A 57,671-nucleotide genomic window follows, 5' to 3' on the forward strand; every position below is an offset into this window, starting at 1 on the left:
GAGAGCCGCGCAACAGCGGGCCAAGGCAAGCGCAACGGCGGACAGCGCAATCATGCGCAAGCGAAACCACCCCCACGGACCTCCGCCCGTTCCAACCGTGACATATTTACAACTAATGCCGCCGATCGCACGGACCGCCGCGCCACTCCATTGACACTCCCGATCATTTTACTCAACAATACATCACAATAGTTTTTCTATCGAGTTAATACAACAAGGTCGAACCAAGCCGAGGCGCCGCGTGAACCGACCATGTCAGAAGAACGGACCCGCCAAATGAACCTGATGAACTCAAGCTCCCTTGCATGCCTCGTCGGCCTGCCGATCTGCCTTAGTCTCTCAGCGCCGACAACAGTCTTCGCGCAAGACGCCGCTCCCTCGAGCGTGGAAGGCCACGTCGAGGATGTCGTCGTGACCGCGCCCCCGGCGGACACCGTAGAGGCAATCTCCCAAGCTCAGGCGACGAAGTATCAGGAAACGCCGCAAGCCTCTACGGTGATCACCAAGTCTCAACTCGAGGCGTTGCAAATCACCAACCTCCTGCAAGCGCAAAAGCTCGAGCCCAGTCTGCAGATCAGATATTCCAACGTCCGCAATTTAAGCATCAACATTCGCGGCTTCGGCGCGGCGACGTCCAATGCCACGGACGGCATTTTCGGCGGCGTCCCCGTCTACATCGACGGCGTCTACCAACCTCGGCCCGGACAAGCCATATTCGACATTCCTGATCTTCAAGGAATCGAAGTGCTGAAAGGACCTCAGGGAACCTCTGGCGGGCAGGACAGCACCGGCGGCGTCGTCAACATCACGACCGCCTTGCCGAGCTTCACGGCCCAGGAAACCGCCGAGGCTTCCTACGGCAATTACAATTACGTCCAGATCAAAGGCACGGCGACCGGCGCAATTGCGGACACCGACTGGGCCGCCTTCCGACTCTCGGTCTTCGGGACCGATCGAAACGGCTATATCGACAATGTCAACGGCGGACAAAAATATAACGACTGGCACGACAAGGGGGCACGAGGACAGATCCTTATCCAACCCAATAACGATCTCTCAATCCGGCTGGTCTTCGACTATTCGCATATCAATCAGGCATGCTGCTTGAATCTCTACAATGGCGCGGTAACGAATTACGCGAACGGAGCCGCCGTCTCGAATAACTTCTTTACCCGCATCGCGCGGCTAAATTACCAACCGCTTTCCGCCAATGCGCTTGGCAACTATCAAACTGACGTCAACGGATATACGTCAACGGCTCAAGAAACCGAAGGCGCCGCCGCAATCATAAATTATAACATCAACGGCTATACGATAAGCAATGTCCTGTCATATCGCGGCTGGGACTTTCACCCAAACAACAGAACCGACGGCACCATCGAACCTCAAATCATCACAAATACCAACGGCCATGTGACGGAGAGATCGGTCCAGGAAGAGCTCAAAATTTCCACTCCAAAGGGCCAGCCGGTCGAGGCGACCGGCGGTGTCTTCTATCTCTATGAAGCGCTTTACGATTGGGGCCTGACCACTTATGGCAGCGCGGCCGGCGCCTATTACGCCAGCCCTACCCTATGGGCTACGAACCCCGCCTTAGCCAACGCGACCTATAACTACTTAGGTCGTCAGTCCTATGATAATCCGAAGACGAATGAAATAGCGCCCTATATTCAGGATGTATGGCACGCGGCGCCCAATTTCGACGTCACGACCGGCCTGCGCTATTCCTACTATGACAAAACGATGATCTTCCGTCAGTACCAATTTGCCGCCGAGGATCTCTCATCCTTCACACCGGCTCAGCAGGCCCAGGCGATCGCCCTACGAAACGCCTTTATTGGCAAGAACGGCCAATATACGGCCGACACGCACCAAGGCATATTCTCCGCCTTGGCCTCCGCGTCCTACAAGTTCACGCCCGACGCGATGGGCTATGTCACCTGGGCTCGCGGCGGGCGCGGCGGCGGGCCGAACGCTGTGGCGAACCTGCCGACCGGAGCGCCGACGACCGTTAAACCGGAAACGGTAAACAGCTACGAGGTCGGCCTCAAGAGCGCGTTCTTCGATCAGCGGCTCTTGGTCAATATGGCCGCCTTCGTGATGTATAACCAGAACTACATCACAAACGAAACGAGCAATGTCGGCTCCACGCCGATCACCTACCTCGGCAACGCCAAGGAAGCGGTCTCGCGCGGCGTGGAGCTCGATATCCGGGGAAGACCCATCGATGATATCACCACCTATGCCTCATTCACATATAACGACACATACTTCAGATCGTTCAAGAATTCTGCTTGTCCATACGAGCTAAGCTATATGACCACGCCATGCGATCTAACCGGCAAGCCGCTGTCGAACACGCCGAAATTCGCTATGGCGACAGGCTTTGAATATAGCCACAAGCTCGACGTTTTAGAATCGATCACGCCAAAGCCTCTGGTAGGCTATTTCGGCGCCGACTTCACCTACCAGACCGGAACCTATTCAAACTCCGACGATTCGATCTACAGCTATATTCCCGCATACGGCCTGCTCAATTTGCATGCGGGCGTCCGATTCGAGGACGCGAGTTGGGATCTCTCCGCCTGGGCTCATAATGCCTTAAATAACCACTACTTCATCAACCTGTCCGCAGCCACAAGCATTGGCGCCGGCGTGATCGGCGGCAATGTCAGCGACCCGCTCATGGTCGGCGTCACTCTTAAAGCGAAGCTCTGACCGTCCAACTTGAAAAGCCGCAGGAGAATATCACGATGTTTGCACGAGTGCTCTTAAGCACCACAGCCATTTTGGCTTTGGTCAACGCGTCCAATGCCGCCGACCTGCCCGTCGCCGCGCCGCCTCCGGCCGCTCCCGCCTTCACCTGGGCCGGCGTCTATGTCGGCGGCCAGATTGGCTATGCTTGGGCCCAAGATAACAGCGCCTTCTCAAATTGGTATGCGCAGGGAACCGGATTTGGCCCGACCGCCTTCGGCGACGCAACGACTACGCCGGAAGGCGCTATCGGCGGCGCCCATATCGGCAATAACTGGCAAATCAACCAATGGGTTTTAGGCCTTGAAGGAGAAGTCGACGGCACGAATCTCAAAAAGTCGACGCAACCGGTCTATTTTGTTCAGGCCACCACCTCCGCGCCGATTCAAGGCGCTATCCTCGGCCGCGTCGGCTACGCCATCGATCGCACCTTGATCTATGCAACTGGCGGCGGCGCCTTTTCCTGGCTCAAAAATAAATACGTCTTATATGGGTCTGAGGGAGACTTCGGCACAACTCTGACGGGGTGGACCGCAGGCGGCGGCATCGAATATGCCGTCAATGACAATTGGTCGGTGCGCGCGGAATACCGCTATACAAAGTTCGGCTACCTGTCCGACGGACCGATCGTCTATCCCGGCGCCTATCAATCCCACCATTGGACAGAAAACCAGGTCAAGATCGGCTTTAGCTACAAATTCTCGCCAAAGCCTGCGCCTGGGGTCGTCGCGAAATATTGAAAGCTGCCGGCTTCTTGCTCCGCAAGCAGGTTCCCCCCGAGCATATTCCGATCACAGCGAACTAATCTGACGCCTCGGATCATGTTCGAACTTTCTTGAAAACGCCAAATTTACTTTGCCGACCGAACGGGGTCCATTCGGTCGGCGAACCGGCCTGATCCCTATCGACCCTACGAGATCATTCGATCGATTGGACTTGGACAATGACTTAATCGTAAAATGTCTTTGGCTTTTTCGATCATACCGATTCCGGCCCGAAAGCAATTACTCCTAAAGGAACGATCACATCAGGCGGTATAAGCGCGTGCATCCTGGCGACATTGCCTTATTCCGCCGCGGTCGTGCTCATCTTCGATGCAGCTACGTCCGCCCGCGTCGGATTTCGCCGACCACGCCGAAGGGCTTCGAACGCAAGATAGACCACCGGCGTCGTGAATAAGGTGAGAACTTGGCTGCACAATAGGCCGCCGACCATGGCTATCCCAAGCGGCTGCCGCAATTCGGAGCCTGCGCCGCTCGCCAACATAAGCGGAACGCCGCCGAGGATCGCCGCAAGCGTCGTCATCATAATTGGACGAAACCGCAGGAGACAGGCCTCTCGAATGGCTCCGACCGGCGTTAATTTCCGATCGCGCTGGCCGACGATCGCGAAATCCACGATCATGATGCCGTTCTTTTTGACGATGCCTATAAGGAGCAAGATGCCGATGAGCGCAATAAGCGACATGTCATGATGAAACAACATGAGGAACATAAGCGCGCCGGCGCCAGCTGAAGGGAGAGTCGACAAAATTGTCAGCGGATGAATGAAGCTCTCATAGAGCACACCGAGGATAATATAGGCCGCGACGAGCGCCGCAAGAATTAGATAGGGTTGCGATGCAAGCGCTTTCTGAAAGGCCTGCGCCGAGCCTTGAAATCCGCGAATGAGCGCGGGAGGCGCGTCCATATCCGCTTCGGCGGCGCGTATCGCCTCAACTGCGTCTCCCAACGCCACGCCCGGAGCCAAATTGAAGGAAATCGTCACGGCCGGAAATTGGCTTTGATGATTGATCGACAGAAGCGCGGTTTTGTCCGACCTATATTTAAGGAAAGCGCCGAGCGGCACCTGCTGTCCAGTCGCAGGCGATCTAACATAGATTTTGTCGAGCGTGTCTAGCCGTCCTTGGAGCTCCGGAAGCACCTCGAGAACGACATGGTAACTATTGAGTTGAGTAAAATATTGCGTCACCTGCCTTTGGCCGAATGCGTCATACAGCGTATCGTCTATCAACCGAGGCGTGATGCCGAATCGAGAAGCCTGATCTCGATCGATGACAATATTTACCGCCGCGCCGCGTGACTGCAGATCGCTCGCCACGTCGCGCAATTCCGGCAGGTCTTTGAGTCTCGCCAGAATCCGCGGCGCCCATTGGTTTAGCTCATCAATATTTCCGTCCTGCAACGTATATTGATACTGCGTGCGGCTCGGCCGCCCTCCGATATTGAGTTCCTGGGGCGATTGCATGAAGAAAGCGACGTCCTGTAACCCCGCAGCCTTCTTCTGCAACCGCGCCATAATTTCGCTTGCCGAGACGCTACGCTCGCCATGCGGTTTTAAACCGATTCGAATGAACCCGTTGCTTGTCACGCTCGAGCCGAGGCTGCCGATTGACGACGTCCAACCAGAAATGTCAGGATCACCGACAAACGTGTCGGTAACCGCCAATTGACGCGCCTTCATCTCACTGAATGAAATATCTTCCGCGGACTCCGTCGTTCCATAGATCACGCCAGTGTCCTGCTGTGGAAAAAAGCCCTTTGGTATGATGATATAGAGCCATCCGGCCGCAACGACCGTCGCAAGAAAAACGACCATTGTCGCGGGCTGGTTGCGCAAAACGACGTCGAGCGCTCGCGCATATGCGGCGAGCATCGACGCGAGAACCGATTCGAACACGCGCGCGACGCGGCTTTGCTGCGCGGAGCGGTCATTGCTAAGGATGTGAGCGCACATCATTGGCGTCAATGTTAGCGAGATGATCATCGACACGAATATCATCAAAGAGACCGTGATCGCGAACTCTCGCAGCAGTCGGCCGACGAGCCCCGACATAAAGAGTATCGGAATGAAGATCGCGATCAACGAAAGGCTGATGGAAATAATCGTGAAAGAGATTTCACGCGCCCCCTTCAGCGCGGCGGCCACAGGGCTTAGGCCATTTTCGACGTGACGATAAATATTTTCAAACATGACAATCGCGTCATCGACCACAAACCCGACAGAAATGGTGAGCGCCATCAAAGACAGGTTGTTTAGGCTGAAGCCCAGCACATACATAAGAGCGCAGGCGCCGAGAAGCGACAAGGGGACCGCCACGCTCGGTATAAATGTCGCCTGAAAATTTCCAAGAAACAAAAAAATGACGGCGACCACGAGGACAGCGGTGATCAGCAATGTCCAGCCCAGATCAGCGACTGCGGCGTGAATTGTGACTGTTCGGTCAACATCAATCGCAAGTTTCATCGCAGGGGGCAGGGACGCCTGTAAGCGTGGAAGCGCCGCCTTGATTTTTGCGACAGTGTCGATGACATTTGCGCCCGGCAGCTTGAAAATCGGAAGCACAATCGCCGAACGGCCGCTGGCCCAGGCCATGCTCCGGACATTTTCGACGCTCTCAACGGCGACGCCGATGTCGCGGATTCGCACCGGCGCGCCGTTGCGATAGGCGATGATTACATCATTCCAGGGTTCAGCCACGGTCAGCTGATCGTTGCCGTAAATCGTAAAGCTGCGTAGAGGCGTTTCAATCGTTCCTTTCGGCGCGTCGACCGTCCCATTCGCGATTGTGGCGCGCACGTCCTCAAGGCTCAAGCCCATTGCCGCGAGTTTAGACGGATCCGCTTGCACGCGAACGGCCGGCTTTCGCTCCCCTTGGATTTCGACCTGCCCCACGCCCTGAATCCGGCTCAGTTGCTGCGCTACGATGTTGTCGGCGTAATCATCCACTTCCTGGAGCGGTATCGTTTCCGAATATACGCTCAGGACCAGAATTGGAAAATCGGCTGGATTCGTCTTACGGTATGTTGGCGGAGTCGGCAGGTCTTTGGGCAAATGGCCGAGCGCCGCATTGATCGCGGCCTGTACGTCTTGGGCCGCGCTGTCGAAACTGCGATCGAGATCGAACTGAAGGACAATCGACGAAGATCCGAGCGTGCTCGTCGACGTCAGTTGATTGAGGCCCGCTATCTGGGAGAATTGCCTCTCCAGCGGGGACGTCACTGACGACGCGATCGTTACCGGATCAGCGCCAGGCAGAGTTGTCGAAACTTGTAGGGTCGGGAAATCGATTTGAGGTAAAGGCGCGATCGGCAACAAGGGAGCGCTTACGAAGCCAAATAGCGCAACCGCCGCAGCCAGCAAGATCGTCGCAACTGGCCGCTCTATAAAAGGTGCGGAGAAGCTCATTCGTTGTCGTCGCGCCTGACGGCCACGGCCCCTGCGCGCGCGACCGTCACCTTCGATCCCTGACTCAATCTGTATTGCCCCTTCGTCACCACAAGCTCGCCCTCTTTAAGGCCTCGTTCAACCACGGCCGTCTCGGCGTCTATGGGACCAAGCTCTAATCGGCGCGCCTCAACCGCGCCGTCCGTCTTGATCACAAATACGAATCGTCCCTCCGGGCCATTTTGGAGCGCAGAAGCGGGAACGGACAGAACATTCGGAAGTGTCGACAAATGGAGTCGCGCGGTCACGAATTGCCCTGGCCAAAGCAAGCCGGATTGGTTCGGGACCGTCGCCTTTAGCCGAATCGTTCCTGTCGACCGGTCAACCTCATTGTCGATCAATGTGAGTTCGCCGACGTCAAATTGCATCTGGCCATCACGGCTCAACGCCGCAACCGTCAAAGGCCCGGCGGCCATCGCCTTCACGATTCCTTGCAAATTGTCTTCTGGCAGCGTGAACAGGATGCTGATCGGGCGGGTTTGCGTAATAGTCACGATGCCGGCGGAATCATTCGCATGGACGACATTTCCCTTGTCGATCCGCCGAATTCCTGCGCGGCCGTCAATAGGCGATCTGACGGTCGCATATCCGAGGTTCACGGCGGCAAATTCGATCGCAGCGTCGTCCCCTTTCACCGCCGCCTCGAATTGTGTAACTTGCGCTTGTGTCGTATCGAAGAGTTGCCGCGCGACCAATTCTTTTTCAACAAGTGCGGCGCGCCTGCGAAGATCCCGCCGAGCATTATCGAGTTGCGCCTCGTCCTGGGCCTTTCGCGCCAGCGCTTGATCGAGATTGGCCTGGTAAGTCCGCGAATCGATCTTGGCGAGAATGTCCCCCGTCGCGATCTCTTGTCCTTCCTTAAACGCCACCTCAGTGATTTGACCATCGACTTGGGCTCGCACAAGCACGGAATTATACGCCTGCACATTGCCCAAAGCCGTCAGATATACCGGGACATCCCGCCGCGTGACGGTGCTTGCTTCAACAGGCGCCGGAAGCTCTCGCACAGCTTCAGCGACAGGCGAACCACGCCCGGTGAACCAAAACCCTGCGCCAGCGCCGAACACCAGAACAGATATTATTGCAAGCTGTGTCTTTCGCACATTACTGATCCGTCAATCTCAGTCTCGGCTGACCAGCCTTAACACACTGAACCCACAGCCTTCCGCAATTAGATGGCGCCAATTTACACCTCACCGAAACTCAGATTTTTCCTAGCGCCGCTTGCTACATTTTCGCTTCTGCTGCTGGACAGAGCTCTCGTCGCCAGATCCGTCCGAGCTCCACCCAAGCGACATGACGCGAGCCTAGTGGCAAAAGCATATTATTATCTTGCGTTGGAGGATTATGCGGGCTTCGTGAATGGAATGAAGTTCGGTCATTATTGCTTCTTTAGGGGCTTATAGGTGTCGTGGCATGCACGGCATGTACGAGCTGCCCCTCGAGCAGCCTCTGCGGCCGCATCGAAATCTGATTCTGACACTGACTTGATCGCTGACGCGACAAATTTCAGGCCATCCTTGGAGATTTGCACAGCGTCCTCCGCATTATCCTTTTTGGCAAAATAATCGGCGGTATATTTGAATCCATCCTGGAGTATAGCGGCGTCGTCTAACGCGCCTTGGGCGTTTCGCGCGGTGATGTCCGGCTCAAAATATTTAATCGTCTTATCAAGATCGCGCATTAGGTCGTCGTCATAATCGTGCAAATCGATATCACGACGCTCGCCAAAGGCTGGCGCAACCGAAACCGAAACCGCTATACTCATCGCTATAAAGACTATCGCTCGTCGAGACATGAATGCGTCCGTTCGCGGCGGATAGGATCGGAATTCGCCCGAGGCCGCCGATTTGAATTTGATTGCAGGTCCCCAAACGCCGGAAACGACGCTGATACCGATTGTCGCCTTCGAACGCCGGCTTACCCGTGACCGTTTAGCGCCGGAAAACAGCGTTTTCCGGCGCGCTATGCAAACTCACGGTGTGATTCGCGCTTTCGCCTAAGCGAGAAGCTCCTTGACGACCTCGCCATAGACGACAGTCGGGCGTTCCGAGCGACCGCTCCTCAAGTAGACGGTCTTCAAATGATCGAGCCCCAACAGTTGAAGCACCGTCGCGTGAAGATCGTAAGTATCGACCTTCCGGCCAACCGCCTGCAAGCCGATTTCGTCCGTTTCGCCGAAAGTCGTTCCCGCCTTAACCCCACCACCCGCGAGCCATTGGGTATAGCCCCAAGGATTATGATCGCGGCCGTTGCCGCTTTGTCCGTACGAGGTCCGACCAAATTCAGAAGTCCACACGACGAGCGTCGTGTCGAGCAAGCCACGTTCTTTCAAATCGGTCAGCAAGCCGGCAATGGGCTTATCGACAGCTTTGGCGTGGGCCCCATGATTCTTCTCGAGGTCTTGATGCGCGTCCCAATTCCTTGCGTCTTCGTTGCCGGCGGCTTCCAGCGGACCCGACACGACTTGAATAAAGCGCACGTTGCGTTCGACCAATCTGCGCGCGCGCAATAGATTCGTACCATAATCCTTGCTGGCCGGATCATCCAAGCCGTAAAGCGCTTTGGTCGCCTCCGTCTCCTTGCTCAGATCAACCGCTTCCGGCGCGGTCGCCTCCATTCGATAGGCGAGTTCATAGGAACGAAGCCTGGCCTGAAGCTCGGTGTCTTCCGGCCGCTGCGAAACGCCATGCTCGTTGAGGCGACGCAAAAGATCGAGGTTGTCGCGCTGCTCCGCCAAGGCGACTAGTTCAGGACGGTCGAGGTGCAAGATCGGCGAGCCGCCGGGTCGAAACGCCGTGCCCTGGTAGACTGCTGGAAGAAAACCGGAGCTCCAATTCACCGAGCCTCCGGTCGGCTCCTTCTTGCCATTATAGAGCACGACATAGGCAGGCAAATCCGGATTTGCCGAACCGAGCGCATAGGTGATCCACGCGCCGAGCGAGGGACGTCCTGGAGAGGTGTCGCCCGTGTTCAACTTGAGGATTGAAATGTCATGGGTGGCGCCGATCGTCGTGCTGGATTTGACGAAGGCGATCTTGTCCGCATGCTGCGCCAAATTCGGCAAAAGATCCGAGAACCACGCGCCGCTTGCGCCGTGCTGCTTCCAAGTTCGATTCGAGACGAAAAGCTTGCCGACGCCGCCTTGCGTGCTCGTCTTGATTCCCGTCAAGAAACTCGCTGGCGCTTCCTGACCCGCCAGCTTGATCAATTCTGGCTTGTAGTCATAGAGATCGAGCGTGCTCGGCGCCCCGTCCATATGTAGCCAGATCACCGATTTCACCTTCGGCGGGAAATGCGGCTGCTTCGGCGCCAGCGGATCGGACAACCCTTCCGCCAAAGCAGGCGTCGCAAATATCCCTCCTCCGGGCATGTGGGCGGCTAACGTCAAGCCCCCAATCCCATATATTGCATTGAACAAGCACTCTCGGCGCGATTGCGTCTTCATGAAGGCGTTCCTTTTCGAAATAAGGCGAGGGCCTTAAAACCGGTAGCTGAAGTCATTGGAGTTCACGACCACGTGAACCAGATCGACGAAGGCGGCGGCGCGAACCGGATTCAATGCAACCGAATCCTTCAAGCCGATCGGTATCGCGATCGAGAACTTGCCCTCTTCCGCCTTTTGAAGAATGACCTTTTCATGGTTCTTCAAAAAGGCGCGCAGGGCTGACTTTTCATAATCATCGGGGTTGCGTGCAAACAAGATCTGGTAGAGCCGATCCAATTGCGCAGATTCATCCTCGCCAGCATCGCGGATCACCCGCCCGGCCAGGGCTTGAGACCACCCGAACACCAATTCGCTGTTGAATAACGTCAGAGCCTGCAAAGGCGAAGTGGTGACGTCGCGCTTGCTGTGTATCTGCTGCGCCGAGGCCATGTCGAAGGGCTCGAGCAACGGATAGGGCACGCTGCGCCGCGTGAAGATATAAAGGCTGCGTCGGTTATGGTCCCGAGGGTCTGATGAGACCTCCCAAAGCTGCCCGGCGTTCAGGTTCGGCGGCACCGGAGGAAAGACGCTCGGGCCGCCGATTTGGTCTTCGAGCTTGCCGGAAGCAAGCAAAAGAGAATCGCGAATTTCCTCGGCGTCGAGGCGCTTGCGCGGAAAGACCGCAAGAAGCTTGTTTTCGGGATCGACCTTCTGCGCGTCTTCCCGAGGGGCGGAAGATTGGCGATAGACGCTCGAGAGAAGAATCTCGCGATGAAGGCCTTTGATGCTCCACCCGGTCTTGATGAAATTGCTCGCTAGATAATCCAGCAACTCGGGATTTGTCGGCTTGTCGCCAGCCTTGCCGAAATCGCTGACGGTGGCCACGATCCCCTTCCCAAAATATTCGTTCCAGACTCGATTCACATAAACGCGCGCGGTCAATGGATTTTGCGGGCTGACCAGCCAATTCGCGAGTGCGGTGCGGCGTCCGGACGAGGTCGCCGTGGGAACGATAACTGGCTTTTCCGTGGTAAGGGCCTCAGGGAATGCCGGCTGCACCTCGTCCAACGGCTTTTCATGATTGCCGCCGGACAGGATATAGGTTGGCGGCGCCTCTGGATGGCCGAGTTCCGTCATAGTCGTATAGGTGATCGACCCCTTGGCCGGTTTGAGTTTATCGAATTTCTTCAACTCTTCGCCGAGCTTCTTGTACTCCTCCCAACGCGCAACGCTTTCCGGGCTGTAATCCGGATTGGACTTATTCTCACCGGCGTCCCGAATGTAGAGGGCGAGATCCTGCTCGGTCGTGACATTATCCAGACGATGATTGATCCAGCGATCCTGCGGCGTCCAATCGGCCTGCGCCTTGAAAATGGCGGCGCGGCTGTCAGTCAGATAGCGTTCTTTATGATAGGTTAAGGCCTTCTCCTTCACTGGGTCGGAAAGCGCCGTTCTGCGATCGCGAATTTCCTTGGTCGCCGCTTCCCATTTAGCCCATTGCTTGTCATATTCGCGCTCGACCTCGCCCTTGATCGCGGGCGCCTTGAATTCTTCGCTTGTGTTAGCGAAAAAAGCCTGGAGCGAGTAATAGTCTTTCTGGCTGAATTTGTCGGTCTTATGGTTGTGGCACCGCGCGCAGCCGACAGTTGTTCCAAGAATCGCCTGCCCGACGGTGTCCGTGATGTCCGTTGTGATCTGAAATTTTCTTTGGACCAGATCCCGCGAATTGTAATTGTCCGGGTAGCCGGCCAAAAAGCCGGTGGCGACCACGATGCTTTGGTTGCCAGGAACCAGTTCGTCGCCTGCTATCTGCTCCTGAATGAAGCGGGAATAGGGCTTGTCCTGGTTGAAAGAATCGATGACGTAATCGCGATAGCGCCACATGTTGGCGCGCGTCTGGTCGGTTTGGAAACCGGCGCTGTCGGCGTAACGGGCAAGGTCGAGCCAGCGACGCGCCTGGCGTTCTCCATAGTGAGGCGAGTCGAGCAGCCGGTCGACGAGCTTTTCATAGGCGTCCGGCGAATTGTCGTTAACGAAAGCCGCAACCGCTTCGGGCGTTGGGATCACCCCCCAAACGTCGAGCGTCGCACGACGGATGAAGGCGCCGCGGTCGGCGTCAGGTGAAGGCTTGAGCCCACTGGCTTCCAATTTGGCGAGAACGAACGCATCAATCGGCGACCGCACCCAGCTTTTGTCGCTAACCGCTGGCGCAGTCGGATTTTGCAGCGCCTGCCATCCATAGGGCAGCCTGGATGCGGCGCCGGCCGGCTTCGATTCAGCCTCCCGCGGCTTGTCATCGGCGACGGCCGCAGCGGCCGCAGAAAGCCCGACAACGCCAGCCAGGCACGCCCTTTTTAAAGTCTTTTTCATCGCCCAACCTCAATAATGATCCCGTTTAAAACCGTCGCTCGCCGATCCGTCGTCGCTCGCCAAATTGGACCCGTCGGTCCATCACCCCGACCCCGCCACCGCGATCGACGGCGAGGTTTGGCGATCGCCCTTTAAAGGAGCGCTCGCCGACGGAGCCGTTAGGATTGCGGAAGGGCGATCTTTTGGCCTGGGAGTATTCCATAAAAATACTAGTGTTATATGATTAGCGCAACCCGCTTGTGGGCGCCGCGTCAAAAAGCAACGATATTTCCTTAAAGCAGCCATTTATACATTAAAATTCTAGACTAAATCAATTGACTGGGATTATAGGCTGGCATATCGATTCACCGACGAACTACGGCTCGCGCTCAGAGATACAGGTTCAGCCCTCGGACTCTATTCCGCCTGGCGATTCCAACCGGGGTCGCTCGTGGATCGGAGCCGCGCGGAGCGACGGATCCGCTCGAAAGAGCCGCTCTGTGCGTAGGCCGAATCCGCGCATCCGCGCGTGACGGAATTTCGGCGGCGTTTGGGCGCCTCCCGATGTTGGGCGCAGCCCGCGCCCAACCCGCGCCTATTCTTGAAGAAAGTTGGAGACGATGCGCAAATTCCTGGCATGCACCGCACTGGCGATAGTTCTCGCGGCTCCGGTTTCACGGGCGGCGGGGCCTGCCGATGGCGTCGAGGCGAAGGCCGCCGCACAGCCTGCAGCCGAGTATAAATACAAGGCGCCGCAGCTTAAACGCGCCGATTTCGACGCGTTGCTCTCGAAGCCTGGCGAGTTACTCGTCATCGACGTTCGCCGCCCGGACGAGTTGACGGCCATTGGCGGATTTCCGGTCTATCTCAGCATTCAACCCACAGATCTCGAAAGCAGTCTCGCCTACATCCCCAAGGATCGCACGATCGTGACGGTGTCGAACCATGCAGGCCGCGCAGGCGCCGCGGCGGATCTTCTGACCAGCCATGGCTACAAGGTGGCCGGCGCATTAGGCGCCCAGAACTACGAGGCCGAAGGCGGCAAACTGACCAAGATCGCTCCGTCGGCGCCGAAACCCGCCGAGTCCGATAAACGTTGAACGACTCATGTCGCGATTTCCAAACCACAAGCCAGGTAGCTACACGATGAAACGTTCGATCTCAGCGGCGGCCTTTATTTGCGCCGCCCTCGCGGTCCCTGCTTGGGCCGGCTTGAAGCCTGGCGACCCCGCCCCCGACTTCACCGCAGATGCAGCGGTCGGCGGAAAGGACTTCGTCTTTTCCCTGTCCAAAGCTTTGAAGAAGGGGCCTGTGGTTCTCTACTTTTATCCAAAATCCTTCACGCGCGGCTGCACGATCGAGGCCCATGAATTCGCCGAGGCGGCCGAGAGCTTTGCTGAAGCCGGGGCGACCCTCATCGGCATGTCGAAGGACACGATCGAAACGCAACGCAAATTCTCGACGGAAGAGTGTCGCGACAAATTTCCCGTGGCCGCGGACCCCGAGCTTTCGGTCATTCGTTCCTATGACGCCGTCCGCATCGCCCCTACAGCTTCCGGCGAGACGGTATCGGACCGGATCTCCTATGTGATCGGGCCGGAAGGAAAAATCATCTACGCCTACGCCGATCCCGCGCCAGACAAGCATATCGAAAATACGCTGGCGATCGTGCGCCAGTGGCGCAACGCGCATAAGGACTAAACGAAAAGGCGCGGGCCTTCCCTATGCGCCGAGATCGCCATTGTCGACCTCGGGCGCGCGGCGATCCGACCGCGCGGGGCCGGTCACTGACGCTCATGCCCCGGCGCCGCCCAAATCCAACCTGAGACAACCCGAGAATGGATGGCATTATGTCGATCTTCCAGTGCTTCAAGCCTTTCGTCGCGGCCGGCCTCGCCTTGGCCTTCGTGGTTCCGGCGAATGCGGAACTGCTGACCGAAAAGAGCCTATCCGCGGACCTAGCTCTGACCATCGCGAAAACCGCCTATGAGGTTTGCGCCCAACAAGGCTATCATGTGTCGGTGCATGTCGTCGGACGAGAAGGCCAGATCCTGGTGGCGATCCGTGGCGACGGCTCGTCGCCGCACACATTGGAGAACAGCCTGCGTAAGGCCTACACGGCGCGCACGTTCAAAAGCACGTCAGGAGAATTCGCGCAGCGCGTGAAGGACAACCCAACCCTCGGGGTCGTTCATCTCGCTAATGTCATCGCCCTGCAGGGCGCCATTCCGATCAAAATCGGCGACGAAGTTATCGGCGCCGTCGGGGTTTCCGGCGCGCCTGGCGGCGATAAGGACGAAGCCTGTTCGCAAGCCGGCGTCGACAAGATCGCCGCTCAGCTCAAATCCTAAGACCGACACATCCGCCGCGCCGATCGGGCGGGCGCTCACTATGTCGGATCGCAACGATCCGACATAGTGACGAGTCAAAGGCCGCCGATATGGACGGCCTTGACCTCGAGATATTCGTCAATGCCGTGGCGAGCGCCCTCGCGGCCGAGGCCCGATTGCTTGACGCCGCCAAACGGCGCCTCCACCGTCGAGATGACCGCCTGATTGACGCCGACGATGCCGGCCTCGATCGCGCGGGCGACGCGGAAAGCGCGGGCGAGATCTTTGGTGTAGAAATAGGCGGCGAGCCCGGCCTCGCTGGCGTTCGCGAGGCCGATGACCTCCGTTTCCGTTTCGAACCGGACGAGCGCCGCGACAGGCCCGAAAATCTCCTCCGTGAGCAGACGAGCGTCAGCCGGGACGTCGGCGAGGACCGTCGGCTCGAAGAAATTGCCGCCCCGCGCGTGGCGCGCGCCGCCGAGGCGCAGCTTCGCCCCTTTGTCGACCGCGTCATTGACGAGGCTTTCCACCTTGGCGACCGCCTCCGGCGTGATCAGCGGGCCCTGCTGCGTTCCCGGCTCGAAGGCGGCGCCGACCTTGAGCGCGCGCACCGCCGCAGCGAGTTTCTCGGCGAAGGCCTCATAGATTCCAGCCTGGACATAGAAGCGGTTGGCGCAGACGCAGGTCTGGCCGCTGTTGCGATATTTCGAGGCGACAGCTCCGGCGACGACGGCGTCGAGATCCGCATCGTCGAAGACGATGAAGGGGGCGTTGCCGCCGAGCTCGAGCGACAGGCTTTTAATCGTCTCGGCGCTTTGACGCATGATCGTCCGGCCGACCTCGGTCGAGCCGGTGAACGAGACTTTGCGCACCAGCGGATGACTGGTCAGGACGCGCCCAACCTCGGCGGCGCGCGTCGTCGGCAGGATATTGACGAGACCCCGCGGAAAGCCCGCCTCCTGCGCCAGCGCGCCGAGCGCGAGCGCGGATAAAGGCGTTTCCTCCGCCGGCTTGACGATCGCGGCGCATCCCGCAGCGAGCGCAGGAGCGATCTTGCGGGTGATCATCGCATTGGGGAAGTTCCAGGGCGTGATCGCCGCGACCACCCCGACCGGCTGCTTCATGACTAGGATTTCGCGTCCCGGCGCCGGAGCGTCGATGAGATCGCCATAGACCCGCCGGGCCTCCTCCGCGAACCATTCGACGAAAGCGGCGCCATAGACAATCTCGGCCCTGGCCTCGGCCAAAGGCTTGCCCTGCTCCCGCGCCAAAAGGTCGCCGAGATCGTCCTTATGCTCCATGATGAGCTCGTGCCAGCGGCGCAACAGACGCGCCCGCTCGCGCGCAAGCGTCGCGCGCCAGACGACAAAGGAGGCCTGCGCAGCTTCGATCGCGCGCTCGGCGTCCTCGGCCGAGCAATCGGCCACATGGGCGATGGCCAAGCCGGTGGCGGGATCGAGCACCTCGAAGCTCCCGCCCCGCGCCGCCTCGACCCATTCCCCGCCGATGAAGGCCTTGTGGCGGAGCAGTTTCGAATCGCGCGCGTTCATTTTCCACCTTTGAAAAACTGTCTCGCAAATTTGGAAACGGTCTCGGGCGCAGCCATGACGCCCGGCCGGCCCGGATGTGGACCCTCGCGTAAAGCGGACCGAGCCTAATTGCTATTCAAAATTTCTCACAATGCCCACGGCGACGTCATTTTGGCCTGCGCCTTTGCCCTGCGCCAGTCCGAGGCAAGCTTGTCGTCCTCTTGTTGGCGTCACGCCAAGTCGTCGTCGATCGACCCGCGCGCCAGTCGCGCGTTCCGTCGGCGGCCGAAAGACGCAACCCGAGGACCGCCAAAATTGAGCTACGCGACCGACGCCGCAGTGAACCAAGCGATTGATTTTCTCAGCGCCGGCCGAAGCTCTGACGCGATCGCGCGGTTGCGCAGCCTAAACGCCGCTCGCGAGACGCGCTACGTCCAATCGAACGTGATCGGGTTGATTTATCTGAGCGCAACGGAAAATGCCGAGGCCCTCGCATGGTTCGATCGGGCGCTACAGCTCAATCCCCACTATCCGGAGGCCCATTCCAATCGCGGCTGCGCTTTGCAGCAGCTCGACCGCGATGGGGAGGCGCTCGCTTCCTACGAGGAGGCTTTGCGCCTTGGGCTCGCGCCGCCCGAACTCTTCTATAATCGCGGCAATCTCTTGCGCGAGGCCGGACGGCTCGACGAGGCGATCGCGTCCTACGACTCCGCCTTGAAGCTCAATCCCGCCTATCCCGAGGCCTTATGCGCCGGCGGCCGCATTCTGCGCGACCTCGGACATCCTCAGAGCGCGCTTGAATTTTTCGACGAAGCCTTGCGGCTCAAGCCGCATCTGATCGACGCCTTGATCGATCGCGGCAATGCGCTGCAAGATCTCGATCGTCCCGAGGATGCAATCCGCTCCTACGACCTCGCGCTCGCAAGGGAGCCGAACCATCCGGATCTCTTGAACAACCGCGGGGCCGCCCTTCACCTGGCCGGGCGCCTGCAGGAGGCCGACGCCGATTTCACCCGCGCCTTGCGCCTGAAGCCGCAATTCCCTCAGGCTTTATCCAATCACGGCAACCTGCTTTTGACGCAGCAACGGCCGACGGAAGCGCTCGCATCGTTTGACAACGCATTGGCGCTCAAGCCGCGCTATGCGGAGGCCTTTTGCGGGCGGGCGCTTGCGTTGCAGCATATCGGCCGGTTCGGCGAGGCGCTGGAAAGCTATGACCGAGCGCTCGACTGCGATCCGAGCGCGGCCCATTTCAAGAATAACAAGGCGGCGCTGCTCCTGCTGCAAGGAGACTTCGCACAGGGGTGGGACCTCTACGAATGGCGCTGGATTTCGGGCCAGACGCCGAAGCATGAGCTGAAACTGCCGATCCGCGAATGGCGAGGCGAGTCGCTCTCCGGTCGGTCGATCATGGTTTTCGACGAGCAAGGCAACGGTGATGCGATCCAATTCGCGCGCTTCTTCAAGATTTTGGCCGACCGCGAAGCGAATGTCGTCTTCTTCTGCCGCAATCGGTTGCACCGGCTCTTCAGACGCCTTGAAACGCCCGTCCGGCTCATCGACGATCTGGCCGAAGGCGAGCGCTTCGACTTTCAGATCGCCCTTTGCAGCCTGCCGCGGACGCTCGACGTCACGCTCTCAAGCGTCCCCACGACCCCGCGCTATCTGACCCCCGAACCCGAGCTGATCCAGAAATGGGCGGCGCGGATCAGCGGGCGGGGCTTCAAGGTCGGCGTCTGCTGGAGGGGGAATCCCGCGATTAAGGCGGATCCGAGCCGCTCCATCCCACTCGCTCATTTCGCGACGCTGGCCGAGATTCCAGGCGCCCGGCTCATCAGTCTGCAGAAATTGAGCGATCAAGCGCTGATCGACGAAATCAGCGCCGCTCCTTGGCTGGAAAATCCCGGCTTTGACTTCGACGCAGGACCCGACGCATTCATCGACGCAGCCGCCCTTATGCAGAGCCTCGATTTGATCGTCACCTGCGACACGTCGATCGCCCATCTCGCGGGCGCGCTCGGCCGCCCGGTCTGGGTTATGTTGAAGCAGACGGCGGACTGGCGCTGGCTGCGCGATCGCGACGATTCCCCATGGTATCCGTCCATGCGCCTCTTTCGGCAAAGCCGGCTCGGCGACTGGAGCGAAACGTTCGGCCGCGCCGCGCAAGCGCTGCGAACCGAGGTCGAAGGTCAGTCCGATCGGATCCGCCTTTCCGCCGCAATGAGATAATTGACGTCCATATCGCGAGAGAGCCGCCACTTGCCGCTCAGCGGATCATAGGCGACCCCGGTCTCGTCCACGATATGGAGCCCATTGCGGCGCAATGTCCTGGCCAATTCGTCCGGCGTGACGAATTGATTCCAATTGTGCGTCCCGCGCGGCACCCAATTCAGGAGATATTCGGCGCCCACGATCGCCAAGGCGAAGCTTTTCAACGTCCGGTTGAGCGTCGCGGCGACCAGCATGCCGCCAGGGCGGACCAAGGCGGCGGCATAGCCGAGAAAAGCGCCGACGTCGGCGACATGCTCGATCACTTCCATCGTCAAGACGACGTCGAACGCCCCGCCCTCGACAACGAGATCCTCGACGCTCATGCAGCGATAGTCGATCGAAAGCTCCGCCTGAGCCGCATGGGTCCGCGCGGCCTCGATATTCGCGCGACCGGGGTCGATAGACGTCATCTGCGCGCCGAGTTGCGCCAGCGACTCCGAGAGAATGCCGCCGCCGCAGCCTACGTCGAGGATCGAAAGGCCAGTCAAGGCGTGGGCCTCATGGCGGCCCCGAAGCTTGCCGTCGACCGGAAAATGACGGCAAAGCGCATCTCGCAAATAGCCGACGCGGACCGGATTGAATTTGTGCAGGGCCCACATGGCGCCATTGGGGTTCCACCAATCGGCGCCGAGCTTTTCAAATCGGCCGACGTCCTCCGGATCGATCGTCGCATCGCGCCGGAGCTTCTCCTGGCTGTCCATGGCTTGAACCTCTCCCCAAGAGCAGGCTAAAAGGTCGCGCCTGCCCGTATGCCGTTGACATGCTCCGCCGACCTTCGCATGAATGCCGCCGGAAGCTGCGCCGGCCCCGCGTTCAGGCGCAGGCGAACCCGCCGCCGGACGCGAAGCCCGCCCCATCCGTTTGGAAGGCCGCCACGTCCACATCCACGCCCTTCTCGGGCGTCTTGCCGATCATTCTTGCCTCCAACGCGGCGCGTCAATCGGCGCCGGACGGCAAAGACCAAGAAACAGGAGCTATTTTCAGCCCGATGTCCCGTCTCGTGATGAAATTCGGCGGCACTTCGGTCGCGAACATAGAGCGGATTCGCAATGTCGCAAGGCATGTCGAGCGAGAACGCAAGTCAGGCGCCGACGTCGCCGTCGTCGTTTCGGCCATGTCGGGCAAGACAAATGAGCTCGTCGGCTGGTGCGCGGAGGCTTCGCGCCTCTATGATCCACGCGAATATGACTGCGTCGTCGCCTCCGGGGAGCAGATCACGGCCGGGCTGCTCGCGATCGTCCTGCAGGACATGGGCGTGCCGGCCCGCTCCTGGCAGGGTTGGCAGATCCCCATTCTCACCAGCCAATCTCATGGCTCTGCCCGAATCGCCCATATCAACGCCGACGCCATAATCGAAGGCTTCGCGTCGCGCGGAGAAGTGGCGGTCGTCGCCGGATTTCAGGGGCTCCACAAGGAGAGCGGCCGCATCACGACGCTCGGGCGGGGCGGATCCGACACCAGCGCGGTCGCCGTCGCCGCCGCCATCGGCGCGGATCGCTGCGATATCTATACGGATGTCGACGGCGTTTACACGACCGATCCCCGCATCGTGCCGAAAGCCAAACGGCTCGACCGCATCGCTTTCGAAGAAATGCTGGAAATGGCCTCGCTCGGGGCGAAGGTGCTCCAGGTGCGCTCGGTCGAGCTCGCCATGGCGCATAAGGTCAAGACCTATGTGCGTTCGTCCTTCGACGATCCCCTCGACCCGAAAGCCGGCACATTGATTTGCGACGAGGAGGATATTTTGGAGCAGCAGGTCGTCACCGGCATCGCCTTCTCGAAGGACGAGGCGCAGATCACCTTGCGCAAAGTGGTCGATCACCCAGGGGTCGCCGCCGCGATATTCATGCCCTTGGCGGAAGCCAATATCAATGTCGACATGATCATCCAGGTCGCTTCCGAGAATTCCGGCGTGACCGACATGACCTTCACTGTGTCGACAGCCGATTTCGAGCGCGCCAAATCGATCTTGCATAAATTGCAGCCGCAAATCGGCTTCGAGAGCTTGAACGGGGCTATGGAGGTCGTAAAAATATCGGCGATCGGCGTCGGCATGCGAAGCCACGCCGGAGTCGCCGCGATGGCTTTCAAGGCGCTCGCTGAAAAAGGCATCAATATCCGGGCGATCACGACGTCGGAGATCAAATTTTCTGTTTTGATCGAGGCCGCCTATACGGAATTGGCGGTGCGGACGCTCCATACTCTCTATGGCCTCGACAAAGCTTGATGTCCGGCGCCAAATCGCTTCTGATCCAATTTATGGTCGCGAGGGCTTCGAGCCGGCAGGGACAAGTCGAGCTGGAATAATTCCAAGGTTAGTCTTCGCGACGCGTCAGCCAGGCCAAAAACGATCCGCCGCCGCAAGTCGAAAATGATCGTTACATCGCCCCTCCCTCTCTTGCGGTCTGGAGATTGCACGGGTTAAACAGGCGAGAGGCTATAAGACCAATAAAGCCATCGGCCTAGCGAAACGCCCTTTTGGACAATTTGGCTTGCCGATTAAGGATCATGAGGCCCAGAGGGCCGAACAGGAAACAGCCATGTATGGCGCCCTCGGCGGACCCCGTCTGCTGCTGCGGCGGCTTCGCGAAGTCATGGTGGAGCCGGTCAGCCCGCAGGCGCGACTGGACAAGATCGTCGTGCATATCGCCGCGAACATGGTCGCGGAGGTTTGTTCCGTTTATGTGCTGCGCGCCGACGGCCGGCTCGAGCTCTGCGCCACGGAGGGGTTGAACCGGGAGGCGGTTCACCTCACCACCATGCGCTCCGGCGAAGGCTTGGTCGGCCGGATCGCCGAGACCGCCGAGCCGCTCGCCCTCTCCGACGCCCAGCGCCACCCGTCGTTTTCATATCGGCCGGAAACCGGCGAGGAGATCTATTCCTCCTTCCTCGGCGTGCCGATCTTGCGCGGCGGCAACACGCTCGGCGTGCTCGTCGTCCAGAACAAGGCCCGGCGCTCCTATTCCGACGAAGAGGTCGAGGCGCTGCAGACGACGGCCATGCTGCTCGCCGAGATGATCGCCTCGGGAGAGCTGCAATCGCTCGTTCTTCCCGGCAATGACATCGCGCTGCGCCGCCCGCTCGCCCTGAAAGGATCGGCCGTCGCGGATGGGGTCGGGCTCGGCTATGTCGTCCTTCACGAGCCGCGCATAATCATCAAGCAGCTCGTCGCCGAGGATGTGAAGCGGGAGGCCGAACGGCTCGACACGGCGATCGCGGCCATGCGCGAATCGATCGACATGCTCATCGAAAACGGGAACATGGGGCCCGGCGAGCATCACGAGGTGCTCGAGACCTTCCGGATGTTCGCGCATGATCGCGGCTGGCTGCGCCGGCTGCGCGAGGCGGTCGCGACCGGGCTTACGGCCGAGGCGGCGGTCGAGCGCGTGCAAAACGACGCCCGCGCCAAATTGCAGCGCCGCACCGAGCCCTATATGCGCGAGCGTCTGCACGATCTCGACGATCTCGCCAACCGGCTCTTGCACAAGCTGACCGGCCAGAGCTTCGTCGCCGCGCATGAGGATCTGCACGAAAACTCGATCATCGTCGCGCGCACGATGGGGCCGGCGGCGCTGCTCGAATATGACCGCGCTAAGGTTCGCGGGCTTGTTCTGGAAAGCGCCGGACCGTCGAGCCATGTCGCCATCGTCGCCCGCGCGCTCGGCATCCCAGCCGTCGGCGACGTCGCGAACATTATCGATTTCGTCGAGCCTGGCGACCCTCTGATCATCGACGGGGGGACGGGCGACGTTCATTTGCGGCCGCCGCCAGACGTCGAGCGCGCCTATGCGGAGAAGGCGCGCCTGCGCGCTCGTCGGCAAGAGCAATATCATAAGCTCCGCGACGTCCCCGCCATCACGAAAGACGGCGTCACCATTGATTTGCACATGAACGCCGGCCTTCTCGTCGATCTCGAGCATGTCGTCGAGACGGGCGCGATATCGGTCGGGCTATTCCGCACCGAGCTTCAGTTCATGCTCTCGCCGCAATTTCCCCGGATGGGCGAACAGGAAGCTCTTTATCGCGCCGCCCTCGACGCCGCCGCTGGCCGGCCGATCACCTTCCGCACGCTCGACATCGGCTCCGACAAGATCTTGCCCTACATGACTCAAGTCCAGGAGGAAAATCCGGCTCTCGGCTGGCGGGCCATCCGCATCGGGCTCGACCGGCCGGGCCTGCTGCGCTCGCAATTGCGCGGCCTCTTGCGGGCCGGCGCGGGACGCGAAATGCGGATCATGTTTCCGATGATCGCAACCCTTGAGGAATATGACGCGGCGAAGGCTCTGGTCCAGCGCGAGCTCGAGCTTTTGAAGCTGCATCACCGCGAGCCGCCCTCGGTGCTCAAGCTCGGCATTATGATCGAGGTGCCCTCGATGCTGTGGCAGCTCGACGAGGTCTGCCCGAAGGTCGATTTCCTTTCCGTCGGCTCGAATGACCTCATCCAATATCTTTACGCCGTCGATCGCGACAATAAGCGGGTCTCAGCGCGCTTCGACGTGCTGTCCGCGCCGATCCTTCGCGCCTTGAAATTCATCGTCGACAAGTGCGGCGCCGCCAAGACCCCCCTGACGCTTTGCGGCGAGATGGGCGGCAAGCCCCTCGAAGCCATGGTTCTGCTGGCGCTCGGGTTTCGCGGCCTTTCCATGTCGGCGGCCTCGATCGGCCCCGTCAAGGCGACGGTGCTCGCGATGGATCTCGGCGAGGTCGAGGCCTTTGTCTCCAGCCTTCTCCGCAGATCGACCGGCGGACGCTCCCTGCGAGACGACCTGACCTCATTCGCTGAATCGAAAGGGATCCCAATTTAGCGACTGGGTCGAGCCTTTCGAATCTCTAAGTCCCAATCAATTTGCCGCGCGCTTCGCCGGCCAGTGCGCCTTCGCATTTCCCGGTAGCTGCGGGATTGGGGCGATCATCGCCATTGTCGGCCGGAATAGATGAACACATTCGAACCGAGAAATATGCTTGGCCCGCATTTCAAATTGGCGCTTCGCCCCCTATATCTCCCTGGCTGACCCTGTGGTTTTTCGGCGCAGCCGGCGCGTTCGTCCAGCGCCTTGAAGATCTGCCGGCCGCCATTTTCCTCGGAGCCGCGCATGGCTAAGCCGCGCGGGCCGACGAGCGCGAGCAATATGACCGATCTGTCGGCAAAACGCATACTCCTCGTCATCGGCGGCGGCGTCGCTGCCTATAAGACGCTGGAATTGATTCGTCGCCTGCGCGAGCGCGGCGCGACCGTGCGAGCCGTGCTGACGCGCGCCGCCTCCCATTTCGTCACGCCGCTTTCCCTCGCCACTCTGACCGCCGAAAAAGTCTATGAAGATCTCTTCGCCCTAACTGACGAGGCGACGATCGGGCACATCGAATTGTCGCGCGACGCCGATCTCGTCGTCATCGCTCCGGCGACCGCCGATCTTTTGGCCAAGATGGCGAATGGCCTCGCGGACGACCTCGCCTCGACGCTTCTTCTCGCGACCGATAAGAAAATCCTGGTCGCGCCGGCGATGAACCTACGAATGTGGCTCCGCCCGGCGACCCTCCGCAATGTTCAGACCTTGCATGCGGACGGCGTGCTTTTCGTCGGCCCGGATGTGGGCGACATGGCCTGCGGCGAATTCGGCCCGGGCCGAATGAGCGAGCCGCCCGCAATTCTCGCCGCCATCGAATCCGCGTTGGCGGGGGATACGAAGCTCGCCTTGCCGATGGTCTTCGCCTCGCCGAGCCTCGGACGTGGGCCGCTTGAGGGCGGCCACGTTGTGATCACCTCCGGTCCGACGCATGAACCGATTGATCCAGTGCGCTATATCGCCAATCGATCTTCCGGCAAGCAAGGACATGCGATCGCACGAGCCGCGCGCGCGCTCGGCGCCGACGTGACGCTCGTCGCGGGACCCGTCGCCGTGCCCGACCCGCCTGGCGTGACGACTATTCACGTCGAGACCGCGCGCGAGATGCTGAACGCCGTCGAGGCGGCGCTGCCGGCGGATATTTTCGTCGCCGCCGCGGCGGTCGCGGATTGGCGCACGGCTGAGCCCGTCAACAATAAGATCAAGAAGGGGGCGAAGGGAGCGCCCACGCTGACGCTCGTCGAAAACCCCGACATATTGGCGACGATCGCCAGACGGACGACGACCCGTCCAACGATCGTCGTCGGCTTCGCCGCCGAAACGGAAAAGCTTCTCGCCAACGCCGCGCAAAAGCTCGCACGCAAAAGCTGTGATATGATCATCGCCAATGATGTGAGCGGCGCAACGGGCGTGATGGGCGGCGACCGCAATCAAGTGACGATCATGACGCGGGAAGGCGCGGAATCCTGGCCCGATCTGGATAAGGACGAGGTCGCAAATCGCCTGATGACCAAACTCGCCGAAATGCTGAAAGGGAGCCGATCATGAACGCGGCGCTCGCCATCGCGGTCCGGCGCCTGCCGCATGGCGAAGGATTGCCCCTGCCCGACTATCAGACCGCAGGCGCGGCTGGTCTCGATCTCCTCGCGGCCATCGCGCCCGGCGTCGCTCTTACGCTCGCGCCAGGCCGGAGGCTCCTCGCGCCCACCGGCCTCACGCTCGAAATTCCGCCGAATTACGAGGCCCAGATCCGGCCCCGCTCGGGGCTCGCGCGCCAGAGCGGCGTCACGGTCCTTAACGCGCCCGGCACGATCGACTCCGATTACCGGGGGGAAATCGGCGTACTCCTGATCAATTTGGGCGATGAACCTTTCGAGATCATTCGCGGCGCGAGGATCGCACAGCTCGTCTTCGCGCCGGTCACTCGGGCGACGCTGTTCGAGCGGCCGGACCTGACGGCGACCGCGCGCGGCGAGGGCGGATTCGGCTCGACGGGCCGGATGGCGCAAGAGGAGGACGGCCGATGAATCTCCTCACTCGGCGGAGCCATCTGGCGCTTGCGGCGGTCGTCGACATCGCTATTCATGCGCGCCCGGCGCCCGTCGCCGCGAAGGCCCTCGCGGCTCGTCTCGAGCTGCCGCCGCGCCATCTCGAAACCCTGCTTCAGGCTCTCGTCCGGGCCAATATTCTCAAAGGATTGCGCGGCCCGCGCGGCGGCTATGAGCTGGCGCGGGAACGCCGCCGCATCACGGCGGCGGCGGTTTTGCGCGCAATTATGAGCGAATCGTCCGCCGAGGCGGAGCCCGAGCCCGAGTGCCCGCTCGTTTCCCGGGTGATCGCCCCCGTCGTCGAGACGGCGGGATCGGCCTTCCTAAATGAACTCGAGACCGTCACCATCGACGATATTTGTCGGCGTGCGGAAGAGTTGAAGCTCTGCAATGGTCCCGAGTCCGGACCGGATTTCGCGATCTGAAGCGCTCAAGCCGCCTTTGCGCCGCGCAAGGCTTCGACTCCCGGCAAAAGCTTTCCTTCGAGCCATTCGAGAAAAGCGCCGCCCGCGGTCGAGACATAGGTGAAATCATGATAGGCGTTGGCCTTATTGAGGGCTGCGATCGTGTCGCCGCCGCCGCCGATCGTCTCCAGCGCATGGACCTTGGTGAGCAGCGCCGCGACCTTCGCGATGGCGACCGTGCCCGTATCGAAGGGCGGAACCTCGAAGGCGCCGACCGGCCCGTTCCAGACGACCGTTCGCGCCTCGGCGAGGATCCCCACCACTTTCGCGATGGTGCGCGGTCCGATGTCGAGAATCATGTCGTTGTCGCCGACCGCGTCAATGCTGACGGCGCGAACGCTCGCGTTTGGCTCGAGCCTCGGCGCGACAATGGCGTCGACCGGCAGAACGAGCTGGCAATTCGTTGCGTCGGCGTCGGCTAGGATCTTGCGCGCGACGTCGGCGAGCTGCAGCTCGCAAAGCGACTTGCCGACCGCCTTCCCGCTCGCGGCGAGAAAGGTGTTGGCCATGCCGCCGCCGATGAACAAATAATCGACCCGGCGCATCAGATTGCCGAGCAACTCGAGCTTGGTCGACACCTTGGCGCCGCCGACGATCGCCGCCATCGGACGATTGGGATGAGCCAGCATGCTCGTCAGCATTTCGAGCTCGAGCTGCATGGTGCGTCCGGCATAGGCCGGCAGGCGATGCGCGATCCCTTCGGTCGAGGCATGCGCGCGATGCGAAGTGGAAAAGGCGTCATTCACGTAAATGTCGCCGAGTTCGGCCAAGGCGTTGACGAAATCCGGGTCATTCTTGGTTTCGCCGGCATGGAACCTTGTGTTTTCGAGCAGGAGGATGTCGCCGTCCCGCAAGGCGTTGACCGCGCTTTTGGCGACTTCGCCGACGCAATCCGAAGCGAAGGAAACGATTCGGCCGAGCTCATGCTCGAGCGCTACTGCGACCGGCTTCAGCGAGGTTTCCCGCTCCGGCCCTTTGGGACGCCCGAGATGGGACAGGATGATGACCTTGCCGCCCTTGCTCGAAATCTCGCGAATGTTCGAAAGAATGCGCTCGATCCGGGTTGAATCGGTGATCCGGCCGTTTTCCATCGGTACGTTGAGATCGACGCGCACCAGCACGCGCTTCCCCTTCACGACGACATCGTTCAGCGTTGGAAAGGGGGACAAAGGAGCGGATTTCGTCATATATGCTTCCCCAGCGCCACTGCGGCGTCGACCATGCGGTTCGAATAGCCCCATTCATTATCGTACCAAGAGACGACCCGCACGAAGGTGCCGTCCATCACGCGCGTCTGGTCGACATGAAAAATCGATGAATGCGAATCGTGATTGAAGTCGACGGACACATTGGGACTGTCCGTGAAGGTCAAAATTCCCTTCAGCTGCTGCGCGGCGGCGCGCTTCACCACCTCGACAATCTCCAAAACGCTGGTCGCCCGCTTGGCGACGAACTTGAAGTCGATGATGGAGACATTGGGAGTCGGCACGCGAATCGCGGCGCCGTCGAGCCTGCCATTGAGCTCCGGCAGAACGAGGCCGACGGCCTTAGCGGCTCCGGTCGACGTCGGGATCATCGAGAGCGCCGCCGCGCGCGCCCGGTACAGGTCCTTGTGCAGCGTATCCAGCGTCGGCTGGTCGCCCGTGTAAGAATGGATCGTCGTCATGAAGCCTTGTTCGATGCCGATGGCGTCATTCAGCACTTTGGCGATCGGCGCGAGGCAATTGGTCGTGCAGGACGCATTGGAGACGACGAGATGATCCTTGGTGAGCTTGTCGTGGTTGACGCCGAAAACGACCGTCAGATCAGCCTTGTCCCCCGGCGCCGAGATCAGGACGCGCTTGGCGCCCGCCTTCAAATGGGCGGCGGCCTTTTCACGCGCCGTGAAAATGCCGGTGCATTCGAGCGCGATGTCGACGTCGAGCTCCTTGTGCGGCAATTCATGCGGATCGCGGATGGCGGTCACCTTGATCGGGCCGTCCCCAAGATCGATCGAGTCGACCGTCGTCTTGACCTCGCCGGGAAAGCGGCCATGGACGGAATCGAAACGCAAGAGATGCGCGTTGGTCTCGACTGGACCTAGATCATTGATGGCGACGACCTTTATGTCCTTGCGGCCGGACTCGGCGATGGCGCGCAAGACATTGCGGCCGATGCGGCCAAACCCATTGATAGCGACCCTAACCGCCATCCATATCGCTCCTTGTCTTCAGCCGGCCCGACTGGCGACGCGGCTTGCCCCGATGGATCGGCTTTATGGCGCGGCTTCCAACGGCCGTCAATTATTGCCGCGCCACAACAATTGAACTAAACGGCGCCGATGCCGCAATGCAAAGTGCTTTGTGAAAGTTTTCGCAAAATATTTCGAAGCTTCTATGCGGACGGATCCCGATCAATGCGTCATAGTCCGTGTAAAGAATACTTTTGTGACCTTCGTCTCGCTCGCCGCCAATATTAGATCCCGTCGGCCGTGGCCGAGCAAGTCAGAGCCAGCGTCAAGATCGGAGCCGGCGCCGAGACGCTGCCGCCGAGATCTGGTTGGCGCGCGACAAATATCGCTTTCGCGTGATAATATTCGATATGCCCGCGTCGATCTCTGGCAAGCGTCCTTTACGTACAGGCGTCAGTCCGTTCGGGATAGGCACTTCGTCGAGACCTCGCGTTTCGCGAAATCGCGGGGCACAAAAGTGGAGCCTGGTTTTTCGCGGAAATTCCCTCTTTCATTTTCGAATCTCACATGCTTTCGGATGAAAAAGTCCAAAAGCATCGTAGTTTCATGCGACGATCTGAAGCATTTCTAAGCCGGCGCTCCATTCAGGGCGTTTGACGTGACCTCAACCAGACATCAGGACGAAAATGACTGCGCTTGATCGTCTCGAATCCTCTATCAGGAGGCTCGCCGCGGCGCTCGATCAGCTCGAGGCGGCGGGCGAGCGCCGCGTGCGCGCCGACGCTCTGCGCGCCAATTTGGAGGAAGAACTGACCGTCCTGCAGGACGACCGCTCCCGCCTCGCGGTCGAGCTCGACGGCGCGATCGCGCGGATGAACGCGCTCGAATTGACGAATGAAGACGTCTCGCGCCGGCTGAAAACCGTCAACGCATCAATCAAGGCCGTCCTGGCGGGCGCGGATACGCGCGGAGGCTGAACGCCGATCGGCAGTTTCTCCATGGGAAAGCGCTTGTTCTTTTTGGGAAAGCGCTCGGCGCGTTTTACTTTCGCTTCTTAAAATTGCTAAATGACGTCGCGCTTGCCTGCAAGCGCGCGATCCGCCGCCAACGACCCGAGGAGGCGACGCCATGGCGCAAGTCGCGGTGACGATCGCAGGCCGCGTCTACCGCGTCGCTTGCGACGAAGGCGAAGAGGAACATCTCGACGAGCTTGCCCGCACGGTCGACGGCAAGATCAAGAGCATGCGCCAGCGCTTCGGCGAGATCGGCGATCAGCGGCTCACCGTCATGGCGGCGATCACCCTCGCCGACGAGCTGGCTGAAGAGCGCCAGCGCGCGACCGCGCTGCAGGCCGAGCTCGCCGAGCTCAAGGCCAAGAGCACGCAAGGAAGCAGCCGAAACGACGAATGGGCCGATCGGGTCGCCCAATCCCTGAACGAGGCCGCATTGCGCATCGAGCGCATGACGCATGAGCTGAACGGCTCGGGCCGCAGCGAATAGCCCGCGCCTTCGGACCCGCCGCGGGTCTTTCCAACGGGTTTTCCACTCCGCGCACTAGCGTTTTTCGTCGACGCACCCTAAATTGATCCGGCGGAGCTGCGGGGTTCGTGTTGGATCAGTATTCCCGGGGCCTTATCGATCTCTAAGGGAGCTGTCCCTGGCCTTGCCCGTGGGCTCGGCCACATGGCGCCCACCTACGTTGTAGGTACCCGGGATCGATGTCCCACGGCCATCGCGGCCCCGCGCTGATTTTTCCCCACATATTTTCGAGCCCTATGCCGTCTTCCGCCAGCAAAGCCGCCCTTCGGGCGCAAGCTCTGTCGCGCCGGGCGGAGGAAAGCGCAGAGACGGCGACCGCTCTGGCCGCCCATCTCGCGACCGCCGGACGCGATCTCGCGCTCCGATTTCAGGCGCCCATTGTTTCCGCCTATTTCGCCCTGCCGCACGAGCCCTCGACCCTGCCTCTGCTCGAGGCTCTCTCGCGGCATGGCGTGACGACCGCCCTGCCCGTGACAGGCGCGCGCGACGCCCCTCTCGTCTTTCGCCAGTGGCGGCCCGGCGATCCGACCGTGAAAGGCAAAATGTCCATCGAGGAGCCCTTGGCGAGCGCGCCCGAGGTCGATCCGGATCTTCTTTTCGTGCCTCTCGCCGCCTTCGATCGAAGCGGCCATAGGATCGGCTATGGCGCGGGCTTTTATGACCGCACCCTCGCGCGGCTGCGGGCGATGAAGCGGATCTGCGCCGTTGGCGTCGCCTACGCCAGCCAGGCCTTGCCGAAAGTTCCCCATGAAGCGCATGATGAACGACTGGATTATGTCCTGACCGAGCGCGAATTGATCGATTGCCGGCCTTCTGACGTGGCGTCTTGAACGATGGGATCCATTTCGCCGCTCGATTTCATCATTGCGGTCCCGCGTCCGCTTCAGCGGCGCGCTCACGCGCTCGGACAACGCCATGCGCCTTCTATTTATCGGTGACGTCGTCGGCCGCGCCGGCCGCGCCGTCCTTGTCGAGCAATTGCCGGACTTGCGCCGCGCCTGGAGCCTCGATTGCGTCATCGTCAATGGCGAGAACGCCGCCGGCGGCTTCGGCATCACCGAATCGATCTGCGCCGATTTTCTCGACGCCGGCGCGGATTGCGTGACGCTCGGCAATCACGCCTTCGACCAGCGTGAAGCGCTCGTCTTCATTGCGCGGCAGCCGCGCCTGATCCGGCCGTTGAACTATCCGAGCGGCGCTCCGGGCGGCGGCGCCAATCTCATCGAGACAGCGGCCGGCGCCCGCGTCCTCGTCGTCAATCTGATGGGCCGCGTGTTCATGGACGCGCTGGACGATCCTTTCGCCGCCGCCGAGCGCGAGCTCAGCGCCTGCCCCTTGGGATTAGGCTGCGACGCCGCCGTCATCGACTTCCATGCCGAAGCCTCCAGCGAGAAACAGGCCTTCGCCCATTTCGTCGACGGCCGGGTCTCTCTCGTCGTCGGAACCCACACCCACGTGCCGACGGCCGATCACCAGATCCTGCCGCATGGCTCCGGCTATATGACCGACGCCGGCATGACTGGAGATTATGATTCAGTGATCGGCATGGAGAAGGACGAACCGATCCGCCGCTTCACCACCAAGCTGCCCTCGGCGCGGTTCGAGCCGGCCGGCGGCGCCGCCACCCTTTGCGGCGTCGCGGTGGAGATCGGCCGGAATGGTCTCGCGACGCGGATCGCGCCCGTGCGCGTCGGCGGCAAGCTCGCCCAGGCGCGGCCCGAATTTTGGGAAAGCGTCACGCAGACCGTCGTCGCCTGACCGGCCCGGAACGCGGAACACTTTATGTTTATGCCGCGCAAGGACCCATAAGCTCGTATAAGAATATTTTTGACTGATTGGTTCCGGGTCCTTCGAGCATGCGCCGAACCGAGGATCGGTCTATTGGTCCGCGCCAACACTTTCGAGCCTGAATGAATGCCTTCTCCCTGAGCTTCACGCCGCTTCTGCCCTGGCCAGTCCTCGCCGGCTTCGGCGTCATCGCCGTCCTGCTTGTCGCGCTCTGGCTCTATGCGGGTCGGCGCGGCGTTCTGCTGCGCACGCTCGGCCTGGCGCTCCTGCTGCTGGCGCTCGCCGATCCGGCCCTGGTGCGGGAAGACCGAGCGGGCTTGAAAGACATTGTCGCGATCGTCGTCGATAAAAGCGGCAGCCAAACGATCGGCGAGCGGCGGGACCAGACCGAGAAGGCCAAGGAGGCGCTCGAGAAAGCCTTGGCGGGGCTGAACAATGTCGATCTTCGCGTGATCGAGGCGGGCGCTGACGCGGACGCCGACGGCACCCGCCTCTTCGCGGCGTTGAACGCCGGCCTCGCCGACGCGCCCTCGGAGCGGATCGGCGCCGTGTTCATGATCACCGACGGGCTCGTCCATGATATTCCTGCTAATGCCGACGCTCTCGGCTTCAAGGCGCCGCTCCACGCGCTGATCACGGGCCATGAAGGCGAGCGCGACCGCCGCATCGAGCTTCTCGAAGCGCCCCGTTTCGGCATTGTCGGCAAGGATCAAACGATCGAACTCAAGGTCGTCGATTCCGCCGGCGGCGGCGAACCCGTCACGCTTCGCGTCAGCCGCGACGGGGTCGAGATCGCAACCCTTGTCGCCGCGCCTGGCGAGCGCCTTCGCGTCCCAGTCGGGATCGAGCATGGCGGGCCGAATGTCGTCGAGCTCGCGGTCGACGCCCTCCCCGACGAATTGACCGCGCTCAACAACAAGGCGGTGGTGACGATCGAAGGGGTCCGCGACAAGCTGAAGGTCCTGCTCGTCTCCGGCGAGCCGCACGCCGGCGAGCGGATGTGGCGCAACATTCTAAAGTCTGACGCCAATGTCGATCTGGTCCATTTCACCATCCTGCGCCCGCCGGAAAAACAGGACGGAACGCCGATCAATGAATTGTCGCTGATCGCCTTTCCAACCGCGGACCTGTTCGGCCGCAAGATCGGCGAGTTCGACCTCATCGTCTTCGACCGTTATTCGAACCAAAGCGTCCTGCCGCTCATCTATTTCGACAATATCGTCCATTATGTCCGCGAAGGCGGCGCGCTTCTGCTCGCCGCCGGGCCGGATTTCGCCGGGCCGGACGGATTGTTTTTCTCGCCGCTCGGGCGCATTGCGCCGGCGCGCCCAGACGGCGGCTTGACTCAGCGCGCCTTCCGGGCCGTCATTTCAGACGAAGGCGCGAAACATCCGGTGACCCGAGGTCTGCCGGGAAGCGAGCAGGCCCCGCCCGCCTGGAGCCCCTGGTTCCGCCAGGTCAATGCGGAGGTCGTGCGCGGAACGAGCGTCCTCAACGGCGCCGACAAGAAACCGCTGCTGGTTCTCTCGCGCGAGGGCAAGGGCCGGATCGCGCTGCTCCTCAGCGATCAAATGTGGCTCTGGGCGCGCGGCTTCGAAGGCGGCGGCCCGCATCTCGATCTCCTACGCCGGCTCGCCCATTGGCTGATGAAGGAGCCGGAGCTCGAGGAAGAGGCGCTGCGCGCCAATGTGCGCGGCCATCATATCGAAATCGAGCGGCAAAGCCTGCTTCCGACGATCCCGCCGGTCACGGTCACGGCGCCTTCGGGCGAAGCGCGGAGCGTGGAATTGACCGCCGCCGAGCCGGGAGTGTCCCGCGCGAGCGTCGAGGCCAAAGAGCTCGGCCTCTACCGGCTGAGCGACGGCGTTCTCTCGGTTCTCGCCAATGTCGGACCGGATAATCCACGCGAGTTTCAGGACGTGGTCTCGACCACCGAGAAGCTGCGCCCCCTGGCCGAGGCGACGGGCGGCGTCGTGCGGCGCATCGCTTCGGGCGCCGGAAGCGACATCGTCCTGCCGCGCATCGTCGCCATGCGTGAGAGCCCACTCTATGGCGGCGCGGATTACGCCGCGATCAAGCGCGCCGGCGCAAGCGAGGTACGAGGCGTGGGCTTCATTCCGCTCGCCATCGGCGTTTTGGGGCTCGCCGCGCTGCTCGGCGGCGTTCTGGCCGCATGGGTTTTCGAAGGTCGCGGAGGCGCTGGACGGATGTCCTGACGATCAGGAACTTGGAAGCGTCTCAGGGTGAAATTTCCGCGGTCGGTGGGATTCCGCCAGTCCGCTTCCGGGGCGGCAATTTGGAAAGCGGCCGTTCTGTCTACGGCGTGGGATGGCTGGGTGCGGACTACCTGGCTGGGGGGCGTGTCCAGTGCTCTTTGGCGTTGCCATGAAAGACCGACCTTTGCGAATCGGCGGCGTTTGAATTTGGTGTCCGGCTGGGTTGGACTGTCAATTATGTTTAATCGGCGACCAAAGCGAGAATTATCGATACGGTCGCGAGGAAGGACGTGCCCTATGCATCTTCGGCCGCCGTAGGGCGTCTCGCTGAAAATGGTGAAATGTACAGGGCGCAAAGCCTGAACTTGCTGATCAGGAGGAACAGTCCCGGCTTGAGTCATCGCGTCAAATATACGATGAAGCCGACTTCTTCAGGTTCTATGTTGAAATATTGCCATAACGTTTGTTTCGAAAGCACAAGACGATGCAAATGGTTCGTTTTATCATAGTAAATTTGATATCAAGCCTTTTATACTGTACACACGCTCTCGCTGCGAGGGACGATAATGCAGCTTATTCCGCGCTGCTCGACTTTGCGTCGATCTCATCGAAAACAATCAACAGTGCTGGATGTCTCGTTACCGGCACTATCGATTTCGGCGGATTTGTCAGCAAGCTAGACGTCTTCAAAGAAGCGTGGCTGAACCGTGACTATTCGGCCGATTTCTATGCTCAGAGGCGCAAACAGGTCTTTATCTACATCGTCGTAAAGCGCTACGCAGAACTCATAACCGAAGGCTTATTCCATAACGAGAAGCCGTCTTCGGTTTGCTCCTTTTCCATCAACGCTAAATACGATGATATATACGGCAAGACTCAAGACATGACGGTCGTCACATGGAAGTTCGACCAAACCACAAATGGGAAGGTCGTGTGGGAAAATTTTGATCCGCGCGATTTTGCTCGGATCGCCATAGACTACAAAATAACACCAGAAGCCATGTCGTGGCTGTCCGATGAGCCGAGCATGGCAGAAAAGAAAAGCTCAGACGATCAAAAGATCTGTCAGCCTGATATGTTGAAAGCCAATGCTGTCTTTATAAGAGCCACAACCTATTGCTCAAAGAACTATATGGACAGCCCTGCAGGTTATTACGCTCTCGCGATGTCCAGGCAATGTGCTAAATCTATGGGTGAAGAAACGTTAAAAGCAATCACGACGGATGCTATGAAACAACTTGACGGCTTAGCTAGGCAAAGAGGACGCGTGGGCGCATGCAGGTGGGTTCAAGACGTCGAGAGAAACGTGCTGCGGAAGGTAGCAAACTGAAAGATCAAAGACGCCAGATCAAAAGCCATACCAGCGATAATGCTAGCCTTTGGGCGGGTGAGCCGATGCATCATAATTTGACGGCACAAGAGCAACGAGAAGCCAGATCGACAGCTTTGGAGAATTGAAAGCTGGCCTTAGAACGACGAGGTTGGTTCCAGACTGTGTAAAAAGGCTTTCGAATTTGCTTGAATCGGCTCGACATCGGAGGGCGGGTCATGGGGCGTTTCGTCGAAGGTGAAGACCGACGGCAGTCGTTTTTATTGCCGGAGACCCTCGACGATTACGTGACCGAGGACAACCCTGTTCGGGTGGTCGAAGTCTTCATTGAAGAGCTTGATCTCGGGGCGATTGGCTTCGAGGGCGTTCGCCCGGCGGCGACGGGTCGGCCCGCCTATCATCCGTCGACGCTGTTGAAGATCTACCTCTACGGCTATCTCAATCGGATCCAGTCCAGCCGCCGCCTTGAACGGGAGGCCCGGCGCAATATCGAGCTGATGTGGCTCACCGGACGCTTGGCGCCGGACTTCAAGACCATCGCCAACTTCCGTCGCGACAATGGTCCAGCCATCAGAGCGGCGTGCGGTCAGTTCATCGAGCTTTGCCGCCGGCTTAACCTGTTCACCAAGGCGATCGTGGCGATCGACGGCAGCAAGTTCAAAGCGGTCAACAACCGAGACAAGAACTTCACGCTGACGAAGGTCGCCAAGCGCATGGAGCAGGTGGACGCCAGCATCGCACGCTATCTGACGACCCTCGATCGAGCTGACCGCGAAGAGAGCGACATCGCCGAAGCCAAGACCCGCCGCATCAAAGACAAGATCGCCGGCCTGCGGCGGCAGATGCAGGCTCTCAAGGCGATGGAGCAACAGGTTCAGGATGCGCCTGACAAACAGGTGTCGCTGACCGATCCCGACGCCCGTTCAATGGCTACAAGCGGCCGGGGCACAGGCGTGGTCGGCTACAACGTGCAGACCGCGGTCGATGCGGAGCATCATCTGATCGTCGCGCACGAGGTGATCAACCTGGGCCACGACAGAACCCAGCTCGCGCCCATGGCGCTCAAGGCGCAGGAAGCGATGGGCTGCGAGGAGGTCACGGCGCTGGCCGATCGCGGCTATTTCAACGGCGAGCAGGTTCTGGCGTGTGAGGGAACTGGCGTTCTCCCCTGCGTTCCCAAGACCGAGTGGACGAGCGAAGGTGGTTTCTTCTCCCGCCATGTCTTCACCTACGATGCTGAGAAGGATCACTACATCTGCCCGGCAGGACAAACACTGACCAAGGGGATCGTGCGATCAGATCGAAAGAACGACATCGACCATTACCGTCATCTGACCGCGTGCTTCACTTGCTCCCTCAAGCCGAAGTGCACGCCGGACAAACTCAAAAGGCTCAAGCGCTGGCGTCACGAAGGCGTCCTCGAAAAAATGCAAGCCCGCCTTGAACATCGGCCAGACGCCATGCTGATCCGCAGGCAGACCGTCGAGCACCCCTTCGGCACCCTGAAATCATGGATGGGAAGCGCGCACTTCCTCACCAAGACCCTCGAAAAGGTGCGAACTGAGATGAGCTTTCACATTCTGGCGTATAACATAAAAAGAATGATCCGGATCTTCGGCGTCGGACCGCTGCTTGAGGCGATGCGGGCGTAATCGCTCGGTTCAATCGGTCTGCCTTCAATTACCGGAAAGTCCGGCCCGTCATAATCGCCGGCGAACACACCGCGTTTTTACACGACCTCGGTCGAAAGCTGAAGTTCAAACTAACCTGACGCCAAGAGCTTTGCGACACTTGCTTCACCCCGCCGCGTCGTCTGGCTCCGAGAACAGCCCGAACTGCGCGGCGTCCCGCGCGGGCTCCTTCAATCCGAGATGGCGGAAGGCGTGGCCGGTCAAAACCCTGCCGCGTGGGGTGCGCTGCAAGAAGCCCTTCTGGATCAGATAGGGCTCGATCAGATCCTCGATCGCGTCGCGCGGCTCGGACAGCGCCGCGGCGATCGTCTCTATGCCGACCGGGCCGCCGCTGAAGGAAATAGCGATCGTCTCGAGATAGCGTCGATCCATCAGGTCGAGGCCGATCGCGTCGACGTCGAGAAGCCGCAGCGCCTTATCGGCGACTTTGCGGGTGACCTTCGGCTCCTTATCTACCAGAGCGAAGTCGCGCACGCGGCGCAAAAGCCGCCCGGCGATCCGCGGCGTTCCCCGCGCGCGCCTTGCGATTTCGTTGGCGCCGTCATCTGAAATCTCGATGGCGAGCACGCGGGCGCTGCGCCGAACGATCAGCTCCAACTCCTCAACCGTATAGAATTCGAGCCGGATCGGAATCCCAAAACGGTCGCGCAAGGGCGTCGTCAAAAGCCCCGCCCTGGTCGTCGCGCCGACCAGCGTGAATTTGGCGAGGTCGATCTTGACCGAGCGCGCGCCCGGCCCTTCGCCGATGATGAGATCGAGCTGGAAATCCTCCATCGCCGGATAGAGGATTTCCTCGACGGCCGGGTTCAAGCGATGAATCTCGTCGATGAAGAGCACGTCCCGCTCCTCGAGCGCGGTGAGTTGGGCTGCGAGATCGCCCGCCTTGGCGATGACCGGCCCGGAGGTCGAGCGGAAATTGACGCCGAGCTCGCGCGCGACGATCTGCGCGAGCGTCGTCTTGCCGAGGCCAGGCGGGCCCCAGAACAGGACATGGTCGAGCGCCTCCCGGCGCGCCTTGGCGGCCTCGATGAAAACCTTGAGATTGCCGCGCGCCGCCTCCTGGCCGGTGAAATCGGCGAGCAGCAGCGGACGCAAGGAGGTCTCCGCGTCGTCGTCGCGTTTTTCCGCGGTGACGAGGCGGCTGGGAGCGAGTGGCAAAACCGGCGGCCTTCTTCCTGCCGAGACGAGCCGGAAGCAGCGCGCCGCGGCCGGATCGGCGCGCGGCGGCGAATCGCCCCGCGCGGCCGCTAAACTATAGGATCTCCGGCGCCGTCGCGTAAACCGGGGCTCTCGGCCCGCGCAAGCCCGCTCCAACGGACGGACTCGTCAAACCGCAAAAACCTCTTTTAAAATCAATAAGCTGGAGCTATTCCAATCAAAAAGGCCGAACGATCTTATCGGACCATGCACTAGCGCTTGAGGGTTTTACGGAGCCAGCGCACGGCGTCGATGGCGGCCGGCGGCGTTAAATATTTAATGAAATCCGCCAATTTCGCGTTTTTGACGAGTGGGTCCGGCATTGGAAACAGCGTCGTGTGAAAATCCGAACCTTCACCGTCGGCGCGTCCATTGGTATAGAAATAGGCCGCCGCGGACCGGCGCGTCCGTCCGCCCGGCGCATTGACCGGGTCCGGATGGCCGTGCAGGCTCTTGGAGCTATGGTAGAAAAGCGCGGACCGGCCGAACACGGGCTCAATTGCGACCTTGACGCTTTCATCCTCGACGCTGTGAAGCTCGAGCGCGCCGCCGTAGGACAAAAGCCAATCCTTGTTCAAATAGGTGATGAACACCAGCCGATTGTCGAGCCTCGACTGCGGGTGTTGGTTGAAGTCGATATGCATCGCGAACCGGCCGCCTTGCGGGATCTCATGAAGGCCGCCGGCGTGGAGCATCGGATCGGGCAGCAGCGAGTCGACGCCGGTCACAGCCTGGAGAAAATCGACAAACTCGCCGGAATGGATCGTGTTGAAATAGAGTTGGGTCGCCGGTCCGAAGCGCGTGTTTGCCTGGGTTCCGCGCTTGCGCTCATATTGCGTGTTGAACCGCCGCCAATCGCTCCAATTCAGATTATCGAATTCCGCGTGCATCAGTTCCAGGAGTTCCGGCGCGAAAAGGCCCTCGAAAGCGAGATGCGGAAAAGGCGCGTTGCTCTTGAAAGCTTCGCTGAAGGCCTTCACCCTGGCCGGCGCGAGAAGCTCCCGGTTAAGCAGAGAGTCGAGGCCGAGCGTCACGCCGCGTATGATGACGCGATCGCCCGCGACCTGCGACTCGCGCCCAGCCGAAATCGCGGGCGCATCCGATCTCAAAACCTGCGGCATCCCAAAGCCTCCTGCGGATGCATCCGCCCATCGCCGCCCGACGCGGCCAACCCTTTAATACGCCGAGCGCCGACGATCTCCGATTTCGGGAAGGCCAGCGCATTCAAGGCTTCATAACATCCAACGCGTGATTAGCAAGACATGCGTCGCCAAAAGGTTCAATAATAACCAAGCGTTTACATTAAAATACTTCTAAGCTAATAATAGATAATTCATACAATCGCGTCCAGACTGTATTGTGAAATAGATTGCCGTTCTGACCATGGCTTGACGTCGCGCGATGAAATGACGCAGCATCTCTGGTCCAGATCCAAGCGAGCTAAGTTTTTTCTACGCATGACCTTTCTGCGTGGCCCTTGCGCTCAATTGGTCGAGCCCAATGCGTGGCCGCCATGGAACATTTTGATGATTTGCCCCGCCTGGTCCGCGAGAAGCCAATTCGGATGAAATGGCTCCACGAGGGACGAGAGGCCCCCGAGTTGGCGGCCTTTTGGCCTATAGGCGGCGCGACGGCCGCGCAGCATGTCACCAATAGCAGGCGTTTTCGTTCTTATCGACATCTTGCGGGGTCTCGGTTTGCTGCGGCCGCACCCAATAGTCGTTGAAGAACTGCTGAAATTGCTTGTCTTCCTTCCAGCGATTGCCATAGACGCCGAACAGGATCTGGAGCACCCCTCCCAAATGGACGCCGACCTTGCCGCGCAGCTTCGCGTGGGTGGCCAGCGGAAGGGAGAAGGCGCCGGCGCCGATCAAGACCGCGTCGTAATCGAGAGCGTCCATCTGCGCCTTGAGATCGTTGACGGCGGCGATCCAATCAGGATGCTTGGGCGGGACGAGGCCCGCGCTGAATGGCGCGCGAATGGTGAGAAGCGTGAATTCCGGCAGCACCCGCTGATCCTGCCAGAGCAGCGTCCGCCGCGCATATTGCTGTCGAATGGTGTCGACGAAGGGCGAGACGACAATGACGCGCTTGCCTTCGAGGTTCGCGGTCCAAGGATCGTCCGAAAAATAGGCCTCAAAGCTTTCGCGATGCGCGAGCGTCGCGTTGCGCGCCAGCGTGTTGAAGATTTTGTTTTCTCCCGCAAGCCCCCAGGAAACCAAGACGTCGATGTTTTCGACCGCGGCCTGATAAACCGCGCCGAAGCGATCATAGGACTCGTCGTCTTGAGGAAAGACGCCCGAATTGATGTAGAGGGTTTCGAAGGCGTAGCGCGGATAGGGCGCGGGCTCCTGATGATGCGCGCGCGCCTCGCTTCGCTGCAGAAAATGGTTCAGCGCCAAAAGTTCGGTGAATCCGAGCTTTCCCGCCGCCAAGGGGCGCCCTTCGCGCAGAGCCGCGGCGAGGATAGGTCCTGCCTCGACGATGGGCCGCTTGGGCTCGCCGAGACTCTGGAGGCGCCAAACCAACTTTCGTAATTTCCACACAAAATTGTGCAACAGTGGAAATTTCCGGATTGTATCCCTCAAGAATATATACAACCGATAAAGCATCGGAGCATCCTTCCCGCGCAAGTTCATTTAAGTCGCCTGCGATGATCTGAACTATCGCTGGCTTTACAGTTCGAGTTAAGATCGGGTTAACCCGCCACACGTCTAATGACAAGCGTTTCACGCCTGAGCACGCCAGATCTCAGCCTGGAGGCCTTCCGCGGAGACTAGGCCCGGAGCATTTTCGAGCGAGGCGATGCGTTTTCGAATGCGCTCTCAGGCGTCGGCGGCCCAAGCTTCGCCGGAGAGATTGCGCCTCGCCTTGTCGAGCTCTTCTGTGTAGCGGCGCAGGACATGCGCTTCGGTCAGCAGGCCGAGCACGCGCCGATCGTCATCATTGTCGACGACAGCCAGGGCCTCGGCCTCGCTGTTCTCGAAAGCCTGAGCCGCGGCCATGATGTTCATGTCGGGCGTGAGCGTGCGATCCGGAAAGCGCGCGACCTGAGCAACCGCCGCGCGGCCCGCATCGGCCTCCCGATCCGCAAGATGCGCGTCCGGCAAGAAAATAAGACCGGCATAGCGCCCGGAGGGATCGACCGCAGCGACCCATTGGGCGGAGCCCAGCGGAAAACGCGCGACGAATTCCGCGATGGGAAGATCGGCGGGCGCCGAGGCGAGATCCGTGCGCATCAGGCCGGCGACCGTCAAATCGCGAATCCAGCCGACGTCCTGGGCGCTGCGAATCGATTCGCCCCGGAGATGCAGACGCCAGGTCGCGAAGGAGTAGCCGAAAGCGCGGCGAACGATGACTGAGACGATCGTCGAGACGCCGAGCAGCATGAGGCTCAGGGGGACGTCGCCGGTGGTCTCGAGCGCCAGAAAGCTCATGGTCATGGGCCCGCCGACGATGGCGACCGCGAAGGCGGCCATTCCGACGACCGCGCAGACCCAGGCGTCAGGTACGAGCGCGGGGCCGATCAAGCCGAGCCCGTGCGCGTAGAGCCTGCCGGTCAAGCCGCCGAGGAAAAGCGACGCGAAGAAAAGGCCGCCGCGGAAGCCCGAGCCGATCGAGATGGCGGAGGCGACGGATTTTAGGACGAGCGCCGCCATTATGACGCCCGCCGCCGGCGGCCCCGCGCCGAAGAGCAGGTCGAACAAAGCGCTATGGCCGGAGCCCAGCGCTTGCGGGGCGCCGAAAGCGAGGCCTCCAACGATCAATCCGCCGATCGCCGGCCGAACGGCGCTGGGCAGGCCGGACCAGGAAAACAAGGACTCGACCAGTTTCACCGATCGCATGATGGCGATGCCGAAAGCGGCGCAAATGATCCCGAGAATAAGCAGAGGGAGGAGATCCGCCTCGGTCAAAGTCGAGGCCGCCGCGACCTTCCCCATGAAGGCGCCAGTCAGCCCGAGCCAACGGGAGACAAGGATTCCGCCGATTGCGGCGACCCCGACCGGAGCAAGAGCGAAGGGCGTGTAAGTGCCGAGGATGAGCTCGAAAGCGTAGAAGGCCCCCGTCAGCGGCGCGCCGAATGCGGCCGCGATTGCGCCGGCCGACCCGCAGGCGACGAGCATGCGCATGTCGGCGCGGCGCAGGCGGAAGACGCAGCCGAGCCAGGAGGCGAAACCGGAGCTCATCTGCGTATAGGCCGCCTCCAGCCCGACCGACGCTCCAAAGCCGTTCGAGATCACCGTCTGAACCGAAATGACGAGGCTGTCGCGGATCGACATCCGGCCGCCATGGAGCGCATTGGCTTCGATCGGATCGACCGGGCGGCGTGGCCTGCGCCCGAGGATGAGGAGCCCGCTGAGGCCGAGAACAAGGCCGCCGACGGCCGGCGCCAGGGCCTGCGCCGGTCCTTCCAGAGCCGCGAGATTGCTGAGCTGGTGATGTCCGAATGCAAGGTAATGCACAGCCGCAGACGCGCTGGAAATGACGGCGACGAAGCCCCCCGCCGCCATGCCTGCGAGAAGCGCGAGCCCAATGAGGCCGAATTCGCCGCGCCGGACGAGGGCGCGGAGCCACGCCGCATCTTGAAGCGCGAGGCTGATCTTGGAGCTGGCGCGTTCGACGATGGTCATTCCAGCTGAAGATCCCGCCTCGAGATTGCCGCGACGCGTCAGCCGGCCGCGGCGACGCCAAAAGTCCGAGCCGACGCCGCGCGCCGATCAGCCCGTTGCGCCCTGGCGCCGGCGTCGTTATAAGCACGGGCGCGTCCCTTCCGACACCCCTGGAGGCGCGGGCGCGCGAAGTTTTTCATGAAAACCTATGAAGAGGCGCCACGATGGCCGAGATGAAAACTCTCACGGCCGCGGCGCGCAGCGGGACAGGCAAGGGGGCCGCCCGCAGCGTACGCCGTGAAGGCCGGATTCCCGGCGTGATCTATGGCGGGGGCGACGCTCCCGAGCCGATCGCGCTGGATTATCGCGAATTGAACAAGCTGATTTACGCCGGGCACTTCCTGACGACGATCTTTGAGCTGGAGGTCGACGGCGCGAAGCAGCGGGTCATCCCGCGCGACTACCAGCTCGACCCGGTCAAGGACCAGCCGCTCCATGTCGATTTCCTGAGGCTTAAGGCGGGCGCGACCTTGCGCGTCGACGTTCCGGTGCATTTCATCAACCAGGAGACCTGCCCCGGGATTAAGAAGGGCGGCCTCTTGAACATCGTGCGCCATTCAGTCGAGATGCGCGTGCCGGCCGACGCAATTCCGGACGCGATCGTCGCCGACCTCGGCAAGCTCGAAATCAACGAGTCATTGCATATTTCGGCGGTTCCGCTGCCGGATGGCTGCAAGCCGACGCAACGCGACCGTGATTTTACCATCGCGTCGATCGCGCCGCCCATCGCCGCGCCCGAAGAGCCGGGAGCAGCCGCCGCTGCGGCCGCCGCAGGCAAAGGCGGCAAGGGTGCTCCGGCGGCAAAGGCCGCGCCGGCCGCCAAGGCTGCGCCGAAGCCCAAAAAATAATCCGGCGAGGGCCCGCTTCTTGCGTGAAGCGGGCCCTTGTCCAGCGCGTCTTCGCGCCTGCCGTTGAGCGGACGTCATGCTTCTTTTCGTCGGCCTCGGCAATCTCGGCAAAGCCTACGCCGGAAACCGCCATAATATCGGCTTCATGGCGGTCGACGCCATCGCCCGCGCGTCAGACGCGCCCGTTTTTCGCTCCCGTTTCCAAAGCCTCGTCAGCGAGATAGCGCTCGCCGGAGAGCGCGTGCTCTTGCTCAAGCCCGAAACTTATATGAACCAGTCGGGCCGCGCTGTCGGCGACGCCGTGCGTTATTTCAAAATCGATCCCGGCGACGTCGTCGTTTTTCATGACGACCTCGACCTCGCGCCCGGAAAGGTCAGGGTCAAGAAGGGCGGCGGCAACGCCGGCCATAACGGCCTGAAGTCGGTGACGGCGCATATCGGCAACGAATACCGCCGCGTCCGCATCGGCATCGGCCATCCTGGCGACAAGGCTCTCGTCCATAATTACGTCCTCGGCGACTTCGCGAAGAGCGAGGAGGCATGGGTCGAGGCTCTCTGCATCTCCATCGCAGCCAATGCCACGCTTCTCGCCAAAGGCGAGGACGAAAACTTCCAGAACAGACTCCATCACGCCATGGAATCGGCCGGGCTCGGCGGAAATCGACTTTTCTGAACGCGGCGACGGAAAGACATAAGTCGGTTTCCGTCAGCATCGGCGTGGCCATCATCGCGCATGCGGACGCGGCCTGCGGCCGGCGCCTCTTGGCTTGACTCTCGCCGGTTCCGCGGTCGCGCCTCCGAGGCGAGCTTGTGGCAGGCGCCTAATTTTATCGATATCTTGCATAAGACTTTTACGCAGCCGAGTTAGAAAGTCGGCCGAAACCGCGTTTCAAGGGGGAGGACACGATGACGCAAGCCATTTATTTTGCGGCTGCGGCCGCATTCGTCGCAGGCTTTCCGGCTCACGCCGAGCCGGCGGCGAATCTGATGCACGGCGCTCAGTCGATCCCGGCCCGCAACGCCGGCTCCATCGTCATTCCGAATTCGAGCCTTGTCCAAGCTGACGACAAGGGGCTCCGGATGCATACGAATGTACGGTTTTTTGTTTCGTCGAGCGCCCACGCGCAGAGCCCCGCCGCCTATGGCCCGCCTTACTCAGGCTTGAATTTTGAAACGCCGGCCTCGCTCGCCTGTATCTATGGTCTCGTCACCGCGACCGCTGGCTGCAATCCTAATACAGTATCAGCCGTTCCAAACGGCGGAAGCCGCGCGATCGCAATCGTCGACGCTTACCACTACCCCAACGCTTTATCGGACTTGGCTTATTTCAGCTCGCGCTTCGGCCTTCCGGCGCCGACAGCCGCCAATTTTCAGGTCGTTTTCGCTGCGGGACAGCAACCCGCCATCGACTCCGGCTGGGAGCTCGAGATGGCGCTCGACATCGAGATGGCTCACGCCACTGCGCCAAAAGCCAAGATCTACCTCGTCGAGGCCGCCTCGGCGTCGCTCAGCGATCTTCTCGCGGCGGTGGATAAGGCGGCCCAGCTTGTCGCGGCCGCCGGCGGCGGCGAAGTCTCCATGAGCTGGGGCGGCTCCGAATTTAATGGCCAGACCGCCTACGATTCCCATTTCTCGCGGTCCGGCGTGACCTTTTTCGCCTCGACCGGCGATTCTCCAGGCGTGCAATGGCCCTCGTCCTCGGCGAATGTCGTCGCCGTGGGCGGCACGAGCCTTTCCCGCCAACTGGGGACGATGACCTTCCTGCACCACGCCTCGTGGGCCGACGCCGGCGGCGGGCTCAGCGCCTATGTAGCGCGCCCCGCCTACCAGGCTTCGGTCTCGGGAACGGTCGGATCGGCTCGCGGCGTGCCCGACATTGCGGCGGTCGCGGACCCGAGCACCGGCGTTTGGGTCTATGACAGCGGCAATGGCGGCTGGCTGGTCGTCGGCGGGACCAGCGTCGCCGCGCCGCTGGTCGCGGGCATTGTGAACGCGTCGGGTCATTTCTACGCCTCGAGCGCGCTGGAGCTGCAGGCGATCTATCAGAACAGCGCTGCTAACGCCGCGAATTTCACAGCCGCGACGACCGGATATTGCGGACCGCAAGCGGCCTATACCGCGACTACAAGCTGGAACCTTTGCCTCGGCGTCGGCTCGCCCAAGGGGTTCGCCTATCAGTAGGAGCCATGGCCGCACGCGGCGACAACTCCTGACCTAATGAGTTGGCGAGTTATTCCCAAATATCAAAAAATCGACCATCTTGTTCGGAACGTACTTTGGCTTCCATCGTCGCGGCTTTAGTGCGAAGCAGCCAGCTGACGTCACTTTCGTAAACATCGGAATCCTCATGGCCGCCAGCATCGATTGTAGGTCCTGGAGTCTCCAAATCTCTGCGGCGCGCGGCCAAGACCAGGCCGGCGGCGGTGGGTGCCTGACATGACGGGCGCACTCGTCGGCTCGACCATTCTTGTGCCGGAAAGCCGGGAGCTCGACCTTTTTTGCTCCATGCTGGAGGCCGAAGGCGCGACGGCCTCACGTTGCCCCCTCCTCAACATCCTCGACCTCGAAAATCCCGCCGAAGCCGAAGCCTGGATCGAACGGCTCGTCGCTGGAACATTCGACGAGGTGATTTTTTTGACGGGCGAAGGGCTGCGCCGTCTCCTGGCGATCGCGGAACGCGCCGGTCGCAGGGAGGCCTTCGTCGCCGCGCTAGGCCGGGCGCGCAAGATCACGCGGGGCCCCAAGCCCGCCCGCGCGCTCCGTGAGCTCGGGCTCGAACCGGACTGCGCCGCAGCCGAGCCGACGTCGCAGGGCGTGCTCGTCGCGCTTTCGTCTGAAGACATCGCCGGACGGTCGTTCGGCGTCCAGCTTTACCCCGGTGAGGGCGGCCTTCCCTTGCTGGCCAGCTTACGCGCGCGCGGCGCCGCCGCGCATCCTGTGACGCCCTATCGCTACGCAACACAAACCGATTCCGCACAGGTCGCAGACGCAATTCGCGCGCTCGCCTCCGGCGCCATTGACTTTGTCGCCTTCACCAGCTCGCCTCAAGTCGAGCGATTGATCGAGGTCGCGCGCGAATCCGGCCTCGAAACAGAATTGCGTGAAGCGTTGACTCGCGTAAGAATTGCCGCGGTCGGACCCGTCGTCGAGGAGACTTTGCGCGCCTATGGGGCGACCAATATTCTGCGCCCGGAGGCCAGCTTTCATCTCAGGCCGCTCGTCCGCGCCATCGCCGAGAGCTGGGCGGGCCGACGCACTTGAGCATATTTCCCATTGGCGACAGCCCCGCGCTTCGGCCGCCGGCGCGCGCCAGCCGTCTCCTCGCTCACAACGGCCGCGACGCGACCGGATTCAATGAGCGACAATCTCGGCAGTCGACGCGCCTTCAGGTCGCCCCGCCCATCCCTGAGCAAACAAGACAATGTCTCCCGAGCGCTTGCCTCCACTTCACAGCCGCGCCGTGACATGCGTTCCAGCGCGGCGTCGAGATTCTCGGACGTGGAGAACTCATCCGCATCGGCAATAAGCCAAAAGGCGACTTCGCACCCTACTCTCGCTGCACCCAAACAGGCCTATTGGAGTTGATAAATGCCGCAATCCTTCGCCGGCGCTATTTCTACGGCTGTTGGACGATTTAACGAATATTGCTCCGCTTTTGGCGTTTGGTCCGGCTCGCTCAAATCCCTCGAGCACCTGATCAAATACAAATCTGGACTCTGCGCCGCGGCCGTTTCGACCCTCACTCCAAACAAGCATCGCGTCTGGCTGCGGCCTCGCTCGACCGATCTGGCGACATATCGGGAGGTGTTCATCAACCGCGAATACGACATCCGAAAACTCAAAATATTCGACGCGATTATACGCAGATACAATTCATTATTGACGCTCGGGCGCGTTCCCTTGATCGTTGACGCCGGCGCCAATATCGGCCTCACGTCGATTTTCTTATCGCCCTTGTTTCCAAAAGCAGATTTTCTGCTGATCGAGGCGAGTTCACATAATCTCCCCATTCTTGAACGAAACGTAGGAAACAACCCGCGGATGCGCGTCTTGCATCACGCGCTTTGGCACGAAAAATCCAAGCTATCCCTGGTTGACGAGTCGGGCTTTTCAATGATCCGGGTGCAGCAGGAGGCCGACGGCCAGCCCGGAGACTCTGTGGACACCATCACCATGGCCGAGGTTCTCGGCGCGCGGAACGATGATCTATTCATTCTAAAAATCGACATTGAGGGCGCCGAAAACGTCGTGTTATCGAAGAACAACCATTGGTTGAGCAGCCGCCCGATCATCCTGATCGAACCTCACGACGACATTATTCCGAATAATGGCTCGCTCGCCGGTCTATTGAATGTAGACGAATACCGCTGCGCCAATATTATCATAAGCGGCTCCAACCTATTCATCGTGCCGCAGTCCTACGTCAATGACGGCCTCCAACGCCCGGTCGCGTGAGGATCCTGCCTCGGGCGCTCCGCCGCACAAGACGCCAATTGATTTTCGACTCGCTGGGTTCAGGATCGTCGCGAAGACGTCATGATCAACATAAGGCGCGGCGCGCGCATTGCGGCCGTTGATAAACAGCCCCGCAATCGTCAAAAGCTCGCGCATATTCTCGCCGTTCAGATCAATCCCATCAATCACAACATGCGCTGACGCAGAAAAAGCATCGCGGCGCGCCGCCCACGACCTCGTCGCCGATCGCGCGTGAGACCCTCGGCGAGGCGCGCCTGGGGCTTCCGCAAATCGCCACATTGCTCCAAGGAATCGCCACATCGCTCCGAGCCAAATCGGCGTCGCGTCCAGGCTTGGCGCGCCTGCTCAACAACGCAAAGTCGCGGGCCGGCACATGAATTGACGCAATGTCGCGCACAAATGGCCCAGTAACGACCCAAGCTTCGGCTCGTTCGGAGCAACCTTTGGTCATATTTGAATTTCAAAAAGCCCCGCTCGTCTGAGTGCAGTACGTAAATGTATTGTCTCAAACGTTGTGTGATTTACGGGGGGAATCAATCGTTGAGACAGGAACACCTTCATTTTGGCGCCATGTACAGGAAGCTTTTATCGCCTCTTGTATTCCAGGCCGCAACGTTCGCACCCATCCAAGGACCAGATCACTCCATGCGATTATTCGTAACAGGTGACAACATAAAAAAGCTGATCAAGGCGTTCTTTTGCGTAGCGCTTCTTTTCACAAGCAGCGGATGTTACGCGGCGTCCACATCCGGCACGACGATTCCATCGGCGACACAAATCGTCGACGCTAACGGAGGCGTCTGGACCGTTAGCAGCGGCATCTGCTACCTCAACGGCAAACAAGCGCAAACCTGTAATTCCGTCCAAACTCTGCTCTTCTACCAGAACAAAATATATGCTGGCACCACGGATGGGAGCTGGTGGCTATGGAACGGATCGGCCTGGGATCAGGCCTCCAGCGATCCGAGATCGACCACTTCGACGGGAACGCCTCTTTCCTCGAGCACGGCCGGCGCGAACCTGCCTGCGGCGGCGCAGGCTACGCCCTATTATTCCTGCTCCACGAACTGGTATGTCGACGCGTCGAGCGGCAGCGACAGCAACGCCGGAACCAGCTCCGGCGCTCCGTTCAGGACGATCGCCCGCGCGACGACGAAGAACGCCTCCCTTGCGGCCGGCGGCTGCGTCAATGTCGCGCCGGGAACCTATAATGAATTCGTGACCGTCACGAACTCCGCCGGCAAGGCCGGCAATCTGAACAGCAAGACCGGCTTCGTCGTGTTGCGCTCGACGACGGCTCTGGCGGCCAAGATCGTCGGGCCGAGCTCGAACGGCTATTCGGCGGTCACGCTTCCGGCGAGCTACGCCGTCATCGACGGCTTCGACGTGTCCGGCGGCGCCAACGCCGGCCATTGCATCGACGGCGGCTACAATGTGCCGTCCAACCACGCCCATCACCTGACGATCATCAACAACCACGCCCATAATTGCGGCGGCAGCGGCATATCGGTCAATAGCGGCGACTATTACATCATCGCCGGCAACACCTCGAACAATAACGCCGGAACCAGCGGCTACCAGACCAGCGGCATCAGCCTCGCCTCTGCGGTCAACGCGACCGGCTTCACCGCGACCTCGACCGACAGCAGCTACTACCATAACATCGTCGCCAATAATATCTCCTATAACAATGTCGAGACCTTCGCCTGCTCGACCTATGGCATGAGCGCCGGATGCCACACCGACGGCGAGGGAATCATCGTTGATTGCTTCGACTGCAGCGGCGTCGGGGTCTATACGGGGCGAACCCTGGTGGTCGGCAATCTCGTCTATGGCAATGGCGGCAATGGGATCCAGGTCGGACGGTCGAGCAATGTCGTGGTCGCGAACAACACGTCCTACGGAAACTTCACCGACGTGAACAATTACGGCACGGCGCGCGGCGAGCTCGGCAATATGGCCGGAACCAACACGACTTGGGTCAACAACATCGCCTGGGCCACGCCGGGCGCCGGCGTCCTGGCGAAAAACGTGCCCCTGTTGGACGAAGGAAAGATGAGCATATCCGGCGTCACCTATCCGGGAACCGGCGTGACCTGGAACAACAACATCTACTGGGGCGCGGGCGTCGCGGTCTGGAACGGCGCATCGATCAGCTCGTCGATGAATTTCTCGAAAAACCCGGGCCTCGTCGCGCCGACGGGCGGGAATTTCACGCTGACCTCGTCCAGCCCGGCTCAGGGCTCAGGCCTTCCCGAAGGCTTTTTGACGGATACGACGCCCAATATCGGCGCCTATTGAGTTCGAGCGCGCCCCGATTGGACGGGCGCGTCCAATCGACCAAAACGCGCGCCAGATCAATAAGCTCGAGCAGGTTCTCATGAGACTTCGGATAGATCCGAATGTCTGAGCGCCAAGAACGTCGATCGCCTTTTCCGAACATGCTCGAAGGCCCAAAACCATCCCCAAGCCTCGGGCCGACGCCAAACCGCGCCGGCCCGAATCTCCTTCGCAAGAGACCCTTGGCTTTTCCTTTTTCGAGGAAGCTTTTCACGGCGCGAGGGATCGCCTAAATCTGCGCCCATGACGCGCGTTCAAAAGCCGGGCTCATCCCCGTCCATAGCGCCGAGCGGCGCCTCCAGTCCTACCGAGCCTCTCCCGCCCGCCGAAGCCGCGATCGTGGAAGAGGCCGAAATTTTCGCCGCCGCCGAGGCCGATCCTAAGCTCGCGCTCGACGAGGAAGAGGCCGCCCCGGCTTCGGTTCGCCGCGGCGCGTCCGTCATCCGCGGCTTCTGGCGTCACGCTCCAGTCGGTCCCGGCGTCTACAGAATGATCGGCGCCGACGGCGAAGTCCTTTACGTCGGCAAGGCGAAAAGCGTCCGCAGCCGGATCGCGAGCTATGTCCGCCCGGTCGGCCACACCAATCGCATCGCGAGAATGATCGCCCTGACCGCGTCGATGGTGTTCGTCTCCACCGAGACCGAAACCGAAGCCCTTCTGCTCGAGACGAATTACATCAAGCAGATGAAGCCGCGCTTCAACGTGTTGATGCGCGACGACAAGTCCTTTCCCTATATCCTCCTCAGCGGCGACCATGCGGCGGCGCAAATCACCAAGCATCGCGGCGCGCGGAACCGCAAAGGAGATTATTTTGGTCCTTTCGCGAGCGTCTGGGCCGTCAACCGCACCTTGAACGCCTTGCAACGCGCCTTCCTCTTGCGCTCCTGCAGCGACAGCTATTACGCCAATCGCACGCGCCCTTGTTTGCTATATCAGATCAAGCGCTGCTCCGCCCCCTGCACTGGCGAAATCAGCGAGGCGGATTACGCTTTGCTCGTGCGCGAGGCCCGCGATTTTCTTTCAGGCAAAAGCCGCGCGGTTCGCGACGCCCTCGCTCAGGAAATGGGCGCGGCGGCCGAACTCATGGAGTTTGAGCGGGCGGCGCGCCTGCGCGACCGCATAGCCGCGCTCTCCGCAATTCAAGGCGCTCAAGGCGTCAATCCGCGAACAGTCGAGGAGGCGGATGTTTTCGCCATCGCCGAAGAGGCCGGACAGTTCTGCGTCGAGGTCTTCTTTTTCCGCACCTATCAGAATTGGGGCAACCGCGCCTATTTTCCACGGGCGGATAAAAGCCTGGCCCCGGTCGAAGTGCTCGATTCCTTTCTCGCCCAATTCTACGCCGATAAGCCGCCGCCGCGCCTGATCCTACTTTCGCATCAAATCGAGAACGGCGGGGTGCTCGAGCAGGCCTTGTCGGACCGATCCGGCCGAAAGGTCGAGATCGCGGCGCCGCAAAGAGGCGAGAAAAAAGAGCTCGTCGAGCAGGCGGGGCAAAATGCGCGCGAGGCCCTAAGCCGCAAATTGTCCGAGACCGCCTCGCAGGAGAAGCTCCTCGCCGCGCTCGCCGAAGCGTTCGGCCTCGCCGAGCCGCCGCGCCGGATCGAGGTCTATGACAATTCCCACATCATGGGCGCGAACGCCGTCGGCGCCATGATCGTCGCCGGTGCGAGCGGCTTCATGAAGGCGCATTATCGCACCTTCAATATCAGGAGCGTCGATGTCGCGCCCGGCGACGATTACGGGATGATGCGGGAAGTGTTGAAGCGACGCTTCTCCAGGCTTTTGCGCGAAGAAGCGGTCGTCCCGGCGGCTAGCGCCATCGAGCGGGAGGCTAGCGTCGCGCACGAGGCCGCGGAACATACCGGGCCGGAAATCGAGGACCGGGACGGCCGAGACGATTTCCCGCGCAAACCGGATTTGATCCTGATCGACGGCGGCCAGGGCCAGTTCGACGCCGCCCAAACGATCTTGTCCGAGTTGGGCGTCGTCGATGTGACGATCGCCGGAATCGCCAAGGGCGTCGACCGCAACGCCGGGCGAGAGACCTTTTTCGTCGCCGGACGCGAGCCGTTTCGGCTGTCTCCGCGCGATCCGGCTCTTTATTTCGTGCAAAGGCTAAGAGACGAGGCGCATCGCTTCGCGATCGGAACGCACCGCGCCCGACGCAAGAAGGATTTCACCAAAAGCCCGCTTGATGAGATCGCCGGCGTCGGCCCAGCGCGAAAGCGCGCCCTGCTTCACGCTTTCGGGACCGCCAAGGCGATTTCCAGAGCCGCCCTGGCCGATCTTGAAAAAGTTTCGGGGGTCAATGCGGCGACGGCCCGGCTCGTATATGATTTTTTTCACGAGCGCGGCGGATAAGGCGCTATTGTCGCGTTTTAGGCGGTCCTGCCGTCTATGCTGCGGCGCTCTTGACGTATCGCGGAATGGCGACGATTCTAGACTAATTCTAACTGATCGGAGCGGGATCGCCGCTCTCGAAAGGATCTTGCGGGAGCCATGGCGATCACAACGCTTTCGACGCATCCAAGCCGGACATGGAGCCTGCCCAATCTTTTGACCTATGGCCGGGTGGCGGCTGTGCCCGTCGTCGTCGGCTGCCTATTTTGGTCGGAAATAGGATGGATGCGCTGGGTCGCGCTCGGCATTTTCATCGCCGCCGGCATCACCGATTTCCTCGACGGCTATCTCGCGCGCGCGCTTTCGCAGCAATCCGCCCTTGGCCAGATGCTGGACCCAATCGCGGATAAGTTGCTCGTCGCCGCGGTCTTGATGATGCTGGTCGCGGATCATACGATCGCCAGCTATTCCCTTTCGGCGGCGATCATCATTCTATGTCGCGAGATCCTGGTGTCGGGATTGCGCGAGTTTCTCGCCATGCTCAAGGTCTCGATTCCGGTCAGCCGAATCGCCAAATGGAAGACGACGCTTCAACTCGTCGCCCTCGGGTTTCTGATCGCCGGCCCCGCCGGAGATGAAGTCCTGCCCGGCGCGACCCTGATCGGCCTCTCGCTCCTTTGGATCTCGGCGCTTCTCACACTCTATACCGGATGGGATTATCTGAAGGCCGGATTGATGCAGATGGACGCCTGAGACTTTGCGCGAATGGCCTTGCTCGGCCTAAGAGTGAACGCGACTTAAAAGTTTGATCGAATTTTTTCGATCAAACATGCGTCGAGACCTTGTATTAAAACGGTCCCCCGCCCTGTCGCAGTGGAGCGAAAACCATGAAGGCTCTCTATTTCGCATGGGTGCGCGAGCGCATCGGCAAGACCGATGAGCACATCTCCCCTCCCGAAGGCGTTGCGACTGTCTCCGACTTGATCGATTGGCTCAGCGACCAAGGGGAAGGTTACGCCGCCGCTTTCGAAAACAAGAAGACGATCAGGGCCGCGATCGACCATGCCCATGTCAAGCATGACGCCAGCATCGCGACCGCGCGGGAAATCGCCTTTTTTCCGCCGATGACCGGGGGATGAGCTTGAGCGCCGAACCGATCATTCGGGTCCAAAAAGAAATCTTCGACGCCGGCGAGGAGGCCGCGAAGCTCACGCAAGGCCGCACGGATATAGGAGCCGTCGTGACCTTTACAGGGCTTTGTCGCGATGAAGGAGGGACTCTGGCGGCTCTCGAGATCGAGCACTATCCCGGTATGGCCGAGGCCGAGATCGCGCGCGTCGCCGTCGACGCCGCAGCGCGCTGGACGCTCGCGAGCCTTCTCGTGATCCACCGTTACGGATTGATCGCGCCCGGCGAACCTATCGTCCTGGTCATCACGGCGAGCGCCCATCGCGGCGCGGCTTTCGACGCGGCTTCTTTTCTCATGGATTACCTGAAGACTCGGGCCCCCTTTTGGAAAAAGCAGCATGCGCGCTCCGGGACCGACGTCGAGATCGGCTCGGCTTGGGTCGGCGCGAAACAGGAAGATGACGCCGCCGCCGAAAAATGGGGCCGCTGAAGCCTTTGCACGTTCGCTATTTATTTCTTAAATATAATGCGATCGCGTGGTAGCCAGCTCGGCTGGAGATTGACGGAAGGACGTGCGATGGGTTTGAGGCAAGCGATCGAGGAACAGGCCATCGCCGATTGCGTTCGCGAATTCTATCGCAAGGCCCGGCTGGACTCGCTGCTCGGGCCGATTTTCAATGCGAATGTCCATGATTGGGACGTTCACTTGCGCGTCGTGAGCGATTTCTGGTCCAAGGCCCTGCTCGGCACCAATCGGTATAGCGGCTCCCCCTTCGTCGTTCATATGAACCTGCCGGTTGAGATCGAGCATTTCCAGCGCTGGCTGGATTTGTTCGAGGAAACCGCCAAAGCGACCTTGCCGGCCGAACTCGCCGACAAGGCGCTCGCCAAGGCCAATCACATGGCCGAAAGCTTCAAGGCCGGAATTTTCCCTTTCGTCGACGCCGACGGCAATCCCGCCCGCCGCCCGGGTTGAGACTAAAACAGCTCGCAATCGCCCCGATTGGAGGTGGTGGAGTCGAGTTTTTCATTTGGCCGAGACCACGCCCCGGGCGCGCCGAGACGCGAGGCCAAGTCGGCGAGGGTCAGCGCCCGCGCCGCGAGCCCTGGATCGATGAGCCAATGGCGCGGCGCGCTCGGCGCAAGCGCCGCAAGAAAGTCCGCCAGGCCGGAAATTTTTTGACCGATGTGGTCGAAGCCTTGCGCATGATGCATCACATCTGGATCTCGTCGTCCCGCCTCAATGATCAGCCTGCCGACCACGGCTTCGAGGTCATCGAGCATTTGGCCGAGATGCGCCAATTCGGCGCTAACCCGGACGAGCAGATCGCCAATCGGCGCTTGCGCGTCTGCAACTGCGTCGTCAGGGGCTTTTGCTTGAATCGGCGAGAGCGTGCCGCGCATTGTGAAGCCACTTTCTCTACACGAAGGCGCGAATCCGCGCCGCTGTTTTACCTTGCGCCGCTCCCAACGACGCCGCAGCGTCGCTCGAATCGCGAGGGAGCGAATTAAAAGAACTCGACCGCGCCGCCCGAGGGCTTAGGCGCAGGGCTCGGCCGCGGCGGCGGAATCTGGGCCGGGCTCAAGAAGACCTGCCGCGCGCGTCCCGACACGGGCCAGAATTGAATGCGGCGTCCCTGATCGCCGCGCAGGCTCCCGCCGATCATGCGAATGCCTTCATTGCGCAAGAAGCGCTCCGCAAAGCCTGCGTTCAGACCGCCGATGTCCGACAGGCCCTCCATGGTCCGCGCGCCGCCGAAGAGCTTCGCCTCCAGCCTTTCGCGGCGCGCGCCGGAGCGCAAAAGCCCGTTCACGAGCAGTTCCATCAGATGGACGCCGTAGCGCTCGGCTTCCCGCCCCTGCGATCCGGCCTCGCCCCCGGCCAGAGGGACGTCCTGCCCCGGCAAAAGAAAATGATTCATCCCGCCGATCCCGGCGATGGGATCGCGCAGGCAAGCGGCGACGCATGAGCCGAGCAAGGTCGTCAACACCACATGAGGGTCGTCGCTGACGTAATATTCACCCTGGATGATATGGACGCGCCGCTCTCTAGCCGCGACAAAGGGGCCTACCTCGGCCTCAACATTGTCGCGCGTCATTTCAGACGCCCGACGACGCCCTCGATCTGCGCCTTCAGCACAGGGACCGTGAACGGTTTTGCGAGCACATTATTGGCGCCATGTTGCTTGGCCCGCTCGATCAGCTCCTTATCGCCGCGCCCAGTCATAAGAATGAAGGCTGATTTTTTGGTCGGCTCATAATTTCGGATGGCCCGGAGAAAAGCTATTCCGTCCATCTTCGGCATGTTGAAGTCGGAAATGACCAAATGAGGAACCTTGGCGGTCATGATCTTGAACGCCTGCTCGCCATCGGCGGCCATTTCTATGTCGGTGATTCCAAGTTCCTGGAGACCGCCGCGAATGAGCAGCCGGCTCGTGAGCTGGTCGTCGACGATTAAGACGCGCAAGGCGGATGCGAACGGCATGGGTCGGTCCCTCTCATTCCGAGCAAGTATTGCGCAGGATTTCCGTCGAGATTTTATTCAATGGAGCTTGCATCTGAATTGCGCCGCGTTCGAACGCGGCTTTCGGCATTCCATAGATCAGGCATGACGCCTCATCCTGGCCGAGCGTCATTGCGCCCGCCCGGCGCATGGCGAGAAGGCCGTCGGCCCCGTCTCGGCCCATCCCGGTGAGGATGACCCCGAGGGAACGCGCGCCGGCGGCTTTCGCCACGGACAGGAACAACACATCCACCGAGGGCCTGTGCCCATTGACCGGATCGGCCTTCACCAGGCGGCAGTGGAACGGCGCCGTCGCCGCGACCTCAAGATGGGTCGCGCCCCCGGGCGCAAGATAGACATGGCCTGGAACAAGCGGCGCGCCGTCGAACGCTTCTTTGACGGAAGGCTTGCTCAGACGGTCGAGCCTTTCGGCGAATGTTTTTGTGAAGGTCGCCGGCATGTGTTGGGTGATGACCGTCGGCGGGCAGTTCGGCGGAAATTCGGACAGGACGGCGATGAGCGCCTCGACGCCCCCGGTCGAGGCGCCGATGGCCACGATGCGCCCGTCCGGCCGATAAGCGGCCCGCCGCGCCGGCGGCGCCGAAGCGGCTTGGGGAGCAGATCCGAATTGCGCTGGATTGAGCCGTGGATGCGATCCGGCGGCCGCCTTGACTTTCGCCGCGAGAATCTCGGCGAAGCTGTTCTGCTCGCCGGGCCCCGGTTTGGCGATGCAATCGAACGCGCCCATTTCGAGCGCGGCGATCGCGGTCGAAGCGCCGCTCGCGGTCAGGCTCGAAACCATGATCACCGGAGTCGGGCGCAGCCGCATGATCTTGTCGAGAAATTCAAGGCCGCTCATTTTCGGCATCTCGACGTCGAGCGTGATCACGTCGGGGTTCAAGGCCTTGATCGCCGCTCGGGCCTCATGCGGATCGGCGGCCTCGCCGATCACTTCGACGCCGCCATCGCGGCCGAGCAACGTGCGAATGAGGCTCCGCACCGTCCTGGAATCGTCGACAACGAGAACGCGGACCGGCTTCATGCTCCAGCTCCACGGCGCAGACGATAGGCGGTGACGCCCTCGCTCTCGAACAAAGCGGCGGCCGGCCCTGAGATCCGTTCCGAATGGCCGATATAGAGGCGGCCTCCAGGAGAAAGCATCGGAGCGAAGCGGCTCCAAAGCTTGGCCTGC

General features: G+C 60.9%; 47 protein-coding genes and 1 other RNA gene (1 of these 48 running past the window's edge). 30 read left to right on the plus strand and 18 right to left on the minus strand.

What is annotated here, in order from left to right; all coding sequences use genetic code 11:
- Positions 1 to 276 precede the first annotated feature (276 nt).
- Both METAC_RS0111755 and METAC_RS0111760 read left to right on the plus strand, forming a co-directional pair.
- Complete coding sequence (locus METAC_RS0111755) at positions 277 to 2,718, plus strand: TonB-dependent receptor (protein ID WP_245257471.1); 2,442 nt, start codon at positions 277 to 279, stop codon at positions 2,716 to 2,718.
- 35 nt (positions 2,719 to 2,753) lie between these two features.
- A complete protein-coding gene (locus METAC_RS0111760) occupies positions 2,754 to 3,494 on the plus strand; it encodes an outer membrane protein (RefSeq protein ID WP_026607186.1) in 741 nt (246 codons plus the stop codon).
- Positions 3,495 to 3,819: 325 nt separating this feature from the next.
- On the opposite strand, the gene METAC_RS23355 is transcribed toward METAC_RS0111760, so the two are convergent.
- The 5 genes from METAC_RS23355 to METAC_RS0111785 all read right to left on the minus strand — a co-directional run bounded on the left by METAC_RS23355 (position 3,820) and on the right by METAC_RS0111785 (position 12,778).
- Positions 3,820 to 6,942 carry an efflux RND transporter permease subunit gene (locus METAC_RS23355; protein ID WP_051335538.1) on the minus strand — a complete coding sequence of 1,041 codons (3,123 nt, stop codon included), beginning with the start codon at positions 6,940 to 6,942 and terminating at the stop codon, positions 3,820 to 3,822.
- The gene (locus METAC_RS23360) at positions 6,939 to 8,084 is read right to left on the minus strand and encodes an efflux RND transporter periplasmic adaptor subunit (protein ID WP_198017208.1); all 1,146 of its coding nucleotides are present in this window, start codon (positions 8,082 to 8,084) and stop codon (positions 6,939 to 6,941) included. Before METAC_RS23360 ends, METAC_RS23355 begins: the two co-directional genes overlap by 4 nt.
- Before the next feature lie 278 nt (positions 8,085 to 8,362).
- Positions 8,363 to 8,779 (minus strand): hypothetical protein, encoded by a 417-nt coding sequence (locus METAC_RS0111775; RefSeq protein WP_026607187.1) that lies wholly within the window; start codon positions 8,777 to 8,779, stop codon positions 8,363 to 8,365.
- A 201-nt stretch (positions 8,780 to 8,980) separates the two neighbouring features.
- On the minus strand, positions 8,981 to 10,429 hold the full coding sequence (locus tag METAC_RS0111780; protein WP_026607188.1) for a DUF1501 domain-containing protein: 1,449 nt from the start codon (positions 10,427 to 10,429) through the stop codon (positions 8,981 to 8,983).
- Positions 10,430 to 10,462: 33 nt separating this feature from the next.
- Complete coding sequence (locus METAC_RS0111785; protein WP_026607189.1) at positions 10,463 to 12,778, minus strand: DUF1549 and DUF1553 domain-containing protein; 2,316 nt, start codon at positions 12,776 to 12,778, stop codon at positions 10,463 to 10,465.
- Between the two features lie 599 nt (positions 12,779 to 13,377).
- Between METAC_RS0111785 and METAC_RS0111800 the strand changes: the two genes are divergently transcribed.
- The 3 genes from METAC_RS0111800 (at position 13,378) to METAC_RS0111810 (ending at position 15,108) form a co-directional block, all read left to right on the plus strand.
- Complete coding sequence (locus METAC_RS0111800; protein WP_036255495.1) at positions 13,378 to 13,857, plus strand: rhodanese-like domain-containing protein; 480 nt, start codon at positions 13,378 to 13,380, stop codon at positions 13,855 to 13,857.
- Positions 13,858 to 13,903: 46 nt separating this feature from the next.
- Positions 13,904 to 14,458: a peroxiredoxin gene (locus METAC_RS0111805; protein WP_026607191.1), complete on the plus strand. Its 555-nt coding sequence runs from the start codon at positions 13,904 to 13,906 to the stop codon at positions 14,456 to 14,458.
- A 149-nt stretch (positions 14,459 to 14,607) separates the two neighbouring features.
- Positions 14,608 to 15,108, plus strand: a complete 501-nt coding sequence (locus tag METAC_RS0111810; RefSeq protein WP_051335833.1) for a GlcG/HbpS family heme-binding protein — start codon at positions 14,608 to 14,610, stop codon at positions 15,106 to 15,108.
- A gap of 74 nt (positions 15,109 to 15,182) precedes the next feature.
- Here the strand turns inward: METAC_RS0111810 and METAC_RS0111815 are convergent, their stop codons facing one another.
- Positions 15,183 to 16,637, minus strand: coding sequence for an NAD-dependent succinate-semialdehyde dehydrogenase (locus METAC_RS0111815; RefSeq protein WP_026607193.1), 1,455 nt, complete (start codon positions 16,635 to 16,637; stop codon positions 15,183 to 15,185).
- A gap of 294 nt (positions 16,638 to 16,931) precedes the next feature.
- Here METAC_RS0111815 and METAC_RS23365 point away from each other — a divergent pair, with 294 nt between their 5' ends.
- Entirely contained in the window at positions 16,932 to 18,845 is a 1,914-nt protein-coding gene (locus METAC_RS23365; protein ID WP_198017209.1) for a tetratricopeptide repeat protein, read from the plus strand.
- On the opposite strand, the gene ubiG is transcribed toward METAC_RS23365, so the two are convergent.
- The gene (gene ubiG, locus METAC_RS0111825; RefSeq protein WP_026607194.1) at positions 18,806 to 19,588 is read right to left on the minus strand and encodes a bifunctional 2-polyprenyl-6-hydroxyphenol methylase/3-demethylubiquinol 3-O-methyltransferase UbiG; all 783 of its coding nucleotides are present in this window, start codon (positions 19,586 to 19,588) and stop codon (positions 18,806 to 18,808) included. The two genes, METAC_RS23365 and ubiG, sit on opposite strands and share 40 nt — an antisense overlap.
- A 287-nt stretch (positions 19,589 to 19,875) precedes the next feature.
- Here ubiG and METAC_RS0111830 point away from each other — a divergent pair, with 287 nt between their 5' ends.
- The 5 genes from METAC_RS0111830 (at position 19,876) to METAC_RS0111860 (ending at position 26,204) form a co-directional block, all read left to right on the plus strand.
- Entirely contained in the window at positions 19,876 to 21,114 is a 1,239-nt protein-coding gene (locus METAC_RS0111830; RefSeq protein WP_026607195.1) for an aspartate kinase, read from the plus strand.
- 313 nt (positions 21,115 to 21,427) lie between these two features.
- Complete coding sequence (ptsP, locus tag METAC_RS0111840) at positions 21,428 to 23,692, plus strand: phosphoenolpyruvate--protein phosphotransferase (RefSeq protein WP_026607196.1); 2,265 nt, start codon at positions 21,428 to 21,430, stop codon at positions 23,690 to 23,692.
- 324 nt (positions 23,693 to 24,016) lie between these two features.
- Positions 24,017 to 25,279 (plus strand): bifunctional phosphopantothenoylcysteine decarboxylase/phosphopantothenate--cysteine ligase CoaBC, encoded by a 1,263-nt coding sequence (gene coaBC / locus METAC_RS0111850; protein ID WP_026607198.1) that lies wholly within the window; start codon positions 24,017 to 24,019, stop codon positions 25,277 to 25,279.
- On the plus strand, positions 25,276 to 25,758 hold the full coding sequence (gene dut / locus METAC_RS0111855; protein WP_026607199.1) for a dUTP diphosphatase: 483 nt from the start codon (positions 25,276 to 25,278) through the stop codon (positions 25,756 to 25,758). Before coaBC ends, dut begins: the two co-directional genes overlap by 4 nt.
- Positions 25,755 to 26,204 carry an RrF2 family transcriptional regulator gene (locus METAC_RS0111860; protein ID WP_026607200.1) on the plus strand — a complete coding sequence of 150 codons (450 nt, stop codon included), beginning with the start codon at positions 25,755 to 25,757 and terminating at the stop codon, positions 26,202 to 26,204. The genes dut and METAC_RS0111860 overlap by 4 nt, the downstream gene beginning before the upstream one ends.
- A gap of 5 nt (positions 26,205 to 26,209) precedes the next feature.
- Here the strand turns inward: METAC_RS0111860 and METAC_RS0111865 are convergent, their stop codons facing one another.
- Both METAC_RS0111865 and gap read right to left on the minus strand, forming a co-directional pair.
- Complete coding sequence (locus METAC_RS0111865) at positions 26,210 to 27,430, minus strand: phosphoglycerate kinase (RefSeq protein ID WP_036255497.1); 1,221 nt, start codon at positions 27,428 to 27,430, stop codon at positions 26,210 to 26,212.
- Positions 27,427 to 28,434: a type I glyceraldehyde-3-phosphate dehydrogenase gene (gene gap / locus METAC_RS0111870; protein WP_026607202.1), complete on the minus strand. Its 1,008-nt coding sequence runs from the start codon at positions 28,432 to 28,434 to the stop codon at positions 27,427 to 27,429. Before gap ends, METAC_RS0111865 begins: the two co-directional genes overlap by 4 nt.
- Before the next feature lie 665 nt (positions 28,435 to 29,099).
- Here gap and METAC_RS0111885 point away from each other — a divergent pair.
- The 8 genes from METAC_RS0111885 to METAC_RS0111915 all read left to right on the plus strand — a co-directional run bounded on the left by METAC_RS0111885 (position 29,100) and on the right by METAC_RS0111915 (position 36,938).
- Positions 29,100 to 29,390: a DUF4164 domain-containing protein gene (locus METAC_RS0111885; protein WP_026607203.1), complete on the plus strand. Its 291-nt coding sequence runs from the start codon at positions 29,100 to 29,102 to the stop codon at positions 29,388 to 29,390.
- A 151-nt stretch (positions 29,391 to 29,541) separates the two neighbouring features.
- Positions 29,542 to 29,913, plus strand: coding sequence for a cell division protein ZapA (locus METAC_RS0111890; RefSeq protein ID WP_026607204.1), 372 nt, complete (start codon positions 29,542 to 29,544; stop codon positions 29,911 to 29,913).
- Between the two features lie 90 nt (positions 29,914 to 30,003).
- A non-coding RNA gene (gene ssrS / locus METAC_RS25860) (6S RNA) lies at positions 30,004 to 30,158 on the plus strand.
- 30 nt (positions 30,159 to 30,188) lie between these two features.
- Positions 30,189 to 30,782 carry a 5-formyltetrahydrofolate cyclo-ligase gene (locus tag METAC_RS0111895; protein ID WP_026607205.1) on the plus strand — a complete coding sequence of 198 codons (594 nt, stop codon included), beginning with the start codon at positions 30,189 to 30,191 and terminating at the stop codon, positions 30,780 to 30,782.
- An 85-nt stretch (positions 30,783 to 30,867) separates the two neighbouring features.
- Positions 30,868 to 31,710, plus strand: coding sequence for a TIGR00282 family metallophosphoesterase (locus METAC_RS0111900; RefSeq protein ID WP_026607206.1), 843 nt, complete (start codon positions 30,868 to 30,870; stop codon positions 31,708 to 31,710).
- 152 nt (positions 31,711 to 31,862) lie between these two features.
- Positions 31,863 to 33,956, plus strand: coding sequence for a membrane protein (locus METAC_RS0111905; RefSeq protein ID WP_026607207.1), 2,094 nt, complete (start codon positions 31,863 to 31,865; stop codon positions 33,954 to 33,956).
- Between the two features lie 490 nt (positions 33,957 to 34,446).
- A complete protein-coding gene (locus METAC_RS0111910; RefSeq protein ID WP_156898202.1) occupies positions 34,447 to 35,286 on the plus strand; it encodes a hypothetical protein in 840 nt (279 codons plus the stop codon).
- A gap of 218 nt (positions 35,287 to 35,504) precedes the next feature.
- A complete protein-coding gene (locus tag METAC_RS0111915; RefSeq protein WP_026607209.1) occupies positions 35,505 to 36,938 on the plus strand; it encodes an IS1182 family transposase in 1,434 nt (477 codons plus the stop codon).
- A 144-nt stretch (positions 36,939 to 37,082) separates the two neighbouring features.
- Here the strand turns inward: METAC_RS0111915 and ruvB are convergent, their stop codons facing one another.
- The 4 genes from ruvB to METAC_RS0111945 form a co-directional block, all read right to left on the minus strand.
- On the minus strand, positions 37,083 to 38,135 hold the full coding sequence (gene ruvB / locus METAC_RS0111920) for a Holliday junction branch migration DNA helicase RuvB (RefSeq protein WP_026607210.1): 1,053 nt from the start codon (positions 38,133 to 38,135) through the stop codon (positions 37,083 to 37,085).
- Between the two features lie 251 nt (positions 38,136 to 38,386).
- Positions 38,387 to 39,295 (minus strand): 2OG-Fe(II) oxygenase, encoded by a 909-nt coding sequence (locus tag METAC_RS0111925; protein ID WP_026607211.1) that lies wholly within the window; start codon positions 39,293 to 39,295, stop codon positions 38,387 to 38,389.
- Positions 39,296 to 39,820: 525 nt separating this feature from the next.
- The gene (locus tag METAC_RS23370) at positions 39,821 to 40,702 is read right to left on the minus strand and encodes a hypothetical protein (protein ID WP_051335541.1); all 882 of its coding nucleotides are present in this window, start codon (positions 40,700 to 40,702) and stop codon (positions 39,821 to 39,823) included.
- Between the two features lie 297 nt (positions 40,703 to 40,999).
- Entirely contained in the window at positions 41,000 to 42,805 is a 1,806-nt protein-coding gene (locus tag METAC_RS0111945) for a chloride channel protein (RefSeq protein WP_051335542.1), read from the minus strand.
- Positions 42,806 to 43,008: 203 nt separating this feature from the next.
- On the opposite strand from METAC_RS0111945, the gene METAC_RS0111950 reads away from it, so the two are divergent.
- The 11 genes from METAC_RS0111950 to METAC_RS0112010 all read left to right on the plus strand — a co-directional run bounded on the left by METAC_RS0111950 (position 43,009) and on the right by METAC_RS0112010 (position 54,952).
- Entirely contained in the window at positions 43,009 to 43,692 is a 684-nt protein-coding gene (locus tag METAC_RS0111950; RefSeq protein ID WP_026607213.1) for a 50S ribosomal protein L25/general stress protein Ctc, read from the plus strand.
- A 76-nt stretch (positions 43,693 to 43,768) separates the two neighbouring features.
- The gene (pth, locus tag METAC_RS0111955; protein ID WP_026607214.1) at positions 43,769 to 44,365 is read left to right on the plus strand and encodes an aminoacyl-tRNA hydrolase; all 597 of its coding nucleotides are present in this window, start codon (positions 43,769 to 43,771) and stop codon (positions 44,363 to 44,365) included.
- A gap of 233 nt (positions 44,366 to 44,598) precedes the next feature.
- Positions 44,599 to 45,873 (plus strand): S53 family peptidase, encoded by a 1,275-nt coding sequence (locus METAC_RS23375; RefSeq protein WP_051335543.1) that lies wholly within the window; start codon positions 44,599 to 44,601, stop codon positions 45,871 to 45,873.
- A 255-nt stretch (positions 45,874 to 46,128) separates the two neighbouring features.
- Positions 46,129 to 46,953 carry a uroporphyrinogen-III synthase gene (locus tag METAC_RS0111965; protein ID WP_026607215.1) on the plus strand — a complete coding sequence of 275 codons (825 nt, stop codon included), beginning with the start codon at positions 46,129 to 46,131 and terminating at the stop codon, positions 46,951 to 46,953.
- Positions 46,954 to 47,280: 327 nt separating this feature from the next.
- Entirely contained in the window at positions 47,281 to 48,147 is an 867-nt protein-coding gene (locus METAC_RS0111970) for an FkbM family methyltransferase (RefSeq protein ID WP_026607216.1), read from the plus strand.
- Between the two features lie 666 nt (positions 48,148 to 48,813).
- Positions 48,814 to 50,469 carry a right-handed parallel beta-helix repeat-containing protein gene (locus METAC_RS25210; RefSeq protein WP_051335544.1) on the plus strand — a complete coding sequence of 552 codons (1,656 nt, stop codon included), beginning with the start codon at positions 48,814 to 48,816 and terminating at the stop codon, positions 50,467 to 50,469.
- A 282-nt stretch (positions 50,470 to 50,751) separates the two neighbouring features.
- The gene (uvrC, locus tag METAC_RS0111990; RefSeq protein ID WP_084143605.1) at positions 50,752 to 52,869 is read left to right on the plus strand and encodes an excinuclease ABC subunit UvrC; all 2,118 of its coding nucleotides are present in this window, start codon (positions 50,752 to 50,754) and stop codon (positions 52,867 to 52,869) included.
- A 138-nt stretch (positions 52,870 to 53,007) separates the two neighbouring features.
- Entirely contained in the window at positions 53,008 to 53,601 is a 594-nt protein-coding gene (pgsA, locus tag METAC_RS0111995; protein WP_026607219.1) for a CDP-diacylglycerol--glycerol-3-phosphate 3-phosphatidyltransferase, read from the plus strand.
- A gap of 134 nt (positions 53,602 to 53,735) precedes the next feature.
- Positions 53,736 to 53,987 carry a molybdopterin converting factor subunit 1 gene (moaD, locus tag METAC_RS0112000; protein WP_026607220.1) on the plus strand — a complete coding sequence of 84 codons (252 nt, stop codon included), beginning with the start codon at positions 53,736 to 53,738 and terminating at the stop codon, positions 53,985 to 53,987.
- Positions 53,984 to 54,466 (plus strand): molybdenum cofactor biosynthesis protein MoaE, encoded by a 483-nt coding sequence (locus METAC_RS0112005; RefSeq protein ID WP_026607221.1) that lies wholly within the window; start codon positions 53,984 to 53,986, stop codon positions 54,464 to 54,466. The genes moaD and METAC_RS0112005 overlap by 4 nt, the downstream gene beginning before the upstream one ends.
- Before the next feature lie 87 nt (positions 54,467 to 54,553).
- The gene (locus METAC_RS0112010) at positions 54,554 to 54,952 is read left to right on the plus strand and encodes a group III truncated hemoglobin (RefSeq protein ID WP_026607222.1); all 399 of its coding nucleotides are present in this window, start codon (positions 54,554 to 54,556) and stop codon (positions 54,950 to 54,952) included.
- 2 nt (positions 54,953 to 54,954) lie between these two features.
- On the opposite strand, the gene METAC_RS23385 is transcribed toward METAC_RS0112010, so the two are convergent.
- The 5 genes from METAC_RS23385 to METAC_RS23390 form a co-directional block, all read right to left on the minus strand.
- Positions 54,955 to 55,380, minus strand: coding sequence for a hypothetical protein (locus tag METAC_RS23385; protein ID WP_036255499.1), 426 nt, complete (start codon positions 55,378 to 55,380; stop codon positions 54,955 to 54,957).
- A 104-nt stretch (positions 55,381 to 55,484) separates the two neighbouring features.
- Positions 55,485 to 56,075 carry a chemotaxis protein CheD gene (locus METAC_RS0112020; RefSeq protein WP_051335545.1) on the minus strand — a complete coding sequence of 197 codons (591 nt, stop codon included), beginning with the start codon at positions 56,073 to 56,075 and terminating at the stop codon, positions 55,485 to 55,487.
- Positions 56,072 to 56,461, minus strand: a complete 390-nt coding sequence (locus METAC_RS0112025; protein WP_026607224.1) for a response regulator — start codon at positions 56,459 to 56,461, stop codon at positions 56,072 to 56,074. The genes METAC_RS0112020 and METAC_RS0112025 overlap by 4 nt, the downstream gene beginning before the upstream one ends.
- Before the next feature lie 13 nt (positions 56,462 to 56,474).
- The gene (locus METAC_RS0112030; protein ID WP_026607225.1) at positions 56,475 to 57,521 is read right to left on the minus strand and encodes a protein-glutamate methylesterase/protein-glutamine glutaminase; all 1,047 of its coding nucleotides are present in this window, start codon (positions 57,519 to 57,521) and stop codon (positions 56,475 to 56,477) included.
- Positions 57,518 to 57,671: the end of a CheR family methyltransferase gene (locus METAC_RS23390; RefSeq protein WP_036255501.1), read on the minus strand. Its footprint extends 758 nt past the window's final position; 154 of the gene's 912 nt are visible here — the last part of the coding sequence; the start codon falls outside the window, past its right edge; it ends in the stop codon at positions 57,518 to 57,520. Before METAC_RS23390 ends, METAC_RS0112030 begins: the two co-directional genes overlap by 4 nt.

The sequence above is a fragment of the Methylocapsa acidiphila B2 genome (genome assembly GCF_000427445.1).
Classification (GTDB): domain Bacteria; phylum Pseudomonadota; class Alphaproteobacteria; order Rhizobiales; family Beijerinckiaceae; genus Methylocapsa; species Methylocapsa acidiphila.

Coding starts and splice junctions, on each gene's coding strand:
- METAC_RS0111915 (WP_026607209.1), top strand. CDS start 35,505: ATGGGGCGTTTCGTCGAAGGTGAAGACCGACGGCAGTCGTTTTTATTG.
- METAC_RS0111760 (WP_026607186.1), top strand. CDS start 2,754: ATGTTTGCACGAGTGCTCTTAAGCACCACAGCCATTTTGGCTTTGGTC.
- ubiG (WP_026607194.1), bottom strand. CDS start 19,588: ATGGACAGCCAGGAGAAGCTCCGGCGCGATGCGACGATCGATCCGGAG.
- METAC_RS0111900 (WP_026607206.1), top strand. CDS start 30,868: ATGCGCCTTCTATTTATCGGTGACGTCGTCGGCCGCGCCGGCCGCGCC.
- METAC_RS0112020 (WP_051335545.1), bottom strand. CDS start 56,075: ATGACGCGCGACAATGTTGAGGCCGAGGTAGGCCCCTTTGTCGCGGCT.
- METAC_RS0111945 (WP_051335542.1), bottom strand. CDS start 42,805: ATGACCATCGTCGAACGCGCCAGCTCCAAGATCAGCCTCGCGCTTCAA.
- METAC_RS0111785 (WP_026607189.1), bottom strand. CDS start 12,778: ATGAAAAAGACTTTAAAAAGGGCGTGCCTGGCTGGCGTTGTCGGGCTT.
- METAC_RS0111755 (WP_245257471.1), top strand. CDS start 277: ATGAACCTGATGAACTCAAGCTCCCTTGCATGCCTCGTCGGCCTGCCG.
- uvrC (WP_084143605.1), top strand. CDS start 50,752: ATGACGCGCGTTCAAAAGCCGGGCTCATCCCCGTCCATAGCGCCGAGC.
- METAC_RS25210 (WP_051335544.1), top strand. CDS start 48,814: ATGCGATTATTCGTAACAGGTGACAACATAAAAAAGCTGATCAAGGCG.
- METAC_RS0111970 (WP_026607216.1), top strand. CDS start 47,281: ATGCCGCAATCCTTCGCCGGCGCTATTTCTACGGCTGTTGGACGATTT.
- moaD (WP_026607220.1), top strand. CDS start 53,736: ATGAAGGCTCTCTATTTCGCATGGGTGCGCGAGCGCATCGGCAAGACC.
- dut (WP_026607199.1), top strand. CDS start 25,276: ATGAACGCGGCGCTCGCCATCGCGGTCCGGCGCCTGCCGCATGGCGAA.
- METAC_RS23385 (WP_036255499.1), bottom strand. CDS start 55,380: ATGCGCGGCACGCTCTCGCCGATTCAAGCAAAAGCCCCTGACGACGCA.
- METAC_RS0111780 (WP_026607188.1), bottom strand. CDS start 10,429: ATGAAGACGCAATCGCGCCGAGAGTGCTTGTTCAATGCAATATATGGG.
- METAC_RS0112030 (WP_026607225.1), bottom strand. CDS start 57,521: ATGAAGCCGGTCCGCGTTCTCGTTGTCGACGATTCCAGGACGGTGCGG.
- METAC_RS0111950 (WP_026607213.1), top strand. CDS start 43,009: ATGGCCGAGATGAAAACTCTCACGGCCGCGGCGCGCAGCGGGACAGGC.
- coaBC (WP_026607198.1), top strand. CDS start 24,017: ATGACCGATCTGTCGGCAAAACGCATACTCCTCGTCATCGGCGGCGGC.
- METAC_RS0111800 (WP_036255495.1), top strand. CDS start 13,378: ATGCGCAAATTCCTGGCATGCACCGCACTGGCGATAGTTCTCGCGGCT.
- gap (WP_026607202.1), bottom strand. CDS start 28,434: ATGGCGGTTAGGGTCGCTATCAATGGGTTTGGCCGCATCGGCCGCAAT.
- METAC_RS0112005 (WP_026607221.1), top strand. CDS start 53,984: ATGAGCTTGAGCGCCGAACCGATCATTCGGGTCCAAAAAGAAATCTTC.
- METAC_RS23355 (WP_051335538.1), bottom strand. CDS start 6,942: ATGAGCTTCTCCGCACCTTTTATAGAGCGGCCAGTTGCGACGATCTTG.
- METAC_RS0111860 (WP_026607200.1), top strand. CDS start 25,755: ATGAATCTCCTCACTCGGCGGAGCCATCTGGCGCTTGCGGCGGTCGTC.
- METAC_RS0111805 (WP_026607191.1), top strand. CDS start 13,904: ATGAAACGTTCGATCTCAGCGGCGGCCTTTATTTGCGCCGCCCTCGCG.
- METAC_RS0111885 (WP_026607203.1), top strand. CDS start 29,100: ATGACTGCGCTTGATCGTCTCGAATCCTCTATCAGGAGGCTCGCCGCG.
- METAC_RS0112010 (WP_026607222.1), top strand. CDS start 54,554: ATGGGTTTGAGGCAAGCGATCGAGGAACAGGCCATCGCCGATTGCGTT.
- ptsP (WP_026607196.1), top strand. CDS start 21,428: ATGTATGGCGCCCTCGGCGGACCCCGTCTGCTGCTGCGGCGGCTTCGC.
- METAC_RS0111865 (WP_036255497.1), bottom strand. CDS start 27,430: ATGACGAAATCCGCTCCTTTGTCCCCCTTTCCAACGCTGAACGATGTC.
- METAC_RS0111925 (WP_026607211.1), bottom strand. CDS start 39,295: ATGCCGCAGGTTTTGAGATCGGATGCGCCCGCGATTTCGGCTGGGCGC.
- METAC_RS0111810 (WP_051335833.1), top strand. CDS start 14,608: ATGTCGATCTTCCAGTGCTTCAAGCCTTTCGTCGCGGCCGGCCTCGCC.
- METAC_RS0111890 (WP_026607204.1), top strand. CDS start 29,542: ATGGCGCAAGTCGCGGTGACGATCGCAGGCCGCGTCTACCGCGTCGCT.
- METAC_RS0111910 (WP_156898202.1), top strand. CDS start 34,447: ATGGTTCGTTTTATCATAGTAAATTTGATATCAAGCCTTTTATACTGT.
- METAC_RS0111815 (WP_026607193.1), bottom strand. CDS start 16,637: ATGAACGCGCGCGATTCGAAACTGCTCCGCCACAAGGCCTTCATCGGC.
- METAC_RS0111905 (WP_026607207.1), top strand. CDS start 31,863: ATGAATGCCTTCTCCCTGAGCTTCACGCCGCTTCTGCCCTGGCCAGTC.
- METAC_RS0112025 (WP_026607224.1), bottom strand. CDS start 56,461: ATGCCGTTCGCATCCGCCTTGCGCGTCTTAATCGTCGACGACCAGCTC.
- pth (WP_026607214.1), top strand. CDS start 43,769: ATGCTTCTTTTCGTCGGCCTCGGCAATCTCGGCAAAGCCTACGCCGGA.
- METAC_RS0111965 (WP_026607215.1), top strand. CDS start 46,129: ATGACGGGCGCACTCGTCGGCTCGACCATTCTTGTGCCGGAAAGCCGG.
- METAC_RS0111775 (WP_026607187.1), bottom strand. CDS start 8,779: ATGTCTCGACGAGCGATAGTCTTTATAGCGATGAGTATAGCGGTTTCG.
- METAC_RS23375 (WP_051335543.1), top strand. CDS start 44,599: ATGACGCAAGCCATTTATTTTGCGGCTGCGGCCGCATTCGTCGCAGGC.
- METAC_RS0111830 (WP_026607195.1), top strand. CDS start 19,876: ATGTCCCGTCTCGTGATGAAATTCGGCGGCACTTCGGTCGCGAACATA.
- pgsA (WP_026607219.1), top strand. CDS start 53,008: ATGGCGATCACAACGCTTTCGACGCATCCAAGCCGGACATGGAGCCTG.
- METAC_RS0111895 (WP_026607205.1), top strand. CDS start 30,189: ATGCCGTCTTCCGCCAGCAAAGCCGCCCTTCGGGCGCAAGCTCTGTCG.